Origin of the sequence: Actinoplanes sp. NPDC020271 (genome assembly GCF_044388125.1) — a bacterium.
GTDB lineage: Bacteria > Actinomycetota > Actinomycetes > Mycobacteriales > Micromonosporaceae > Actinoplanes.
The window spans coordinates 172,319-219,080 of record NZ_JBIRWQ010000017.1 but is presented as its reverse complement, the minus strand read 5'-3'; the positions used below and the strand labels follow the sequence as shown (position 1 = coordinate 219,080).

At 70.8% G+C, this 46,762-nt stretch carries 42 protein-coding genes (1 of these 42 only partly in view); 21 read left to right on the top strand and 21 right to left on the bottom strand.

Features of this window, described 5'->3' with window-relative positions; genetic code table 11:
- Nucleotides 1-267 precede the first annotated feature (267 nt).
- The 5 genes from ACH442_RS31635 to ACH442_RS31615 all read right to left on the bottom strand — a co-directional run bounded on the left by ACH442_RS31635 (nucleotide 268) and on the right by ACH442_RS31615 (nucleotide 4,980).
- Nucleotides 268-1,371, bottom strand: coding sequence for a PQQ-binding-like beta-propeller repeat protein (locus ACH442_RS31635; protein WP_396341785.1), 1,104 nt, complete (start codon nucleotides 1,369-1,371; stop codon nucleotides 268-270).
- 71 nt (nucleotides 1,372-1,442) lie between these two features.
- Nucleotides 1,443-2,012: a DUF305 domain-containing protein gene (locus tag ACH442_RS31630; protein WP_396341784.1), complete on the bottom strand. Its 570-nt coding sequence runs from the start codon at nucleotides 2,010-2,012 to the stop codon at nucleotides 1,443-1,445.
- 56 nt (nucleotides 2,013-2,068) lie between these two features.
- Nucleotides 2,069-2,869 (bottom strand): lytic polysaccharide monooxygenase, encoded by an 801-nt coding sequence (locus tag ACH442_RS31625; RefSeq protein ID WP_396341783.1) that lies wholly within the window; start codon nucleotides 2,867-2,869, stop codon nucleotides 2,069-2,071.
- Between the two features lie 102 nt (nucleotides 2,870-2,971).
- On the bottom strand, nucleotides 2,972-4,297 hold the full coding sequence (locus ACH442_RS31620) for a HAMP domain-containing protein (protein ID WP_396341782.1): 1,326 nt from the start codon (nucleotides 4,295-4,297) through the stop codon (nucleotides 2,972-2,974).
- Nucleotides 4,294-4,980, bottom strand: coding sequence for a response regulator transcription factor (locus ACH442_RS31615; RefSeq protein ID WP_203744128.1), 687 nt, complete (start codon nucleotides 4,978-4,980; stop codon nucleotides 4,294-4,296). The genes ACH442_RS31620 and ACH442_RS31615 overlap by 4 nt, the downstream gene beginning before the upstream one ends.
- A 28-nt stretch (nucleotides 4,981-5,008) precedes the next feature.
- Here ACH442_RS31615 and ACH442_RS31610 point away from each other — a divergent pair, with 28 nt between their 5' ends.
- From ACH442_RS31610 to ACH442_RS31585, 6 genes are all read left to right on the top strand, one after another.
- Nucleotides 5,009-5,608, top strand: a complete 600-nt coding sequence (locus tag ACH442_RS31610) for a DNA mismatch repair protein MutL (RefSeq protein ID WP_396341781.1) — start codon at nucleotides 5,009-5,011, stop codon at nucleotides 5,606-5,608.
- Nucleotides 5,609-5,774: 166 nt separating this feature from the next.
- Nucleotides 5,775-7,724: a M4 family metallopeptidase gene (locus tag ACH442_RS31605; RefSeq protein ID WP_396341780.1), complete on the top strand. Its 1,950-nt coding sequence runs from the start codon at nucleotides 5,775-5,777 to the stop codon at nucleotides 7,722-7,724.
- A gap of 75 nt (nucleotides 7,725-7,799) precedes the next feature.
- Nucleotides 7,800-8,852, top strand: coding sequence for a hypothetical protein (locus ACH442_RS31600; protein WP_396341779.1), 1,053 nt, complete (start codon nucleotides 7,800-7,802; stop codon nucleotides 8,850-8,852).
- Between the two features lie 179 nt (nucleotides 8,853-9,031).
- Nucleotides 9,032-9,634 (top strand): biotin transporter BioY, encoded by a 603-nt coding sequence (locus tag ACH442_RS31595; RefSeq protein ID WP_396341778.1) that lies wholly within the window; start codon nucleotides 9,032-9,034, stop codon nucleotides 9,632-9,634.
- Nucleotides 9,635-9,744: 110 nt separating this feature from the next.
- Entirely contained in the window at nucleotides 9,745-10,371 is a 627-nt protein-coding gene (locus ACH442_RS31590) for a hypothetical protein (RefSeq protein ID WP_396341777.1), read from the top strand.
- Nucleotides 10,372-10,449: 78 nt separating this feature from the next.
- Nucleotides 10,450-11,022 carry a GNAT family N-acetyltransferase gene (locus ACH442_RS31585; RefSeq protein WP_396341776.1) on the top strand — a complete coding sequence of 191 codons (573 nt, stop codon included), beginning with the start codon at nucleotides 10,450-10,452 and terminating at the stop codon, nucleotides 11,020-11,022.
- Here the strand turns inward: ACH442_RS31585 and ACH442_RS31580 are convergent.
- Nucleotides 11,019-11,390 (bottom strand): hypothetical protein, encoded by a 372-nt coding sequence (locus ACH442_RS31580; protein WP_396341775.1) that lies wholly within the window; start codon nucleotides 11,388-11,390, stop codon nucleotides 11,019-11,021. The two genes, ACH442_RS31585 and ACH442_RS31580, sit on opposite strands and share 4 nt — an antisense overlap.
- Nucleotides 11,391-11,654: 264 nt before the next feature.
- Between ACH442_RS31580 and ACH442_RS31575 the strand changes: the two genes are divergently transcribed.
- Nucleotides 11,655-11,984 (top strand): ArsR/SmtB family transcription factor, encoded by a 330-nt coding sequence (locus ACH442_RS31575; RefSeq protein ID WP_396341774.1) that lies wholly within the window; start codon nucleotides 11,655-11,657, stop codon nucleotides 11,982-11,984.
- Nucleotides 11,985-12,153: 169 nt separating this feature from the next.
- Here ACH442_RS31575 and ACH442_RS31570 read toward each other — a convergent pair whose 3' ends face one another.
- From ACH442_RS31570 to ACH442_RS31540, 7 genes are all read right to left on the bottom strand, one after another.
- A complete protein-coding gene (locus ACH442_RS31570) occupies nucleotides 12,154-13,008 on the bottom strand; it encodes an NAD(P)-dependent oxidoreductase (protein ID WP_396341773.1) in 855 nt (284 codons plus the stop codon).
- A gap of 17 nt (nucleotides 13,009-13,025) precedes the next feature.
- Nucleotides 13,026-14,054 carry an L-glyceraldehyde 3-phosphate reductase gene (mgrA, locus tag ACH442_RS31565; RefSeq protein WP_396341772.1) on the bottom strand — a complete coding sequence of 343 codons (1,029 nt, stop codon included), beginning with the start codon at nucleotides 14,052-14,054 and terminating at the stop codon, nucleotides 13,026-13,028.
- Between the two features lie 130 nt (nucleotides 14,055-14,184).
- Nucleotides 14,185-14,787 (bottom strand): hypothetical protein, encoded by a 603-nt coding sequence (locus ACH442_RS31560; protein ID WP_396341771.1) that lies wholly within the window; start codon nucleotides 14,785-14,787, stop codon nucleotides 14,185-14,187.
- Nucleotides 14,787-16,076, bottom strand: a complete 1,290-nt coding sequence (locus ACH442_RS31555; RefSeq protein WP_396341770.1) for a hypothetical protein — start codon at nucleotides 16,074-16,076, stop codon at nucleotides 14,787-14,789. Before ACH442_RS31555 ends, ACH442_RS31560 begins: the two co-directional genes overlap by 1 nt.
- The gene (locus tag ACH442_RS31550) at nucleotides 16,073-16,873 is read right to left on the bottom strand and encodes an ABC transporter ATP-binding protein (RefSeq protein WP_396341769.1); all 801 of its coding nucleotides are present in this window, start codon (nucleotides 16,871-16,873) and stop codon (nucleotides 16,073-16,075) included. The genes ACH442_RS31555 and ACH442_RS31550 overlap by 4 nt, the downstream gene beginning before the upstream one ends.
- A 3-nt stretch (nucleotides 16,874-16,876) precedes the next feature.
- A complete protein-coding gene (locus ACH442_RS31545; RefSeq protein WP_396341768.1) occupies nucleotides 16,877-17,671 on the bottom strand; it encodes a hypothetical protein in 795 nt (264 codons plus the stop codon).
- Entirely contained in the window at nucleotides 17,668-18,222 is a 555-nt protein-coding gene (locus ACH442_RS31540) for an RNA polymerase sigma factor (protein ID WP_396341767.1), read from the bottom strand. The genes ACH442_RS31545 and ACH442_RS31540 overlap by 4 nt, the downstream gene beginning before the upstream one ends.
- Before the next feature lie 84 nt (nucleotides 18,223-18,306).
- Between ACH442_RS31540 and ACH442_RS31535 the strand changes: the two genes are divergently transcribed.
- Entirely contained in the window at nucleotides 18,307-18,633 is a 327-nt protein-coding gene (locus ACH442_RS31535) for a TfoX/Sxy family protein (RefSeq protein WP_396341766.1), read from the top strand.
- A gap of 13 nt (nucleotides 18,634-18,646) precedes the next feature.
- Here ACH442_RS31535 and ACH442_RS31530 read toward each other — a convergent pair whose 3' ends face one another.
- Genes ACH442_RS31530 through ACH442_RS31520 form a run of 3 tightly spaced genes read right to left on the bottom strand, consistent with a single transcriptional unit; the run spans nucleotide 18,647 to nucleotide 21,728 of the window.
- Nucleotides 18,647-19,441 (bottom strand): sugar phosphate isomerase/epimerase family protein, encoded by a 795-nt coding sequence (locus ACH442_RS31530; protein WP_396341791.1) that lies wholly within the window; start codon nucleotides 19,439-19,441, stop codon nucleotides 18,647-18,649.
- 5 nt (nucleotides 19,442-19,446) lie between these two features.
- Complete coding sequence (locus tag ACH442_RS31525; RefSeq protein WP_396341765.1) at nucleotides 19,447-20,577, bottom strand: dihydrodipicolinate synthase family protein; 1,131 nt, start codon at nucleotides 20,575-20,577, stop codon at nucleotides 19,447-19,449.
- Complete coding sequence (locus ACH442_RS31520) at nucleotides 20,577-21,728, bottom strand: Gfo/Idh/MocA family protein (protein ID WP_396341764.1); 1,152 nt, start codon at nucleotides 21,726-21,728, stop codon at nucleotides 20,577-20,579. The genes ACH442_RS31525 and ACH442_RS31520 overlap by 1 nt, the downstream gene beginning before the upstream one ends.
- Nucleotides 21,729-22,055: 327 nt before the next feature.
- Here ACH442_RS31520 and ACH442_RS31515 point away from each other — a divergent pair, with 327 nt between their 5' ends.
- Nucleotides 22,056-22,340, top strand: a complete 285-nt coding sequence (locus ACH442_RS31515; protein ID WP_396341763.1) for an amidohydrolase family protein — start codon at nucleotides 22,056-22,058, stop codon at nucleotides 22,338-22,340.
- Here the strand turns inward: ACH442_RS31515 and ACH442_RS31510 are convergent.
- On the bottom strand, nucleotides 22,328-22,870 hold the full coding sequence (locus ACH442_RS31510; RefSeq protein ID WP_396341762.1) for a hypothetical protein: 543 nt from the start codon (nucleotides 22,868-22,870) through the stop codon (nucleotides 22,328-22,330). The genes ACH442_RS31515 and ACH442_RS31510 overlap by 13 nt on opposite strands.
- Before the next feature lie 73 nt (nucleotides 22,871-22,943).
- Here ACH442_RS31510 and ACH442_RS31505 point away from each other — a divergent pair, with 73 nt between their 5' ends.
- Entirely contained in the window at nucleotides 22,944-23,285 is a 342-nt protein-coding gene (locus ACH442_RS31505) for a gamma-glutamylcyclotransferase family protein (protein ID WP_396341761.1), read from the top strand.
- Nucleotides 23,286-23,432: 147 nt separating this feature from the next.
- Here ACH442_RS31505 and ACH442_RS31500 read toward each other — a convergent pair whose 3' ends face one another.
- The 3 genes from ACH442_RS31500 to ACH442_RS31490 form a co-directional block, all read right to left on the bottom strand.
- The gene (locus ACH442_RS31500) at nucleotides 23,433-27,371 is read right to left on the bottom strand and encodes a molybdopterin-dependent oxidoreductase (RefSeq protein WP_396341760.1); all 3,939 of its coding nucleotides are present in this window, start codon (nucleotides 27,369-27,371) and stop codon (nucleotides 23,433-23,435) included.
- Between the two features lie 358 nt (nucleotides 27,372-27,729).
- Entirely contained in the window at nucleotides 27,730-28,827 is a 1,098-nt protein-coding gene (locus tag ACH442_RS31495; RefSeq protein ID WP_396341759.1) for a serine hydrolase domain-containing protein, read from the bottom strand.
- 155 nt (nucleotides 28,828-28,982) lie between these two features.
- The gene (locus ACH442_RS31490; protein ID WP_396341758.1) at nucleotides 28,983-30,686 is read right to left on the bottom strand and encodes a polysaccharide lyase family 1 protein; all 1,704 of its coding nucleotides are present in this window, start codon (nucleotides 30,684-30,686) and stop codon (nucleotides 28,983-28,985) included.
- Nucleotides 30,687-31,030: 344 nt separating this feature from the next.
- Here ACH442_RS31490 and ACH442_RS31485 point away from each other — a divergent pair, with 344 nt between their 5' ends.
- The 11 genes from ACH442_RS31485 to ACH442_RS31435 all read left to right on the top strand — a co-directional run bounded on the left by ACH442_RS31485 (nucleotide 31,031) and on the right by ACH442_RS31435 (nucleotide 46,724).
- Complete coding sequence (locus ACH442_RS31485; protein ID WP_396341756.1) at nucleotides 31,031-31,225, top strand: hypothetical protein; 195 nt, start codon at nucleotides 31,031-31,033, stop codon at nucleotides 31,223-31,225.
- Nucleotides 31,226-31,512: 287 nt separating this feature from the next.
- Nucleotides 31,513-32,115, top strand: coding sequence for a thymidine kinase (locus ACH442_RS31480; protein ID WP_396341755.1), 603 nt, complete (start codon nucleotides 31,513-31,515; stop codon nucleotides 32,113-32,115).
- Nucleotides 32,116-32,290: 175 nt separating this feature from the next.
- A complete protein-coding gene (locus ACH442_RS31475) occupies nucleotides 32,291-32,833 on the top strand; it encodes a molecular chaperone GrpE (RefSeq protein ID WP_396341754.1) in 543 nt (180 codons plus the stop codon).
- A gap of 4 nt (nucleotides 32,834-32,837) precedes the next feature.
- Complete coding sequence (locus ACH442_RS31470) at nucleotides 32,838-34,442, top strand: Hsp70 family protein (RefSeq protein ID WP_396341753.1); 1,605 nt, start codon at nucleotides 32,838-32,840, stop codon at nucleotides 34,440-34,442.
- A gap of 16 nt (nucleotides 34,443-34,458) precedes the next feature.
- Nucleotides 34,459-37,074: a hypothetical protein gene (locus ACH442_RS31465; RefSeq protein WP_396341752.1), complete on the top strand. Its 2,616-nt coding sequence runs from the start codon at nucleotides 34,459-34,461 to the stop codon at nucleotides 37,072-37,074.
- A complete protein-coding gene (locus ACH442_RS31460; RefSeq protein ID WP_396341751.1) occupies nucleotides 37,074-38,279 on the top strand; it encodes a hypothetical protein in 1,206 nt (401 codons plus the stop codon). Before ACH442_RS31465 ends, ACH442_RS31460 begins: the two co-directional genes overlap by 1 nt.
- Nucleotide 38,280: 1 nt before the next feature.
- Entirely contained in the window at nucleotides 38,281-40,617 is a 2,337-nt protein-coding gene (locus tag ACH442_RS31455) for a GTPase-associated protein 1-related protein (RefSeq protein WP_396341750.1), read from the top strand.
- 15 nt (nucleotides 40,618-40,632) lie between these two features.
- Nucleotides 40,633-42,105, top strand: a complete 1,473-nt coding sequence (locus ACH442_RS31450; RefSeq protein ID WP_396341749.1) for a hypothetical protein — start codon at nucleotides 40,633-40,635, stop codon at nucleotides 42,103-42,105.
- Between the two features lies 1 nt (nucleotide 42,106).
- Entirely contained in the window at nucleotides 42,107-42,250 is a 144-nt protein-coding gene (locus ACH442_RS31445) for a hypothetical protein (RefSeq protein WP_396341748.1), read from the top strand.
- On the top strand, nucleotides 42,247-44,883 hold the full coding sequence (locus ACH442_RS31440; RefSeq protein ID WP_396341747.1) for a CHAT domain-containing protein: 2,637 nt from the start codon (nucleotides 42,247-42,249) through the stop codon (nucleotides 44,881-44,883). The genes ACH442_RS31445 and ACH442_RS31440 overlap by 4 nt, the downstream gene beginning before the upstream one ends.
- A complete protein-coding gene (locus ACH442_RS31435; protein WP_396341746.1) occupies nucleotides 44,883-46,724 on the top strand; it encodes a hypothetical protein in 1,842 nt (613 codons plus the stop codon). Before ACH442_RS31440 ends, ACH442_RS31435 begins: the two co-directional genes overlap by 1 nt.
- On the opposite strand, the gene ACH442_RS31430 is transcribed toward ACH442_RS31435, so the two are convergent.
- A protein-coding gene (locus tag ACH442_RS31430) for a caspase domain-containing protein (RefSeq protein WP_396341745.1) crosses the window boundary here: on the bottom strand, nucleotides 46,718-46,762 show its end. The gene runs 1,713 nt beyond the window's last position; 45 of the gene's 1,758 nt are visible here — the last part of the coding sequence; its start codon lies off the right edge, out of view; the stop codon is at nucleotides 46,718-46,720. The genes ACH442_RS31435 and ACH442_RS31430 overlap by 7 nt on opposite strands.

Below are 46,762 nucleotides of genomic sequence, written 5' to 3'. Positions count from 1 at the left end.
AGCGTTCTTACACGATTACAACCATCATCGGCCCCACACCGCCATCGGCAAGACCACGCCGATCACCCGGTTGAACAACCTGGCTGGACATCACAGCTAGGGGGTTAGTCACCACCTCCTTGAAGCTCGCACGCGCTGGCGATGTGCTCCTGAAATGCCGCGACAGTCCGTCTTTCCATCCTGCGTAGCGGTAAGCGGCGCCGTTTGAACGGGGTACGCACGCTGCTGCGGATGCCCAGGTAGCCCTTGTCGATCGGAATCAGCGCGTCATCCAGACTCAAGGGGGATGTACGCGGTCAGATGGGAGCCGGTGTCCTGAAAGAGGCGGCCGCCAGCCGGGACGGCGGCTCCGGAGAAGGTGGGCCCGGCTGGGGTACCAGTTTGGGCGTTGAGGACGGGGCCGCCGGTGTAGAGGAGGTCGGCGGCCAGGACCGGCTGGGCGGCGGCCGCCGGGAGGTTCCGTGACCACAGGGCCCGGCCGGTTGCGGCGGCCACGGCGGTGATCTTGCGGTCCACCGCCAGGTAAAGGTGCGGACCGTCGGTGGCCACCAGCGGGGTTTCCTGCCCCGGTCTGGTCCACAGCGTCGCACCGGTGGACGCGTTGAGCGCGACCAGCACCCCGGTCGGGTCGGTGGCGTAGTAACGGTCGGCCGGTGGGCTTGCGGCCAGGACTTGGAGTGCGAGCGGGCGGGTCCAGCGGATCACACCGGTGGTGATGTCGACTGCGGTTGTCGCGCCGGCGGGCTGGCCGTAACCGTTGGTGCTGATCAGTGGTACGAGACCGTCGGCGGAGACTCCGCTCGACGCGTGGCCCGGTTGGGACCAGAGGAGCTTTCCGTCGCGTACGCGATAAGCCGCGACTTTGTCCTCATCGGAGGGTGACGTGCCGGAGACCAGGACCACGTGTTTGTCGACGACCACTGAGTCGATGGGGTTGTCCAGGTCGAGCTGCCAGCGCGGGTGTCCCCGCTGGTCGAGGGCGGTGAGCCGGCCGTCGGGGTCGCTCATCGAGTTGCAGCTGCCGTTGGCGAGGATCAAGGTGTCGCCGTCGACGGCCATCCGCGGGGTGCTGTTGTCGTCGGCGTGGTCCCAGGTGTGGCGCCACAGTACGTCACCCGTGGCCGGATCGTAGGCCGAGATGCCCTCTTTGTCGGTGGCGTAGAGCCGGTTGTCGCCGAGGATCGGGGCGGAGTAGCCGGAGCAGCTTTCCTCGGCGTCGCGCAGCTTCGCGGTCCAGAGTTGGTGGAGATGTCCGACGGTGGTCGCGGTTATCGCCGTCTCGTGCGGGTTGAAGTGGCTGTCCTCGGCGTCGAACCCGGGGTGGGGCCACGCGAGGGTGGCGGTGATCAACAGGGTCGAGACGGCGTACATATCCTGGAAAATACGGGAAAAGCGGATGGCCCGCCCGCCAGGCCGGGCCATCCGCAGCGCCGACGGGTGAATCAGCCGTTGAGAAGTTTCAGCATCTGCTGGACCTGGTCGGCCCGTGATTGCTTGACCCGCTCCGCGAACTGCTTGGTCTGCTCGTTCGCGCCTTTGTCCAGCTCCAGCTGAGCCATCTCCACGGCGTTGTGCTGGTGGGCCAGGAAAAGGTTCAGGAACGCCGACTCGAAGTCCGCCTTCTTCACCGTCTTCAACGAGTCGATCTCGGCGTCGGTGGTGCTGGGGAGACCGCCGTGGTCGGCGTGGACGCTGACGCGCTTGTCGACCGTGGTGGGTTTGCCCCATTCGGTCAGCCAGTTCTGCATCATGGTCAGCTCGTCCTTCTCGGTGAGCTGGACGGCCTTGGCCAGGTCGGCGACGTCGGCCCGGGTGGCCCGGGACGCACCGATCTCGGCCATCTGCAGGCCCTGCTGCTGGTGATCGGCCAGCATCTGCAGGAACATCACGTCCCGGTCGTTGAAGGTCGACCCGGCGGTGATCTCAGCGACGTTCTTGACCGCGGGGGCGGTGGCCGTCGGGGCGGCCGGCTCCTTGGCGGTCCCGCATGCTCCGAGAAAAGCCAACGGCACGACGAAGGTAAAAGCCGCGAATCGACGACCAAGCGCGGAACTCACAACCGAGCGCTTCACAGCGGCAGCCAGAGGGCGAGCGTGTAGACCGACGGCTCCCAGCTGCGGATCGACGAGTGCGACTGGCGGCACTTGTAGGAGACACCGTTGTAGGTCACCACGTCACCGGTCTTGTAGCTGACGCCCGGCGCCCACGCGTTCCCGGAAGAGGCGGCGGAGCTGGTTGCGGTAGCGGTCGGCGCCGCGGTGGTGGCGGTCGCGGTCGGCGCCACGGTGGTGGGCGCGGTCGTCGGCGCCTTGGTCGGGGCCACGGTGGTCGGCGCGGTGGTCGGGGTCGACGACCCGCTGCCACCGATGTTGACGTCCACGCAGCTGTAGAAGGCGTTGGCCGTGTCCCCGATGTTCCACACCGCGAGGACCGTGTGCTTGCCGGAGAACTTGCTGACGTCGACGGTGTGGCTGACGGTCGCTTCGGGGATCGCGTTGTCGTCGTTGAACGTGGCGACCTCGGTACCGTCGACGTAGTAGACCCAGCTCGCCGTCCGGTGCCGGGCGGTCAATACCCAGTTGAACTTGACCGAGGTGCCGACGGAGGTGGCCGGCCAGCTCCGCGAATTGTCGTTCAGGACCGTGAAGCCGGCGTTTCCACCGTTGCATTGCTTGGAGCCTTTCGGCGCCTCGACACTCTGCGGCTCGAACTGAATCGCGCCGCAGTCCGCGACCGCGCCGGAGGCGCACTGCGCCTGGCGGCTCGGCGGCGACGAGACGTAGCCGTGGGCCAGGGCCGGTGAGGCGATCACCAATGTCGACCCGACCATCCCGAGGGTGGCCAGCGGGTAGGCGATCTTCCTGCGCATGTCAGCTCTCCAGACATCGTCCTGGCGTACTTACGAGCCGGAACATTAGGAAGAGCTGCCATAACGGAGCCTTAAAGCGACCGAAAACCCGCCTGAAAACGGTTATCGCACGGCTCGGCGACGCCGCCGGGGCGGCGGCGTCTCCTCGAGAAGACCATCCTCGGGAGACGTCAGCAGGAAACCCACTCTTGCCCCACCCAGCGGGCTTCGCCCGACAACCAATTGCCCGCGTACGGTCTCAGCCGCGCGACGCACGATGTCGAGCCCGAGCCCGGTCGAGCCGGCTCCGCTGACCCCGCGTTGCACGGCGATCGCCGGGTCGGCGATCCCGGGCCCGGCGTCGTCCACGAGCAGTCCCGTCGACGAGACGCTGACCCGGAACGCCACCCCCTCGTCGGTGTGCGAGAAGACGTTGCCGAGCATCGCGTCGACCACGAGGATCACGTCGCTGCGGGACATCGGCACCATCACCGGCTCGTGGCCGCCGACCACTTCCCAGGGGCGTTCCTGGTCCTCGGCGAGCACGGACCAGAACGCCAGCCGGTCGGCGAGCGCCTCGACCAGGTCGCACTGCTGGTTGCCCCGGTCCGCGACACCGAGCCGGGCGCCCGTGATGATCGCTTCCAGTTCCTGATCGAGCAGGTCACAGGCCTGGCGCATGCGGTCCGCGATCGGGCCCGGCGGGATGGTTTCGGCGTCGAGGCGCAGCGCGGTCAGCGGCGTACGCAATCGGTGTGAAAGATCGGCAGCCAGCTCGCGCTCCCGATCGAGCAGGCGCCGCAGATCGCCGGCCATGGTGTTGAACGCCTGGGCCGCGTCGCGCAGTTCCCGCGGCCCGGACGGCTCGATCCGTTCGCCGAGTTCGCCGCCGCCGAGTTTGCGGGTGGACTCGGCGAGCTGGCGGGTGGCCCGGACCATTTGCGCGCCGAGCCGGTCGGCGAGCAGGGTCGAGCCGGCGACCAGCACCACGGCCAGGCCGATCAGCGAGGCCCAGGCCTTGTAGACGCCGCGGCGCATCTCGGCGTCGGTCACGAACACCTCGACGACCACGGTCCGGCCGTCGGTGAGTACGGTCGGCTGCAGGTAGGCGACCCCGCCGTCGGCGGCCGCGGTCGCCGAGCGGCGCTGTTTCGCGGCGCGGTCGACAGTGGCGTCGCTGAGGTGTGAATTCCCGATCGGGTCGAGGCCGGGCAGGTGCACGGCGAGCAGGCCGGCGCTGCCGGCGGAGGTCGAGGCGACGGCGTTGGTCAGCGCGGTCGGGTCGGCGTTCACCCCGAGCACGGTGACTATCGAGGTGGCCTGCTGCCGCGCCTCGGAGATCGCCTTGTCGTGAGCGATCTGCCAGATCGCGACGGCGAGCGGGACCAGGAACGCCAGCGCGACCATCGAGGTGATCGCGAGGGCGAGCCGGTTGAGTGCCCACCTCACTGCGGATCGACCATCATCACGCCGACGCCGCGGACGGTGTGCAGGAAGCGGGGTTTGGCGGCGGTCTCCCCGAGCTTGCGGCGCAGCCAGGAGATGTGCACGTCGATCGTCTGCTCCTCGCCGATCCGGGCCTGGTTCCACACCTGGTTCATCAGCTCGCGCCGGCTGATCACCTGGCCGACCCGCTCGGCCAGGTACGCCAGGACGTCGAACTCCCGGCGGGTCAGCTGCAACGGCTCCCCGCGCAGCTCGGCCCGGCGCTGTCGCGGTTTGATCACCAGCTCGCCGACGGTGATGGTGTTCGGCGCCTGCTCGGTGGTGGTCCGCGCGCGGCGCAGCACGGCCGAGATCCGGGCGAGGATGTGGCCGCCGGAGAACGGCTTGGTCACGTAGTCGTCGGCGCCGGCGCTCAGCAGTGCGATGATGTCCGCCTCCGAGCGCCGGGCGGTCGCCACGATCACCGGCACGTCGGAGACGGTACGCATCATCCGCAGCGCGTCGGTGCCGTCGATGTCGGGCAGCCCGAGGTCGAGGATGACCAGATCGGGCCGTTCCTGAGTGACGATCTTCAGCGCCTGGGCAGCCTGACCGACCGGGCGCACCACGTGCCCGGCATCGGTCAGCGCACGGGTCAGCGCGGCCGCGATGTTGCGGTCGTCCTCGACCAACAGGATCAACGCCATGGCGTGCAGCATAGGACCAGGTGAGAGGATGGGCCTCGTGCGATCTTCCCGTTGGGTGCCGGTAGCCGGTTGGTTCGCGGCGACGGCGAGCAGCATCGTGCTCTCCTGGGTCGCGCTGTTGCCGGTGCTCAACGCCGCTCGCGCCGACGTCGGGACGTTGCCGGACATCGATCAGGTGCCGGCCGCGGAAGTGGTCGCCCCGGTCTCGCTGCCGCCGGTGCCGACGCCGAGCCGCCCGGCGCCGAGCCGCTCCGCCGAGCCGCAGACCGATCCCACGCCCACGTCGAAATCCCCCAGACCCTCACCGAAGCCGTCGACCGCCAAGGCCACGACGAAGCCGGCGACGACCACCGAGGACGGCTGGACCGTCACCACGGACGGAAGCGGGCTGAAGACGTACGTCCGATCCTTCTCGGTCAAGGGTGGTCAGGCGGTCGTCAAGATGACCAGTGACGGGGTGGTTTCGCTGGTCACCGCCACTCCGGCCGACGGTTACGCGGTGGAGAAGACGCAGAGCAAGCCGGACGACATGGCGGTCTACTTCAACGAGACCAACCACAGCTTCATCATCCGGGCCATCTGGTGGAACGACGCGCCGTTCGCCGAGGTCAGCGAGATCGGATCATAGGACTTAACCAATAGGAAACGCTCTCCGGCGCCGAACGAGGGTTTTCCCTGATTCGGTGACGTTCGTCGATGCCTAACGTCTCACCTCAAGTCATCCAGGTGTGACCCATCGTCCGACGGACGGTCGAACCCGCCCGCCAACCCCCCGGGCGGGAAAGGAGCAGTGCGTGAAATCCCGTACCCCTGTCGTGGTCGCCTCGGTTGCCGCAACCGCGGTCGCCTCGGTGGCCGTCGCGCTCGCCGGACCGGCGACCGCCACGCCCAGCGTCGCAGCGTCACCCGCCGCGGCCGCTGCCGCTGCCGCTTCTTCACTGTTCGCCGCCCGTCCGGCGGCTCTCCACGCCTCCGCGGACGAGGTCTTCGTCCAGCACGACGTCATCTCCACCGACAAGCTCCAGTACGTCCCCTATACCAAGACGTACAAGGGTCTCGATGTCATCGGCGGTGACGGTGTCGTCGTCACCGACCTGGCCGGCCAGGTCAAGTACACCTCGGTGGCGCAGGACTCCCCGCTCGGCGCGGTCAACACCACCCCGGCCCTGAGCGCCGCCGACTCGGTCAAGGTCGCCAAGGGCGAGCTGAAGACGGTCAGCGGCGTCGAGAGCACCAAGCTGGTCGTCTTCGCCTCGACCGGCACCCCGGCCCTGGCCTGGGAATCCACCATCAAGGGTACGAGCGTGGACGGCCCGAGCCGGCTCACCGTCGACGTGGACGCGGCCACCGGCAAGGTGCTGCGCACCTACGAGCACGTCACCGACGTGACCGGCACCGGCACCGGCTGGATCAACGGCTCGGTCAGCCTGGACACCACTCTCTCGGGCAGCACGTACAGCCTGAAGGACCCGTCGATCACGAGCCTGACCTGCCAGGACGCGTCGACCAACACCACCTTCAGCGGCACCGACAACGTGTGGGGCAACGGCACCGGGACCAACAAGGAGACCGGCTGCGTCGACGCCTTCTACTCGGCGCAGAAGGAAAAGGCCATGCTCTCCACCTGGCTGGGCCGGACCGGCTTCAGCAGCAGTGGTGGCGCCTGGCCGATCCGGGTCGGCCTGAACGACCAGAACGCGTACTACGACGGCACGCAGGTCCAGATCGGCAAGAACACCGCCGGTCAGTGGATCTCCTCGGCTGACGTTCTGGGCCACGAGATCGGCCACGGCATCGACGACAACACCCCGGGTGGCATCTCCGGCAACGGCACTCAGGAGTTCGTCGGCGACGTGTTCGGCGCGGCCACCGAGGCCTTCGCCAACAACCCGAACGACCCGCCGGACTACCAGGTCGGCGAGGAGGTCAACCTGGTCGGCTCCGGTCCGATCCGGTACATGTACAACCCGTCGCTCGCCGGTGACGACAACTGCTACTCCAGCAGCACCCCGAGCCAGGAGGTGCACGCCGCGGCCGGTCCCGGCAACCACTGGTTCTACCTGCTCGCCGAGGGCACCGCGCCGACCGACGGCCAGCCCAGCAGCACCCGGTGCTCCGGCTCCGGCGCCATCACCGGTGTCGGCATCCAGAACGCCACGAAGATCATGTACAACGCGATGCTGATGAAGACCAGCAGCTCGTCGTACCTGAAGTACCGCACCTGGACGCTGACCTCGGCCAAGGCCCTGGACAGCACCTGCGCGCTCTTCAACACCACGAAGGCCGCCTGGGACGCGGTGAGCGTGCCGGCCCAGTCCGCCGACCCGACCTGCACCGGTGGTGGCGGCACCGGCTCGCCGACCCCGTCGTCGAGCACCTCGAACCCGCCGTCGACCGGCTGCACCGGCAGCAACGCGACCGCCGTGGCCATCCCGGACGCCGGCTCGGCCGTCTACAGCAACATCGCGATCAGCGGTTGCGCCAAGACCCCGTCGACCACCGCGTCGATCTCGGTCAACATCACCCACACCTACCGCGGTGACCTGCGGGTCGATCTGGTGGCGCCGGACGGCACGGTCTACAACCTGAAGGCCACGTCGAGCAGCGACAGCGCCGACAACGTGGTGGCGACCTACTCGAAGAACCTGTCCAGCGAGGTGGCGAACGGGACCTGGCAGTTGAAGGTCCAGGACGTCTACTCCTCGGACACCGGCAAGATCAACAACTGGTCGCTGACCCTCTGACCGGTTGAGTCGACAGAAGGGGCGTTGCCTTCGGGCAGCGCCCCTTCCAGTGTGACCGGGCTTACAGTGAGCCCCATGCGTACGTTCGTCGTCGCAACCCTCGCACTGTCACTGCTGCCGGCCGCGCCGGCCGTGGACACCGCCCCGCCGGAGGTCCACTCGATCACCTTCGCGAAGTCGTCGGTAACCATCTCCGGCCTGCGGACCGAGTTCGTCGAGGTACGGGTCCGACTGACCGACGAGACCGGCGTCCAGCCCACCGAGTACCTGCCGAGCGACCGGCTGGCCTCGCCCTACCTGCACCTGAACACCGCACTCGACAACATCGTCCTGCTCCGCCTGGCCAAGGGCACCCCGCAGGACGGCATCTGGTCCGGCTCGCTGCCGGTCACCTCCGCGTGGAGCGGCGCGGTCACGGTGACCGGTATCCACGCCGAGGACCAGTCGCTGACGCATCCGCTCGAGATCGATCCGCGTACCGTCGTCGACGCGCCGACACTGCAGGTCACCAGCTCGCACCGGCCGGCCCTGGACGTGACGTTCGCGCCCGAGCCGCTGCCGTCCGGCAAGCCGTTCGTGGAGACCGTCCGCGCCTGGGACACCACCACCGGCAAGGCGTGGCCCGGCCTGTCGATCCGGCTCAGTGACGACAACGGCTGCGTCGAACCGGGCGCCGTGAGCTCGGTAAGGACCAGCGCCAACGGTACGTACCGGCGGAAACTCACCTGGTCCGCGCGGCAGTGGCTCCATTGCGCCTGGGTGTCCGGAATCAACCAGCCGACGATGCCGGAGCCGCGGACGATGATCGCGGTGGACAGCGGCTTCGTCCGGACCAAACGGTTCGTGGTGCGCGCGACCGCGGCCGCCACCTCGGTCAAAGCCGGCACGAACGTCGCCGTGACCGGCAACGTGACGCCGGTGGTCCCGGGCAAGAGTGTTCGCCTGCAGCGGCTCCACCCCGGCAACGTGTGGCGCACGGTGAACAGCGTCCAGGTGCGGACCAGCGGGCGGTACACCCTGGTCGCGACGCCGCCGGGGCGGGCCACCTACTACTACCGGGTCTACGCGCCCGGGGACGGCTACGCGGTCGGTGGACTGTCCAAGACGGTCACGATCCGGGGCACCTGACCGACTTCGATCAAAACCATTCCGCCGTACGGGCATAGCACCACTACGTCCGTACAAGAAAGGGGTGTTTGTGAATTTTGCCGTCCGGCGCCGGTCCAGTGTGGTGCGATCCAGGCCACAGTGACGCCGGACCGTGATCTTCGAGCCTTACGTTTCCGGCAACGCTGGACGGAGGCCGCATGGTGACTGACGTTTTCGGGGCCGTGGTGCCCGGCCGCCCGACCGGGGTGCTCGCCGACGTGTGGGGCCGCTCCGCCGTGCGTGACGTCGCCCTGGTCACCGGGGCGGCCGTGGCGGTCGGGCTCGCCGCGCAGATCGCGATCCCGGTGCCGGGCTCGCCGGTGCCGCTCACCGGGCAGACGTTCGCGGTGCTGCTGGCCGGCGCGGTGCTCGGGCCCGGTCGCGGCGCGGCCGGCATGCTGCTCTACGCGGTGGCCGGCGCCCTGGGCGTCCCTTGGTTCGCCGGCGGCACCTCCGGCTGGCCGATCGCCACCGGGGGCTATCTGCTCGGCTTCGTCATCGCCGCCGCGCTGGTCGGGCAGTTCGCGGCGCTCGGTGCGGACCGGCGTCCCGGCTACACGATCGGCCTCATGTTCATCGGAAATGTGCTGATCTACCTGTTCGGCGTTCCGTGGCTGGCGTTGATGACCTCCATGGACGTGCCCGAGGCGGTTGTCAAGGGCGTGGTGCCGTACCTGATGGGCGATGTCCTGAAAATCGTGCTGGCGGCCGCCGTCCTGCCCGGTTCGTGGATGCTGCTGAACCGCAAACGCCCTGGTTGAGCCGTCGCAGACGGGGTAACAGGCCTTCCCTGAACGACGACCAGGGAGGCCAGGACATGCGATTGAATCTGCTCCGACCGCTGTACGAACGCCCCGGACCGTGGGCTTCGGTGTACCTCGACACATCCCGGGACGACGCGGACACCGCGAAGGTGGTCGAACCCCGCTGGCACGCCGCGCGGGAGACGCTGGCCGAGGCCGGCTGCGACCCGCTGACCGTGCACGCGCTGGAGGACGCGGTCCTGGACCATCCGTCGCGTCCCGGGCGCCACGGCCTCGCCCTCTTCGCCACCGCCGGCGAGGTGGTCCTGCGGCGAACGCTCGGCACGCCACCGATCAAGGACATTTGCGCGTACGAACCACTGCCGCACGTGATGCCGATGATCGCGCAGCTGGCCCGGGAGACCGAGCCGGACACTCCGATCACGGACCGGGTCGACGACGGTCTGACCGAGGTGGTGACCCACCTGTCGCGGGGGCAGGTGGACACGTTGCTGCTGATCGACGACCCGTCCTCGACCGAACGGCTGTGGATCGGGCCGGATCCGCTCCAGCTCAGCGACGACCCGGAAGTACTCAACGCGGCCGGGGTCCGGCACCCGCCGCTGGTCCGCGCGGACGCCGCGATGATGCGGGCACTGACCGCCGCCGACGCCTCGATCGCGCTGGTCGCCGCGGGTGAACACCTGCGCGGCGGGGTCGGCGCCCGGCTGCGGTTCGCGGAAGTGCGCCGCTGATTCCACAGGCTGTGTGCACAGGTTGTGGATAACTCGAACGGGTGTACGAACGGCGACACGCGGTGGCAGGATGATCGCGTGTCGCCCACCGAGCTGCGCCCGACCTATCCGATCACCACCGAGCGGCTGCTGCTGCGCCCGCTGACCCAGGCCGATGCCGAGGCGCTGCTGGCGTATCGCAGCCGCCCCGACGTCTGCCGTTACGTGCCGTTCGAGCCGATGACCCCCGAGACGATCACCGATCGGCTCGCCACCTACTGGGCTGCCACGGTCCTCACCGACGAGGGGCAGTCACTGACCCTGGGCGTCGAGATCGCCGAAACCGGTCAGCTGGCCGGCGACGTGATCCTGTTCTGGCACAGCCGCAAACATCGTGGCGGCGAGATCGGCTATGTGATGAACCCCGAGTTCGCCGGTCAGGGATACGCCACCGAGGCGGCCCGGGCCATGCTGAAACTCGGCTTCGAGACCCTCGGCCTGCACCGGATCATCGGGCGGATCGACGAACGCAACGAGCCGTCCGCCCGGGTGCTGCGTCGCCTCGGCATGCGGCAGGAGGCGCGGCTCGTGCACAACGAGCTGTTCAAGGGCGAGTGGAGCACCGAGGTCGGCTTCGCGATGCTCTCCGAGGAATGGGAGGCCATGGGCTAGATGTCCAGGTTGGACTCGATCCGCTTGAGCTGGTGACGGGCCAGCGCCAGGTTGGCCCGCTCCTTGTACAGCGCCAGGTAGAGGAAGAGTCCCTGCCCGGAACGCCCGGTCAACGGCCGGATCAGGTGGTACTGCGAGTCCAGCGTGATCAGCACGTCCTCGATGTTCTCGCGCAGACCGAGCATCTCCATCGTGCGCAGCTTCGCGCGGACCACCTCGGTGTTCGCGGCCGAGGCGACGCTCAGGTCGAAGTTGCGATCACCGCCGGCGATACCGAGGGCCATTCCGCTGCTGCGGTCGACCAGAGCGACGCCGATGGCGCCGTCGATCTGCATCGCGTCCTTGAGGGCAACATCCATGTCCGGCATTTCGGGTTCCTTCCGGTGGCTCGCTCCGATCGACATCGACTGTCACCGACGCACGGACAACCCCGTCGCACACAATGTCCGCCTTGGACAGAAGCCCAGCTCCCATTCTCTTAATGACATCGAGGCAGTTGAAGATTTCTGCAACTTCGAAAGCGCGTAAGACGCGTAACCGGGCCGCTCTCCCCCGCGTTGGTCGGTGCGATGGACTCTTCGCGTTGATCTGACTCCTCGCGTCGGTCGGCGAATGACTGGAGGAGACCCGCCGTGTCAGTGCCGCTGTACCAGGCGAAGGCCGAGATGTTCCGGACACTCGGCCACCCGGTCCGGATCCGGGTCCTGGAACTGCTGCAGAACGGGCCGCGGCCGGTCCGCGACCTCCTCGCCGAGATCGACGTGGAAGCGTCCAACCTGTCCCAGCAACTCGCCGTCCTGCGCCGGGCCGGCATCGTGACCTCGTTCCGGGACGGGGCGCTGGTCATGTACGCCCTGAGCACCACCGACGTCGCCGACCTGCTGGCCGCCGGCCGCCGCATCCTCGGAGCGGTCCTCACCGACCGTGACGGTCTCCTCGTGGAGCTCCGAGCCCAGAAGTAACCCGCAACTCCCACACGCGCGCCCCACGTCTCGGACGCGGCACGCGGCACGCGGCTCTCGCAGCCCACTCCGGCCCCCGCGGCGATTCGCGGTGGCCGGCCGGCGCTCACCGTGGTCATGAGGCGGGCGAACCACCACGGTGAGCGCCGGCCGGGAGCGGGTGGGCAGGTCAGCCGGGGAAGGAGGCGTAGTACGAGGCGGCCATGTCCTCGTCGCCGTGACCCTGCTCGGCGGCGCGGCGGAAGCGCTCGGCACCCGCGGCCGCCACATCGAGGCGTACGCCGGCGTCGGCACCGGCACCGACGATGAGCCGCGCGTCCTTCTCGGCCGTGACCACCGCGAAGCTCGCCGGCGACAGCCGGCCCTCGACGATCGCGGAGCCCTTCGCCCGCAGGTAGCCCATGTCCAGCGGACCGCCCTCGATCAGCCCGAAGAAGTCGGCCGGGTCGACGTCGAGGCCCTTGGCCAGCGCGAGCGTCTCCGCGACACCGTGTGTGACGGCCAGGACCCAACTGTTGGCGACGAGTTTGAGCCGGGTCGCCGCCTCGGTCCAGACGGTACGTGCGCCGACCGCGTCGAAGACCGGCGTGATCGCGTCACGGTGCTCGGCCGGGCCGGTGGCGAGAACGGTCAACTGACCGGCCTCGGCCGGCTGGCGGGTGCCGAGCACCGGCGCGTCGAAGAAGACCAGCTCGTGCTCGCCGGCGAACGCGGCCAGGTCGGCGACGTCCTGCAGGCTCGCGGTGGTCGACTGCATCCACAGCGCGCCCGGGCGCAGCCCCGGGACGGCCTCGGCGATCACGGAGCGGACGGTGGCGCCGTCGTACAGCATGGTCAGGATGACGTCGGCGCCGGTCACGGCCTCGGCCGGGGTGTCGGCGACCTGCACGCCGTCCGCGGCGAGCGGCTCGGCCTTGGCGCGACTCCGGTTCCAGGCCCGGACGGTGTGCCCGGCGCGAGCCAGGTTGCGGGCCATCGCGGCACCCATGATGCCGGTGCCGAGGACGCTGACAGTGAGGTTCATGGTGTTCAGGCTCGCTTTCAGGACGCGCTCGACCGCGCCCACAGGTTGATGCCGGACTCCGTCGCGTACTTGTCGATCTCGGCCAGCTCGTCCGCGGTGAACGTGGTGTTCTTCAGTGCGGCCAGGTTGTTCTCCAACTGGGTGACGCTGCTCGCGCCCAGCACCACCGACGTCATCCGCGGGTCCCGCAGCGACCAGGCGATGGCCAGCTGCGCCAGGCTCTGGCCGCGCCGCTCGGCGATCGCGTTCAGCGCGCGGATCTTGCTCAGGTTCTCGTCGGTCAGCCAGTCCGGGGTGAGCGATTTCTGTTCGCCGGCGCGCGACCCCTCCGGGATGCCGTTCAGGTAGCGGTCGGTGAGCATGCCCTGGGCCAGCGGGGAGAAGCCGATGCAGCCGGCGCCTTCCCGCTCCAGCACGGTGAGCAGGTCGTCCTCGATCCAGCGGTTCAGCATCGAGTACGACGGCTGGTGGATCAGCAGCGGCGTGCCCAGGTCGCGCAGGATCGCGGCGGCCTCGACGGTCTTCGCCGGGGAGTAGGAGGAGATGCCGACGTAGAGTGCCTTGCCCGCGCGGACCGCGGCGTCCAGCGCGCCCATCGTCTCCTCGAGCGGGGTCTCCGGGTCGAAGCGGTGCGAGTAGAAGATGTCCACATAGTCCAGCCCCATCCGCTTCAGGGACTGGTCGAGGGACGCGGTCAGATATTTCCGGGAGCCGTGGTCGCCGTAGGGCCCGGGCCACATGTCGTAACCGGCCTTGGTCGAGATGACCAACTCATCCCGGTACGGCCGGAAGTCCTCGGCGAGCAGCCGGCCGAAGTTGATCTCGGCCGAGCCGTAGGGCGGCCCGTAGTTGTTCGCCAGGTCGAAGTGCGTGACCCCGAGATCGAAGGCACGGCGCAGCACCGCGCGCTGCGTCTCGATCGGCTTGTCGTCGCCGAAGTTGTGCCACAGGCCGAGCGAGATCGCGGGCAGTTTCAGCCCGCTGCGCCCGGCCCGGCGGAACTCCATGGTGTCGTAGCGGTCGGAGGCGGCTGCATAGGAAGTCACCGTTGATTCTTATCCCAGAACGCGCCGGCTCCGCTCCGGTCCGGCTCAACCCACTCCCGCGTACGGCCAGGAACGCCCACCGGGCCGAGCCCGCCCCGCCCCGGCCCGGCCCGGCCCGGCCCGAGGAGCGTCAGGCGGCGTTCTCCGCGGCGGCGCGGCGGGGCGGGCCGGCCAGCGCATACGCCCCGAGGCCGCCCACCGCCAGCGCCACCGCCGTCACCGCGGCTGCACCGTTCCGTGGGTCCTGCGCCTGCCAGGTGAGCACCTGCCCGAGCCGGCTCTCCCCCTGCGGGTACAGGATCGCCGCGAGGGTCCAGCCGAGCGGCACGAACCACGAGCGGGCCGGGCTGATCACCGTGGCGCAGAGCGCGGTCAGGCCGAGCAGGCCGGCCGCGTTCCGTGCGACCAGCAGTTCCGGGGTGAAGCGGGCCGGGGTGAGCAGCGTGACCGCGAGCAACCCGATCACCAGGAGCATTCCCGCGAGCACGTGCGCGGCCCGGCGCGGGAGCCAGCGCAGCGCGGCGGTGCGTTCCAGTGCGGCGTCCGGGCTGACCAGGGTCGGCGTCAGCGCCGTCACCATCAGCAGGACGGTGAGGAGGACGAGTTCCGGGCCCACCTCCCGGGTGTTGGAGGCGGCCAGCCACAGCGACCAGGTGAGGACGGCGCAGCCCACCGCCACGGCCGCGGCCAGCGGCGCGCGCCGCGAGCGCAGGTACAGCATCAGCCAGCGCATCACTTGCACTCCAGGGCGGCGGCGCGGATCGCGGTGACCTTGGCGGCCGCCTGGTCGGCGGGGAGATCGCGCAGCGCCTGCCAGCGGATCACGGCGTCGGCGGCGGTGTCCGGTTCCTCGAACACCGGCTGCCGGCCGATCAACCAGTACGCCGCGGCGAGCGTGTCGGGCCGCGCGGGGCCCTTGTCGCAGTCGTAGGGGCTGGCAAACGCCGCGACCACGATCTTCGGCATCAGATTGCCGATCTCGTCGCTGGTCCCGTCGAGGGATTCGTAGCCGGTCCTGATCGGGACCAGGGCGACGTCGGCGGACCGCGGTGCCGGCCGGTACGGCAAATAGGTCGTGTTGTCCTCGTGCACCTGCGTCGGTGTGCCCGGCAGTTTCGCCAGGATCGTCAACGCCTCACGGGCCTGCGGGACGATCGTCGGCAGCAGCCCCTCGTGCACCCGGCTGACGCAGACCCGGGCCTCGTCCGTCGCGCAGACCAACTCCTGTGCGACCGGGTCGACGGAGTCGACGACCGTCCGGTTCTGGTGCGGCATGACGGTGACGGCCAGCGCGGCGCCGAGCGCTACCGGCAGCAGCGCCGCCAGCCGCAGCCGCCGGCCGCTCGACGCGAACAGCAGCACCCCGGCGACAGCGAGCCCGGCCAGCCAGATCGCCTGGGCGACGCTGACCCGCCCCGGAACGGTCGTGTACGCGTCGGGCATGTTCATCTCGTAGATCGGCGAGAAGACCAGCGCCAGCCAGCCCCGGGGACGGGTGATGGCGGGGATCGTCAGCAGCAGGCCCAGCCCGGCCACGCCGAGCGTGGGCGCGGTCGCCAGCCAGGGCAGCAGCCGGCCGACGGCCAGGCCGATCCAGACCGCGGCGAGCAGCGCCAGCGCGCCGACCGCAACGACGGCCACCACCGCCACCGGCAGGTAGCTCGCGGTGCTGATGATCGACACCGCGCCGGCGACGCCCATCAGCACGTAGGCGGCGACGATCGTCACGGCCATCGCGCCGAGCGTCGGGACGACGCGCTGGCCCCGTGGCCGGGGGGTGCTGGCGAACAGCTCGGTCACGTTCGACTGCTGCTCGCGGCGGCCCTGCCAGGCGCCGGCGGCCAGCGCAAGCGGCCAGAGCATCGCAAGGTAGAGCCGCTGGGTCATGACCAGCTGCATCCAGCCGGTGGACCACTCCGCCTCGTCGACCAGGTAGAGCAGGGCAACGCCGACGGCCAGCAGGATCAGGGCCGACCCGACCGCGGCGGAGCGGCGGATCTCGATGCTGAGGGCACGGGTCATCGGCCGGCCTCCGCCCGGTGCCGGCGCAGCAGCGCCGAATAGCCCCGCTCGGCCGGGCTGTCACCCGGGTCGCCCTCGCCGCCCTGCGCGATCAGGTCGGCCGGAGTGCCCTGGTAGAGGATCCGCCCCTCGTTCATCATCACCACGTCGCTGCAGGCGGCGACCACATCCTCCACCAGGTGGGTGGAGACCAGGACGCAGCAGTCCGTCCCCAGGTCGCGCAGCAGCTCACGGAAGTCGAGGCGCTGCTCCGGGTCGAGGCCGACGGTCGGCTCGTCCAGCAGCAGGACCGCGGGGTCGTTGACGATCGCCTGGGCGATGCCGGCCCGGCGCAGCATGCCACCGGAGAGCGTCTTCATCCGCGAGCCGGCCCGGTCGGCGAGACCGACCCGCTCGATCGCGCGCTGCACCGCCCCGGGCACCAGGGATTTCGGCATCTCCTTGAGCCAGGCCATGTACTCCACGAACTCGCGCACCGTGAAGCGTGGGTAGAAGCCGAACTGCTGCGGCAGGTAACCCAGCCCGCGACGGACCCGCCGTAGGTCGGCCCGCCCGTCGACGGACTCGCCGAGCAGGGTCAGCTTGCCGCCGGCCGGCTCCAGCACGGTGGCCAGCGCGCGCATCAGCGTCGTCTTGCCGGCACCGTTCGGCCCGAGGAGGCCGTGCACACCGGTGCCCAGGGCCAGGTCGAGCCCGTCGACGGCCAGGTGCCGGCCGGCCCGCACACGCAGCCCTTCGGCGTGCACCACCCAGGGATGGGTGGTCGGGGCGGTCTCGGCCGCGCTCACCGTACGCATATGTCATCTCCTCGTGAGAAAGCGGTCGGCGCGGGTCATCGCGAGGGCCGCGGTGGCCACCACGATGAACGCCCAGACGCCGAGACTGCCCGGCTGCAGAACGATCGGGAGGTGGGCGGTGAAGACCGCCGGCACGGCCACCACGGCGCTCCACGCGGCGGCCAGGCCGAGGGCGGCGAGCCGCACCCCGATGAAGGCGCCGAGGGCGATCGCGGTGGTGGTGAAGGCCAGGCACGGCAGCAGCGCCAGCGCCAGTGAGACTCCGGTCTGGTCGGTGGCCATTCCGAGCATCGGGATGACCACCGCGAGCGCGGTCGCGGTCCGCCGCAGCAGCAGGGGCAGGCCGGCCGCCGGGGTGCTGGCGATCAGCTCCCACGCCGGGTCGCTGCCGCGGCTCCAGGCGACCGCCACCCCCGGCAGCGGCGCGACCGGCGCCAGCAGCAGGACCAGGGACGGCAGGCTCGGCTCCAGCGCCTGGAGCAGCACCGCGCAGCCGAGGACCATGGCGGTCATGGTCAGCCAGGGAACCAGCTGCCAGACCACCCAGCGATGCCCGGCGACGGACCAGCGCCGCCGCACCGGGACGGGCGCCGGGCCGGCCGCGATGCCCTGATCCACCCCGTTGCTCACTCTGTCGAGCAGGGTCAGGACGTCGGCCGGGGCGCTGCCGGCCAGCCGGGCCCGGCAGTCGCCGCACTCCTCCAGGTGCACCTCGACCGACCACAGCGTGGCCTCGTCGAGATCGAGATCGCCGCCGGCATAGCGCGAGATAACCGAGGAACTGGGGTGATCGGTCATGACAGCGCCTCCCGCAGTGCGATCCGGGCCCGCCGGGCCCGGGATTTCACGGTGCCCTCGGGCACGCCGAGCAGCAGGGACGTCTCCCGCACGGAGAGACCGTCGAGGACCATGGCCCGCAGCACCTGCCGCACGTCGGCGGGGAGTGTCAGCAGGGCCTGCTCCATCTCCTGACCGACCCGGGCGGCCATCACCTCGTCCTCCGCGGCCGGGGCGGGCGCGGGCGCGGCGGTGAGCACGGCCGGCATGTCACGGCGCCGGGCTCGTCGGCGGAACGCGTCGACCAACCTGTTCGCCGCGATGGTCCAGAGCCAGGCGAGCGCGCTGCCGGTGGCCGTGGCGCCGGCGAAGTCACCGGCGGCGCGCCAGACGGCGAGGTAGGTCTCCTGCATCACGTCGGCGACCACGTCGTCGTCGGCACAGCGCCGGCGCAGCCGGACGGCGAGCCACGGCGACGTGCGCCGATAGAGCTCGTCGAAGGCATGTCGATCGCCGGTTGCGGTGCGGCGGACGAGTTCCGCCTCGTCGGCCGCTTCCAGACTTCGTCTCACATCAGCCAAGACGACGGCAGTCCGCCACCGGTTCTCCAGCCAGAGTGGCGTGAGTCACATCGAGTCATTGGGCTAACGTAAGACATGGCCTTCGACGAGGGACTCGCGGAACGGATCCGGGACGCACTCGGAGACGTCGACGGGGTGACCGACAAGCGGATGTTCGGCGGGATCACGTTCATGGTCGAGGGCAACATGGCCGTCGGCGTCATGGGTGACGACCTGATCGTGCGGCTCGGCGAGCAGGCCGCCGAGAGTGCGCTGGCCGAGCCGGGCACGCGCGTCTTCGACTTCACCGGCCGCCCGATGAAGAACTGGGTGGTCGTCGACGGCGACCGGCTCGACGACGAGGGCCTGACCCGCTGGCTGCGGGCCGGCCTCGACTTCGCCGGCTCACTGCCGCCGAAATAAAGATCAAAAACTTCTAGAACACGCTTCGGTACGCTGTGAGCGTCGCGCCCAGCACCTCCCGCCCGGGCCGCTCCCACAGGTCGGCGTTCATCACCTCGACCTCGATCGGCCCGGTGTACCCGGCCTTGTCCACCGCCTCGTGGAAGGCGCGCATGTCGACGCAGCCGTCCCCGGGCAGCCCGCGGCCGGTCAGCACCCCGGCCGGCAGCGGCGTGATCCAGTCCGCGAGCTGGTAGATCGCGATCCGTTCACCGGCCCCGGCGATCTTCTCCAGCACCGTGTCGTCCCACCACAGGTGGTACGTGTCGACGGTGACCCCCACCTGCCCGGCCGGGTGCTGCTCGGCGATCGCCATGGCCTGGTCCCAGGTGTTGATCACGCAACGGTCGGCGGCGTACATCGGGTGCAGCGGCTCGATCGCGAGCGTCACCCCGGCGCCGGCCGCGTACGGCGCCAGTTGCCCGATCGCGTCGGCCACGTGCTGCCGGGCGCCGGCGATGTCCCGCGACCCCTCGGGCAGGCCACCGGAGACCAGCACCAGGACGGACGTGTCCAGGGCCACGGCTTCGTCGATGGCCCGGCGGTTGTCGTCGTACCAACCGGGAAGTTGGAAGAATCCACTGCGGCACAGCGTCGTCACGGCGAGGCCGGCATCCCGGATCAGCCGGGCCGAGCGGTCGAGACCGTATTCGGCGACCGGCTCCCGCCAGAGCGCGACCTTGTCGACGCCGGCCTCGACACAGCCGGCGACCAGGTCCGGCAGGTCCCAGAGCTTGGCCGTGATCTGGTTGAACGAGAAGCGATCCAGGTGGCTCATCCGGCCATCACCTCGAAGAATCGGTTGGCCCGGTGGGCGGCCAGGTCAGGGTCGGGCAGCAGCCCGGCGGCGTCGGCGAGCTCGATCAGCCTGGCGAAGTGCGGCACCGAACGGCCCGACTGCAGGCCACCGACCATGGTGAAGTGTGACTGGTGCCCGGCCAGCCAGGCGAGGAAGACGATGCCGGTCTTGTAGTAGAAAGTCGGCTTCTCGAAGATGTGCCGGGAGAGCGGGACCGTCGGGGCGAAGATGCGGTCGTACGACTCCAGGTCGCCCTCGTCCAGCGCGGCGAACGCGGCCGCCGCGGCCGGTGCGATCGCGGCGAAGATGCCCAGCAGCGCATCCGAATACCCCCGCTCGTCCCCACGGATGAGCTGCGGATAGTTGAAGTCGTCACCGGTGTAGAGCCGGACGCCGGCCGGGAGGCGGCGGCGCAGCCGGATCTCGTGGTCGGCGTCGAGCAGCGAGATCTTGATGCCGTCGACCTTCGCCGGGCTCGCGTTGATCAGCTCAAGGACCGTCTCGGTGGCCTTGTCCACGTCGGACGAACCCCAGTAGCCCTCCAGCGCCGGGTCGAACGCGGTGCCGAGCCAGTGCAGTACGACCGGCTTGTCCGAGAGGTCGAGCAGCGGGCGGTAGATCGCCAGGTAGTCGTCGGCGTCGCGCGCGGCCGCGGCCAGGTGACGGCTGCACATCAGGACCGGTCCGGCGCCCGCCGACAGGACGTCCTCGAGCTGATCCCGGTAGGCCGACGAGACCTGGGCCAGCGTGGCCGGGCCGGGCGCCAGCTGGTCGGTGGCGACGCCGGCCACGATCCGGCCCTCGGCTGCGGCCGCGCTGCGCCGGATCAGTTCCCTGGTCGCGGCGTAGTCCAGGCCCATCCCCCGCTGGGCGGTGTCCATCGCCTCGGCCACACCCAGGCCGTGCGACCACAGGTGCTGCCGGAACGCGAGCGTGGCCGCCCAGTCGAGCACGGCCGGCGCGCCCGGGGCGTTCTGCGCTTTCGGGTCCGCGACGACGTGTGCTGCGGCGTACGCAATCCGGGTTTTGGGTTGGCCCTTGGGTTTTTCCCAGGTTCTCCGGCCGGAAAGGGTGAGCGGGCCGGACGGCAGGTTCACGACAGCCATCAGGAGTTCCCCAGCGTGATGCGACGGCCCTCGCGGGCGGACTGCAGGCCGGCCTCGGCGAGCCGGACGCCGCGGGCGCCGGAGGCGAAGTCCCAGTGGAACGCCTCACCGGCGACGACGTGCCGCAGGAACGCCTCCCACTGCACCTTGAAACCGTTGTCGAACTCGTCGTTGTCCGGCACCTCGGTCCACTGGTCGCGGAACGACTTGCCGGTCAGCGGCAGATCCGGGTTCCAGACCGGCTTCGGCGTGGTGGCCCGGTGCTGGATCTTGCAGCCGCGCAGGCCGGCGACGGCACTGCCGTGCGTGCCGTCGACCTGGAACTCGACCAGCTCGTCACGGTTCACCCGGACCGCCCAGGACGAGTTGATCTGGGCGACGATGCCGCCCTCCAACTCGAAGATCGCGTAGGCGGCGTCGTCGGCATCGGCCGCATACTCCTCGCCGCGCTCGTCGACCCGGGTCGGGACGTGCGTGGCGATCGTGGCCTGCACGCCGCGGACCGCGCCGAACAGCTCCTCCAGCACGTAGTTCCAGTGCGGGAACATGTCCATCACGATGCCGCCACCGTCGGCGAGCCGATAGTTCCAGCTCGGGCGCTGCGCGACCTGCCAGTCGCCCTCGAACACCCAGTAGCCGAACTCGCCGCGGACCGACAGGATCCGGCCGAAGAAACCGCCGTCGATCAGGCGCTTCAGCTTCCGCAGGCCCGGCAGGAACAGCTTGTCCTGCACCACGCCGCTGCGGATGCCGGCCGCGTCGGCCAGCTCGGCCAGCTCCAGCGCCGCGGCCGAAGTCTCCGCGAGAGGCTTCTCGGTGTAGACGTGCTTGCCGGCCACGATCGCCTGGCGGATCGCCTTCTCCCGCCGCTGGGTGACCTGCGCGTCGAAGTAGATCTCCGCGTCCGGCCGGGCCAGCGCGGCGTCCAGGTCGGTGGTCCACTCGGTCAGGCCGTGCTGCGCGGCGATGCCGGCCAGCTTGTCGGGGTCGCGGCCGACCAGGATCGGCTCGGGCCAGATGTGCCCGCCGCCGGGCAGGGCCACGCCGCCCTGCTCACGGATGGCGAGCAGGGACCGGACCAGGTGCTGCCGGTAGCCCATCCGGCCGGTCACGCCATTGAGAATGATGCCAATCGATCGCCGCGCAGCCATGTACGGTTACCTCCGAGTATCAAGGAAAGCGCTTTCCTGCTGCTTGCAGCGTAAGGGGCAAGCTTTCCTCGAACAAGGGTCACTTCGGACTGTCACGAACTCCGCCAGCCCTGGCACGCTGAATATTTGCCGCAAAAGATATCTAAAAGTGCGCTCGCTTGGCCTGATTGCCGACGTAGAAGGCAACATCACGAGACTCGGCGCACATCATTGTCAAGAAACTTGGCCTCCGGTTCCCGGATCAGGTCACCATCCGGTGGATGCCTCAACCGCCGCAGCAGGGTCACGAACTTCCGATCGAGCAACCGGACCATCGCGGACGCGTAGATGCCGTCCAGCTCGCTCTGGCCGACGATCGCGGCCGGGGCGGTGCCGGGCGCGGACGACGGGCGGGTGTTCCGGCCGGAGCAGCGACTGGACCTGGGGACGGCGCTGGCGGCGCACACCGCGGGGAGCGTGAACCACCGGGATGACAGTGGTCACGCCCGTACCGGAAAGGTCGCGGACCTCGTGGTGCTGGACCGCAACCCCCGCGACGGACCCGGTGCGGAGATCGCGGCGACGAAGGTCGCCATGACGTTCGTCGACGGCTCGCGGGTCTACTCGGCTTGATCCAGGACGAGCAGCAGGCACTCGCGGCACATGTCGGGGCTGGTCCACTCGGCGAAGATGTCGGTCCTGGCCGGCTGCGGCTCCGGCTCCTCCTCGCCCCACCAGCTCTCGTAGCGGCGGTACGGCAGCGGGGCGTCCAGCACGGGCGCCCCGCACAGCCCCCGGCCCCGCAGTCGCGACAAATGCCGCAGCCTGTGCACAGTCCCGTGAGCCAGATCGCTCGTCGCCTGGATCCGCCAGCACCGGTGCGGCGAGGTCGGGCCGAGCACCATGCATCGTCGCGGACAGTAAACGGCGTACCAGTGATTGTCGTCCGGCGCGTGGCTGATCACGACGGGAATCAGCTCGTCGATCGGGGCGCGGGGGCGGGCCGGGAAGGTCGGTAACGGCTCGCCGGTCGGCTCCGCACGGTGATGTTCCACGTGAAACGTTGTGTACAAATTGGACACGACGGCGGCGACCACGGTGCTGTAGCGGGCGTATCGCTCGGTGCCGTCAGGGAAGCGGATCGTGGCCATCCAGGTACCCACCGCGACCCTCCTCAGTCCTACAACCCGGGACGAACGCTAAACCAGCACGGCCAGACCGGGCAGGATCAGGGGCATGCCTCTGCTCTTCTCGTACGGCACCCTGCAGGATCCCGCTGTTCAGCGGGCCAACTTCGGGCGGGAACTGGAGGGCCGGGCGGCCGCGCTACCCGGATACGCGCAGCGGCTCCTGGCGATCACCGACCCGGAAGTACTCGCGACCAGCGGACAGACGCACCACCCGATCGTCGTGGAGACCGGCGAGGAGACCGACCAAGTGCTGGGGACGGTCTTCGAGGTGACCGACGAGGAGCTGACCGCCGCCGACAAGTACGAGGTGGACGACTACCACCGGGTGCTGCTCTCCCTCGACTCCGGCGTGCGCGCCTGGGTCTACGTGAGCGCCGCCGCCTACTGAGGTTCCGCCACCGCTTCCGCCGCGTCGAGACACCCCCGCGAACCAGGCCGCCGGCGCCGCGGTCAAAGCGGCACCGCGGTCAAGGCGGCACCGCGGTCAAAGCGGCACCGCGGTCAAAGCGGCACCGCGGTCAAGGCGGCGCGATGTTCAGTAGACGTCGCGGACGTAGCGCTTGTCGGCGGCGAGCTGCTTCAGATACGCGGTCGCGGCCTCCGGCGACAGCCGCCCGTGGTTGACCGCGATCTCGTGCAACGCCCGGTCCACGTCCTTGGCCATCCGGCTGGCGTCGCCGCAGACGTAGAAGTTGGCGCCGTCCTGCAGCCACGCCCACAGGTGGGCGCCCTGCTCACGCATCCGGTCCTGGACGTACACCTTGGCCCGCTGGTCCCGCGAGAAGGCCAGGTCGAGCCGGGTCAGCGTGCCCGCCGCGGAGAGCGCCGCCAGCTCTTCCTGGTAGTAGAAATCGGTCTCGCGGCGTTGCTCGCCGAAGAACAGCCAGTTCTGCCCGGAGGCCCCGGTCGCCTGCCGCTCCTGCAGGAAGCCGAGGAACGGCGCCACCCCGGTGCCCGGGCCCACCATGATCATCGGTGTGGCCGGGTCGGCCGGCGGGCGGAAGTGCGGCGCCTTCTGCACGAAGAGCGGCACCTCCAGGTCGAGCTCGGAATCGGCCAGGTGCGTCGAGCACACGCCCTTGCGGAGGCGTCCGAGCAGGCTGTCGAAGCGGACCACCGAGACCGTGAGACTCACCTGGTCCGGGTCGACCAGCGGCGTGGAGCTGATCGAATACAGCCGCGGCTGTAGCCGTTTCAGCACGCTGACCCACTCCTGCGCGGACGCCCGTACGCTCTGCTCGGCGATCAGGTCCACGGCCTGCCGGCCCCATGTCCACTTGGCCAGCTCGCCCTTGTTGTCCGGCCGCAGCAGGGTCTTGAGCTGCGCGTCCCCGCTGCGCTCGGCGGTGAATCGGAGCAGATCCGTGGTGATCTTCGTGATGTCCAGGTGCCGGGCCAGCGCCTCGCCGAACGGGATCATGCCGATCTTGTCGAGCTCGACCGCAGTGTCCCGGGTGAGGCCGGAAACGGTCAGCCACTCCTCGACCAGCTCCGGGTCGTTGACCGGCCAGACGCCGAGCGCATCACCGGCCTGGTACTCCAGCAGCCCGCCGGTGTCGAACGTGAAGCGGCGTACCTCCTTGGCCGAGCCGGGCCCGCTGAGCAGGCGGTTCCCGATCAGCGGGGACTTCAGCGGGGCGGCCTTGGTCGGCGCCGGGGCCGGCTTGGCGGTCAGCGCCGCAATGATCGTTTCCAGCCAGGTGGCCGCGGTGTCCTCGAAGTCCGGCTCCAGGTCCACGCGTGGCGCGAGCCGGGTCGCGCCCAGCTCGGCGAGACGTTCGTCGAGGCGGCGGCCGTGCCCGCAGAAGTCGTCGTAGCTGGAGTCACCGAACGCCAGCACCGCGAATCGGCGGCCGTCCAGCCTCGGCGCGCCGTCGTCGGCGATCGACTGCCAGAACGCGGCGCCGTTGTCAGGGGCGTCCCCGTCGCCGAAGGTGCTGGTCACGACGAGCAGATCGGCCCCTGGGTCCAGAAGCTCGGTGGCGGCGGCGTCCATTTCCCGTACCGAAATCTGGTGTCCGGTGGTGGAAAGCCTTTCCGACAAGCCACGGGCGAAATCCTCGGCGTTGCCGGTCTGCGACGCCCACAGGATCTGCAGGCGCGGCCCGCTCGGCTGCGGACGACCAAGGTCGAATTCCTTCGACGGTACGGCGATGAACACCCCGGCGAGCAGCCCGTTCACCCACATCGCGGTGTCCGGGTCGAACGGCGCGTTGTCCGGCAGCACCGGCGCGGCGGGGTGGGACGGCGGCAACCCGGCGAGGAAACCGGCCAGGTAGCGACGCTGTCCGTCGGTGAGCACCGGCGGCGCTGGGTTCAGTCCGAGCATGTCGTGGATCGAGATGGTCTCGGTCACCGGCGCCGGGGCGTGCACCTTGGACAGCTGCACCGCGCACACCTTCAGCTCCGGCTGGAAGCTCAGCGGGTCGACGGCGTCGCTGGTCACGGCGTTGACGCTGACGTACTCGCCGAACAGGTCGTTCCAGTGGAACGGGGCGAAGCAGGCGCCCGGCATCACCCGGTCGGTGACCACCGCCGGCAGCACCGCCCGGCCGCGCCGCGACTCGATCTCCACCTGGTCGCCCTCGGCGATGCCGCGCGCCGCCGCGTCGACCGGGTTGATCTCGACGAACGGGGCCGGGTTCAGCTTGTTGAGCTTGGCGACCTTGCCGGTCTTGGTCATCGTGTGCCACTGGTGCTGCAGCCGGCCGGTGTTCAGCACGAACGGGAAGTCGTCGTCGGGCAGCTCGGCCGGGTCCAGGTGCGGACGGGCGTGGAAGATCGCCTTCCCGCTGGCCGTGGCGAAGCGGAAGTCCTGGTAGCGGATCGGGTTGCGGGACGGGCCGCCCGGCGCGGCCGGCCACTGCACCGGGCCCTCGGCCAGCCGTTCGTAGGTGACGCCCCTCAGGTCGTACCCGGTCTGCGGGTTCGCGAACTGCTTGATCTCCTCGAGGATCTCGGCCGCGCTGCGGTAGGAGAACGCTTCGCGGTAACCCATCGCCGCCGCGACCCGGGCGATCAGCATCCAATCCGGCATCGCTTCGCCGGGCGCGTCGACCACCGGATGCACGAGCGTCAGGTTCCGCTCCGAGTTGATCATGATGCCGTCGGTTTCCGACCACATCGCGGCCGGCAGTGCGATGTCGGCGTACGCGTTCGTCTCGGTCTCCGCGAACGCGTCCTGCGTGATCACCAGCTCGGCCGCCTCCAGCCCGGCGATCACCGTCCTCCGGTTGCCGACCGAGGCGACCGGGTTGGTGCAGATGATCCAGCAGGCCTTGATCCGCCCGGCCGCCATCTGCTCGAACATCTCGATGGTGCCCTTGCCGACGTCGGTGCGCAGGGTTCCGCCGGGCACACCCCAGACCCGCTCGGTGAACTCGCGGTCGGCCGGGACCAGCACCGACCGCTGACCGGGCAGGCCCGGGCCCATGTAGCCCATCTCCCGGCCACCCATCGCGTTCGGCTGACCGGTCAGCGAGAACGGCCCACTTCCGGTACGGGAGATCGCGCCGGTCGCCAGGTGCAGGTTGCAGATCGCGTTGGTGTTCCAGGTGCCGTGCGTGCTCTGGTTCAGCCCCATCGTCCAGAGCGTGACCCAGTTCGCCGCGCCGCTGATCCACTCGGCGGCCGTGCGGATGTCCGATTCCGCCAGCCCGGTCAGCTCGGCCACGCGCTCCGGCGGGTAGTCGGCGAGCAGCTCCGGCATCGCCGCCCAGCCCTCGGTGTGGTTCGCGATGAACTGCTCGTCCTTGTCGACGAGGTTCAGCAGGCCGTTGAGCAGGGCAAGGTCGGTACCGGGGCGGATCTGCAGGAACAGGTCGGCCTTGTCGGCGGTGGCGTTGCGGCGCGGGTCGACGACGATCAGCTTGGCGCCGGCCTTGACCCGTTCCATCAACCGCAGGAACAGGATCGGGTGGCAGTCGGCCATGTTCGCGCCGATCACGAAGAAGACGTCGGCGTGGTCCAGGTCGTCGTAGGAGCCGGGCGGGCCGTCCGCGCCCAGCGACAGCTTGTAGCCGGTGCCGGCGCTGGCCATGCAGAGTCGCGAGTTCGACTCGATGTTGTTCGTGCCGAGGTAGCCCTTGACCAGCTTGTTCGCCAGGTACTGGGCTTCCAGCGTCATCTGTCCGGAAACGTACATGGCGAACGCGTCCGGGCCGTGCTCGTCGACGATGTCTCTGAGCCGCCGTGCGGTCTCCGCGATCGCCTCGTCCAGGGGCTGCTTCTGCGGCTCGGCGCCGCGCTCCTCGCGCACCAGCGCATAGCCCAGCCGGCCGTCCGCCGCGAGCATGTCCGCGCTGGTCGCGCCCTTCGTGCAGAGCCGGCCGCCGTTGGCCGGGTGTTCCTTGTCACCGATCACCTTGAGAACCCGGCGGCGACCGGTTTCGTCCTCGGCAACATCGAGCACCATGCCGCAGCCCACGCCGCAATAGCCGCAAACGGTGCGCACCTGAGTGACATCGGCGGCCACAGGCAGATCCCTTCCGTCCGACGCGTCGTCCTCGAACGGTCACGCTAGGAAGTCGCCATTACCGCGCTGTCACCCTTGAGTGCTTCGGCCGTTACCCGATCCTCACCACGCGACGACCATCGTTGTGAGCCCGCCGTCGTCTACCCGCCGTCAATCGGCGCTCGTCATCACCCAGGCCGCCCCCGGCTCCCCCGCGACCCAGCCCGAAGTCGCGCCCCCGGCTGCCCCTCACCCGTTGTTTCCAGCCCCGAACAGCAACGGTGAGGGCCAGCCGAGATCACGCGCCGCCCGGCCGGCCCTCACGGTTGTGTCAAGGCCCGGACAACAACGGTGCGAACCAGCCGAGACCCGCCGGCGGTCAGGCGCAGAGGGCGTCGTCGACCGTGTCGAGGACCTTCATGGCGGCCTCCTCGGTCGGCGGCGGCGCGGTCACCGCGACCGTCGCGGCGCGGCCGTCAGCGGTGACCCCGGTACGCGTCTCGTAGCCGGGAATGTCACCGCCGTGCCCCCACGCCACCCCACCGCAGCTGAGCGGGAGACTCATCAGGCCGAGGCCGTACCGCGCGCCGGGGAACACGTCGGCGGGCACGGTCCGTTCCATTTCGGCGAGCTGGGCCTTGGGCAGCAGCTTCCCGTGGATGAGCGCGCTGAAGAACGTGTTGAGGTCGGACGGCGTGGCAATCATCTGGCCGGCCGCCCAGCCCCACGACGGGTCGAGGTCGGTGATGTCGAGCAGCTGCCCGTCCGGCCCGGCCAGGTAGCCCTGCGGGTGCCGCTCCCGGATTCCGGTCTCGTAGTCGGCCGGGAAGTACGTGTGCCGCAGCCCCGCTTTCCGGATCACCCGCTTCTGGATCTGCTCCTCCACCGGCCGCCCGGTCACCCGCTCGACCAGCAGCCCGGCGACGATGTAGTTGGTGTTGCTGTACGCCCAGCCCGTCCCGGCCGGGAACGTCGCCGGGTGAGCCAGCGCGAGATCCAGCAGTTCCTGCGGCTCGAAGTGCCGGTACCGCAGCGAGAGGTCGTCGAGCGGCAGGTAATCGGTGTAGTTCGGCAGCCCACTGGTGTGCTGCAGGATCTGCCGGACGGTGATCTGTTCCCCGTGCAGCAGGCCGGGCAGGTATTTCTCCACCGGATCGTCGAGCCGTACCCGGTGTTCGGCAACCAGTTGCAGGACGACCACCGCGACGAACGTCTTCGTGTTACTGCCGATCCGCACTTGGCCGTCGGCCGGCACCGGCCGCCCGGTGGCGACGTCACCGACCCCGGCGGTGGGCTTGCGGACCCGGCCGTGCTCGTCGCGGACCACCGCCAGCGCTCCCGGGAAACCGTCGGCGACCAGGGCCGCCAGATCCTTGCGAACCGGGTCGTGCGGGCCGGCGACCGCGGCGACCGCGGGTTGGGCGGCGAGAACTGTGGCGGCGAGTGCGGCGGAGACGAACGCGAGACGCTTCAGCATCGGTGGCTCCTCATCGACGTTTCTGATGCCGTCGAGCCTTGCCGATCCGTGGCGCCGTTCCGATATGGACAGCCGGAGTCTTCGGGGTAGTGCTGGCCATACCGACGTACGGACGAGGGTCGCGGCCCTCGCCCGTACGCGCAAATCCTCCGTCTTCAGATCTTGCCCGTGCCCGCACCGGCCTTGACCAGGGCGGCCACCGACGACGCCGGCTCCAGGGGGACCGAGTACGGCGCGGTGGTGAACGTGCCGGTCTGCGTGATCACCGGCGCCTCGCCGCCGAAGTCGTTGCCGGAGATGACCGCGAAGCCGTCCTCGTCGGAGTCCTCGGTCGTCCAGACCGGCAGCTTGACGTTGACGAAGACGTTGTTCTGCACGAGGCACTGCGCGTTCATCAGGCAGTGGATGCCGCTGGTCTCGGCGTTGGTGAACAGGTTGTCGTAGAGGTGCACGGTGCCGAAGCGGACCCGCGGCAGGCGCGACGCCACGTTGTCGAACCAGTTGTGGCTGTACGTGATCCGCAGGTGGCCGGTGTCCTCGGCGGCGTTGCTGTCGGAGTGCCCGATCAGCGAGCCCTTGTGGTGGTCGTGCAGGTAGTTCCAGGAGACCGTGACGAAGTCGGTGGCGTGGGTCAGGTCGACCATGCCGTCGTAGAAGTCCTTGTCGTGCGTGGTGTCGTTGAAGAGCTCGTTGTGGTCGATCCACACGTGGTCGGACTTCTGCGCGGCGATCAGGTCGACCGGCGCCAGCGCGAACGAGATCTTCAGGTTCCGGATGATGACGTTGCTGGCCTTCTTGATGAAGATGCCCGCGCCGGTCAGGCCGGCGTTCGCGCCGACGCCCACGATCGTCTTGTCCGAGGAGACGACGACCTGGTCGGTGCCGCTGCCCTTGAGCACGCTGGAGAGCTGCAGGATCTTCGGGCCGTCGGAGGCGGCCTCGGTGATCAGCTGGTCGATCGAGGTGATCGCGACGGTCTTGCCGCCGGCGCCGCCGGTCGTGCCCGAGCCGAACCCGATCGGGCTGGTCTCGAACTTCCCGCTGCTGGAAGCCGTGGCGGCCGGACTGGCGGTCGCGGTCGGACTGGCGGTCGCGGTGGCGGTCGCGGTGGCGGTGGCGGTGGCGGTCGGACTGGCACTGGCTGTCGCGGTCGGAGCTGCCGTCGCGGCCGCACCGCTTGACGTCACCACCACGTCGTCGAACTCCGCGGTGGCGTCATAAGTCTGCAGCCCGATCCGCCCCTGGGCGAACGCGCTCGCGCTCCCCTCGACGACCGCGGCACCGTTCACGGAACCGCTCAGCGTGTTCCCGGTCAGTTCGAGACCCAGCGTGTACGACGCACCTGCGCTCACCGTCACGGCGGCCTCGCTGAGCACGGTCACCGCGCCCGACTTCACCGACTGCAGCTGCACCTTGTTCGCCCCGGTCAGCGCGAGCCGGTAGAAGCTGGTCGAGCTCGTCGCGCGGGCCACGATCCCGGCGAACCCGTCCGCGGCCACGCTCAGCGGCTCGACCCGGGCCTGGACCGAGTAGTCGGTCCAGGCGGTGTCGCCGGCGAACTCCCGAGCCGGCGTCGCGCCGGACTTCGACTGCTTGAGCACCTTGCTGCCGTCCGCGGCGACCGACCACGTGCCGCCCGACTTGCTCCAGCCGGCGGCGTCGCCGTCCTCGAAGTCGTCGGCGAACGCGACCCCGCCGGCCGCGGCGGTCGCGGCGGTCGCGGCGGTGTCGTCGGTGCCCGCGAAGGACACGCCGGCGACGGTGCCGAGGCCGGCCACGACCGCGGCCATGCCGGACGCCAGAACGACCTTCCGCTTCCGGCGATTCGGCGTCGCCGCGCTTTCTTCGGCGCTGTTCATGGTGTTCCTCTCGATGGTGGGCGGCGAGGCGAATCAGGGATTCGGGGGCTTGTCACCTCGGCGCGAGAGGGACGATAAGCGCATTCCAAGAATGCCGTCAATCCGCCTTAAGAAACTTCTAAAACAGCCTCTGAGCTGCGGAAATAAATGACACGAGTTCCAGGCCGACAGAACGTTTCTGCCGGCCTTTCAAAAGCGTTTCTCTCGTACGGATGTAGTCCGAGCCGTCGCAATTCGTTGCTCGCCGGGACTGTGGTCCTCGTCACATCCGAATGGAGGTTGTCCCGGTTCGCGGTGATCGGGGAGGCTTCCAGCCCATCCTGTCGCCGAGCCCGGGAGTCCGCATGCCCGACCACACCGCCCGCCGCACGGTGCTGATCGCCGCGATCGTCTTCATCGGCGCCGCCCTGCTGATCCTGAGCGGTCTTCTCGGCGGAACCGCGCGAGAGGCCGTTTACCTGCTGCTCCCGGCCACCTGGCTGACCGTCTGCTGCGGCCTGGCCAGCATGGTTCTCGCCCGGACGCACCGGACCGGCTAGCTGAGCTCGTCGTCCGGATGACCGACGAACAGCTCGGCCAGGCCCTGGACGACGCCGTCGACCTCGGCGCCGGGTGGATCCGCGCCGAAGGGGCGTGAACTCCACCACGTCGCGGGTTCCGGGATCGATCACAACTCCGGCACAGCTCACTCCGCGTAACGGAAAGCCACTATGGAGGGTCCGTTGTCACGCTGTGGGCTGGCGCTCGGTGCCACCGAACCCGGCTTGATGGTTACTCACAGGAAACATGTCGGGGTTCATGACCGGAATCACAGGTGGGCGTCAGCATGTCGGTCCTGGTCGCCACCGGGCGGGCGCCGGTGGCAGGCTACGCGGTTATGGATTTGACCGTGATCCTCGGCCCGATGAAGGGCGGCAAGTCGCTGGAAATGATCAGCCTGCTGTCGCCGCTGCAGCACACCGGCATCCCGCACCGGATCTACCAGTCCTCGCGGCACGTCCGCGACACCGCGCTGACCTCCCGCTCCGGCGGCAGCCTGGAGACGGTGAAGGTGCAGACGCTGGCCGGCGCCGCGGACGGGGACGTCGAGGTGATCGGCGTCGACGAGATCCACATGTTCACCGTCGACGACATCGCCGAGCTCGGGATCGCCGTGCGACGCGGGGTGAAGGTGGTGGTCGCGGGGATCGACCTGGACCACCGGGGGCAGCTGTTCGCGCCGGTCCGGGCGCTGTTCGAGCTCGCACCCGAAAAGGTGATCTACCGCCGGGCCGTGTGTGACGTCTGCCGGTCGCTGGACGCGACGCACACCCAGGTGCTGGAGAGCGGCAAGCCGTTCATCCGCGAGCTGGCGCCGTCGACCGCGCTGCCCGACGACGGCACCTATACCTATGAGGCGCGCTGCCGCCGCTGTGTCGTCCTCCCCTGAGAAAGTCCCCTGAAGATCGACAAACCGGCATTCGGGCACACCCAGGCATGGCGCTACCCACGAAGACCCGTTACGTTCCAAAACTGACAGTGACGGCGGGCCGCACGGGAGGCGATGGCGCGTGGACGAATCCCCGGAAGCCCCATCCGCGGATGAGCCGGGCGAAACGGACCCCGTGCTCGCCCGGTTGGAGCTCGTCGAGGCTCAGCTGGCCGAGTTCCACCGGCGCTCGGCCCACCGCGAGTCGATCATCGACCGGCTGCACGAGGAGAACCAGCAGTTCCGCGACGGTCTGCGCCGGGTGATCCTGGAGCCGGTCGTCACCGACCTGCTGCGCCTGCACGACTCGATGGCCCGGGAGGCGCAACGGCTGGCCGCTGACGACCCCCGCGCCGCCAAGCTGATGGGCAGCTTCGCCGACGACGTCACGATGGCCGTCGAGCGCTGCGGCTACGAGTTGTTCCCGGCCGTGCCGGGCGAGCCTTTCACCGCGGGCCGCCACGCGCCGGCCGGCACCGTACCGACCGAGGACCAGAGCCTCGACAAGGCGGTCGCCGAGCCGTTGAGCGCCGGCCTGCTGGAGATCGAGACCGGCAAGGTGCGCCGTGCCGCCCGCGCCCGTCTCTACCGCTACGAGGCGCCCCCGGCGCCCGGTGACGACGCCATCGATCTGGCGCTCGTGGACCACAAGGACCCTGACTCCGTCGGAAGCGAGTAGCGCCATGGCCACCTTCGGCATCGACCTGGGCACGACGTACTCCTGCGTCGCCCACATCGACGACACCGGCCGGCCGGCGATCATCAAGAACCGGCCCGGCGACGACACCACCCCCTCGGTCGTCTACTTCGAGAGCCCGGAGAACGTGGTCGTCGGCAAGGAGGCGAAGGCGGTCGCCAAGATCCAGCCGGACCTCGTCGTGTCGCTGATCAAGCGGCAGATGGGCAAGTCGTTCGAGATCACCGTGCACGGCCAGACGCACACCCCGGAGTCGATCTCCGCGCTGATCCTGCGCGAGCTGGCCGACGCCGCCGCGGAGAACCTGGGCGAGCCGGTCACCGACGTGGTGATCACGGTGCCCGCCTACTTCGGCGTGGCGGAGCGCAACGCGACCCGCCGGGCCGGGGAGATCGCCGGGCTCAACGTCCTGAGCATCGTGGACGAGCCGGTCGCGGCGGCGCTGCACTACGACGCGATCAACACCGGAGGAACAAAGACCCTATTCGTGTACGACCTGGGCGGCGGAACCTTCGACACCACCGTCATCAAGGTCTCGCCCGACGAGATCCAGGTCGTGTGCACGGACGGCGACCACCACCTGGGCGGCGCCGATTGGGACGACCGGCTCGCCGAGTACCTGCTGGAGCAGTTCCAGGCGGAGCACCCGGAGACCGAGGCGGCCGACGACGAGGAGTTCCTGCAGAGCCTCGCGGCCGGTGCCGAGGACATCAAGAAGCAGCTCAGCCGGATGCAGAGCCGTCGATTCAACGCCCGTTTCGGCGGGGACACGTCCCAGATCGAGGTCAGCCGGGAGAAGTTCGAGGAACTCACCTCGGAGCTGCTGGAACGTACGGTGACGATCACGCAGCGGACCCTGCGGACGGCCGCCGAGCGGGGCATCACCGAGTTCGACGACGTGCTGCTGGTCGGCGGCTCCAGCCGGATGCCGGCGGTGACCGCGGCCCTCGAGTCGCTCGGCCTCAAGCCGCGGATGCACGACCCGGATCTGGCCGTCGCCAAGGGTGCGGCGCGCTACGCGCTGATCGAGTCGATCAAGGTGCGTTCGGCCGAGGAGGGTGGCGAGCCCGCGACCGAGGTGGCCGAGGAGATCGCCGCGCAGCTCGACCTGCCCGTGGAGAAGGTGCTGGCGCTGGCCGGCAAGCGGGTCGCCACGGTCGTCCCGCGAGCCTTCGGGATCAAGGTGGTCGAACGGGTCGGCGGCCAGGAGACCTACAAGATCTCGCACGTGCTGCGGGCGAACACGCCACTTCCCGCGGAGACCGAGCCCAAGCGCTTCGGCACGGCGTACCCGAATCAGGTCGAGATCTCGGTGGAGATCTGGGAGCAGTCCGGCTCGGTGGAGTCCGACGCACCGGAGGACAACGAGCACATCGCCGAGGGACTGATCAGCGACCTGCCGCCGCTGCCGGAGAACTCGCCGATCGACATTAGCTTCCGGATGGCCGCCGACGGCCTGCTGACGGTGCACGCCGTCGAGCTGAGGACCGGCAAGGACCTGCACATCGAGGTGCAGATCAAGGGCGGGCTGACCGACGAGCAGGTGAGCGCCGCGCGCAACGCGGTCGCTCGCTACAACGTCTCGGCCTGAGGCCGGCGGCCGGCCGATGTTCGACGGTGAGCGGTACCGCGAGGAGGTGCTGGACCCGGCCCGCAAGAACGGGAACACACCACCGGCCGACCTGCTCGTCCGCTATGCCGTCGACCCGGCCCGGCCGCCCCGCGGCGCGGCCTTCGACGCGCACGTCACCACGGTCTACAAGTACTGGCAGCAGCTCGGCACCCAGCGCCGCGTCTACCAGAAGATCGTCGAGGCGCTGAACGCCGGGCACCAGAAGCTCAAGGAGAGCGGCGAGCTCACCGCCGAGCACTTCCTCGCCGACCGCACCCGGGTCTTCCAGGCGACCGGCCGGGCCCTCGAGGAGATCGTCAAGGAGCTGGCCAGCGACCAGGTCGTCGCCGCGAGCGCGCTCGCCGCCCTGGCCGCCCCGCTCGGTGGCCCGGCCGTCGAGGCGAAGCTGCGCGAGCTGCTGGGCCGCCGCCGGGTCCGGGTGGTCGACGAGCTGTGGCCGCTGCCGGACGGCCCGCCACCGAAAGGCAAGGCCGTGCAGCGCAGCGTCCGGACCCTGGGCCTGCCGCTCTCGCTGCACGTGCTGGCCGACGAGAAGGAGCTGAGCTTCACCCTGCGCTCCGGGCTGCGGATCAGCGGCCGCCCGTTGACCGTCGCCGACCTGGACCGGGTACGGGCCCGGGCCGAGCGGCGCAAGCAGGACGACCGCAAGACCGCCACCGATGACCTGCTCACCAACCTCGGTGGCGCGCTGCGCGACGGCAGCCTCGACCGGCTGGTGCTGTGGGAGCTGACCGAGGCGGTCCGGCCGGCCGCGACCCTGGGCAAGGTGCGGGTGGTGGCCCGCGAGGCGAGCCAGCTGGGCCTGCAGCGTGAGGAGGCGGAGGACTTCGCGCTGGCGGTGCTGAGCCGGGGCACAGTCGCGCCGGCCCGGCGGGACGTGGCCGGTGAGATCGACGAGCTGCTCGGGCAGGGTGCGCTGCGCGCGGCCGAGCGGCTGCTGCCGAGCCTGCCCGCGAACGAGGACGACGGGGTGCGCGAACGCGTCCGGGTCGCCGTGCAGCGAGTGGACGACCTGGTCGCGCGGGCCCAGCGGGAGATCGCCACGGGCCGGACGGAACTCGCGGCCGAGCTGCTCACCACCGCGGTCCGGGAGGCCGCCGACGACACCGACCTGGCCGGGCGGCTGCGCACCCTCGCGCCACCACCGGTCCCGGCGGTCCGGGCCGGCACCGCGGCCGGTGACCGGGTCGCGATCAGCTGGACGCCCAGCCCGGCCCGGACCGGCGGCATCTCCTACCAGGTGGTCCGCACCCGGCGGCGACCGGCGGGCTCGGCCGGTGACGGCGAGGTGATCGGCCGGACCGAGGGCAACGAGATCGCCGACACCGGCGCGCCGGCCGGTGACGACCTGCACTACACGGTCTTCGCGACCCGGTCGGAGGGCGTCTGGTCGGCCGGGGCCACGGCCGGGCCGGTGACCCTGCTGCCCGAGGTCACCGAGGTCAACGCGGTCGCCGACGAGTCGAGTGTGCGGGTCAGCTGGACGGCCCGGCCGGACGCGACCGGGTTCACCGTGGTGCGCGAGCCGGGCCGGGCACCGGTGCCGGCCGGGCGCAACGGCTTCGCCGACGAGGAACTGCGACCCGGGGTCGAGTACCGCTACCTGATCCGGGTGAACTATCCCGCCGCGTCGGCCGGGATCACCGTCACGGCCATGCCCCAGGCCGCGCCCACGCCGGTGCCGGAGCTGGCCGTGGAGCCGCTGCCGGGGCAGGATCCGGGACGGCTGCGCCTGGCCTGGACACGACCGGACGGCGGGGACGTGACGCTGCGCTCGGCGGGGCACCGGCCGCGGTGGAGCCCGGGAGCGGAGATCACGGGCGCGGAGCTCACGTCGTACGGGAAAGAGGTTCTGGGTCGCAGCGAGCCGGCGGCGAACCGGCGGGCCGCGCTGAGCCTGCCGATGCCGGACGGACGGGTCTTCGTCACGGCCTTCAGCCTCGGCGGCGGGCGCGTGATCGTCGGGCCGACCGTCGCGGTCACCAACATCGCGCCGGTCACCGGGCTGCGGGGCCGGCGCGTCGGCGACGCCGTGCGGCTGAGCTGGGAGTGGCCGAAGGACATCGCGCTGGTCCGGGTGCGCTGGTGGCCCGAGGACGGGTCGCCCGAGCAGGCCGAGCAGGCCGACTGCTGGTTGCGGGCCTATCGCGACGACGGCGGGCTGGAGATCCGGACGGGCTTGCGGGCGGTACGGATCTCGGTCGCCCCGGTCAGCCGCGACGGCGAGGGCGAGACGGTGGGCCGCCCGGCCCCGCTGCGGGTCGGGGGCAGCGGCGTGCCGGTCAACTACCGGTTCACGCAGGTCGGCGTGTTCCGCAAGACGACCCGGCTGGAACTGGTCGCCGACCGGGAGTGCCCGCTGCCGGACCTGATCGTGGTGCAGTCGCCGGGCCGCGTGGTGCCGCTGCGGCCGGATCAGGGGACCCCGGTCGCGCGGATCCCGGCGCAGCGCCTGCAACCGAACCAACCACTGACGGTCGACGTGCCGGTGCAGAGCGCGCGGGGGCCGTACCGCCTGGGCTGTTTCGTCGACGACCACACCGGCGACGGGTCGGACGTGGTGCTCAAGGGGATCCCGGGAGGCGGCTGATGGCCCGACTGACCTGCCCGTACTGCTACCGGACGTTCGCCGAGAAGGAGATGCTGTTCCGCTGCAGCGGGCTCCGCGCGGCCGACGGCACGTTCTGCAAGCCGGAACCGGACCCGGTGCGGGTGCGGCTCGGTGACCGGGACGAGGTGCCGCCGGTCGTCGAGGGCGACGGCCGCAAGCTCTCCGCGGTCTGTAGCCGCTGCGGCAACAAGGCGACCGTGCAGCTCTGCCCGCACTGCCACGCCCAGCTGCCGGTGCACTACGGCAAGATCGACACCCGCATGGTGGCGATGATCGGCGCCAAGTTCAGCGGCAAGTCGGTCTACACCACGGTGCTGATGCACGAGCTGATCCACCGGGTCGGGCGGCGCTTCGACGCGGCGGTGGTCGGTGCCGACGAGCGGACCCGCAAGGAGTTCGGCAGCGAGGAACGCGCGCTCTACTCCGAGGGGGTGCTGCCGATCGCGACCCGGCCGGCCGCCGACGAGCAGGGACGCCAGCCGTTCGTCTTCAAGTTCTCGCTCGGCGAGCGCAAACGGTTCCGCAGCACGCTGCGGCACACCGTGCTCTCGTTCTTCGACACCGCCGGTGAGGACCTGGAGTCGGCGCGCGGCGTGGCCCAGAACGTCGGCTACCTGAGCAGCGCGAACGGCATCATCGTGCTGCTCGACCCGCTGACCGTCCCGGGCCTGGTGCAGACCCTCGGGCTGGATCCGAGCGTGCTGCCGGACACCTCGCAGCAGGAGGCGGCCAAGGGCGACACCCCGATCAACATCCTCACCCGGATCACCGAGGTGCTGCAGCAACTGCCCGGGGTCGGCCCGAACCGCATGATCGACATTCCCGTGGCCATCGCGTTCTCCAAGGTGGACGCCCTCTGGGACGCGCTGCCGGCGAACAGCCCGCTGCGCCAGCCGGCGCCGGACGGGCCGTTCTTCCCGGAGTCCGACAGCCGTGCGATGCACGACTACGTCCAGGCACTGCTGCTGGAGTGGGAGGGCGGGCAGATCGACCAGTTGCTGCACAAGCACTACCGCACCTACCGCTACTTCGGGCTCTCCGCGCTCGGGGCGGTCCCCCCGGCCAAGCAGCCCCAGCAGGCCCGGCAGCGGGTCGCCCGGTCCGGCATCCAGCCGCACCGGGTCGAGGACCCGTTCCTGTGGCTGCTCAGCCGGCTCAAGGTGATCGAGACGGGGAGGGACTGAGATGGGCGTCCCGCAGATGTACTACACCTCGTGCGAGTCCGGGCTGGCCGGCTATCCGGGTTTCCAGTTCAACGCGGCGACACCGGGCGTGCCGGGGGCGGTGCTGCGGCGGGTGGAGCAGGCCACCTCGTACGAGCCGCCCCGTTCCCTCGGTTACGAGCCGACCGCCGAGCAACTCGCGGCCACCCCGGTCAACCTCTGCTACCAGCCGGGGACGGGCGGCGAGCCGGCGATCCTGGCGCACACCGTGTTCATCGGCAACGACTACTCGCAGCGCTTCGGGAACTACTTCGTGCACGCGCTCAGCCTCGGGCCGGACGACCTGGCCGGGGCGCGACCGATCGACTTCTGGGCGGCCGGGTTCTGGGCGCGGGCCGAGGTGCCGTTCGTGGAGTTGCCGGAGCTGGAGCCCGTACCGTCGCAAGCTTTTGATCCTGAGGGTTTTCTGCGGGCCGGCCGGGAGGGGATGGTTCCGAAGCTGCTGACCGCGGTGGAGCGGGCGATCGTCACCGGTGACCGGCCGGTGATCGTGGTGGCCGAGGAGACCGCCGAGGTCGCGCACTGGATCGCCGTTCTCTGCGAGCTGCTGCCCCCGGCGATGGTCGCCCGGTTCGCGTTCGCCACCTATCAGTACCGGCCCGGCCGCGGCCGGGAGCACCTCGTCGGCACCGTCCCGACCAGCGATTTCACCGTGACCGAGTCGGCGCTGCGCAGTTTCGCCGTCTTCGACCTGGCCGGCGGCAGCGTGCCCGGCGGCGACGAGCACCCACTCGCCGAGCTGCTGACCGCGGCCGGCACCGCCGACGCGCGCTATCTCTGGGATCTGGCCGGGGATCTCGCCGCCGGGCCCGAGCGCGACTTCGACGGGTGGTACCCGGTGGTGGTGGCCGCCGCGCTCTGCGCCCGGTTGCCGGTCGACGACGGTGACCTGGCCGCGGTGCTGGCCTGGCTGCCCGGCAACGCCGACCGGCTGTCGGCCGACACGGTCACCCAGATCGTCGAGGAGTGCCTGGACCACGAGGCGCTGACGCTCCCGCAGTGCCTCGCGCTGGTCGGCGTCGCGGCTGATCTCCGCGAACCCGACCTGCAGGCGAACACCGAGGTCAGAGCGTTCGAGATGCTGCTGCGCGACCCGGCCTCGACACCGGCGGACGTGCCGCGCCTGGCGACCGTGGACGGCCGGCGTTACGCCCGTCAGCAGGTCACCACCCGGCTCGGCGGCGCGGCGCCCGGCATGGACACGGTCGCGGTGCTGAGCCTGGCCGCGCGGACCCGGGTAGAGCTCACCGACGACGAATGGGAGGACTACGGCCACGACCTGATCGCGCCGCTGCTGCTGGACGATCCGCGGCCACCACGGGTGCTGCGGTCGGTTCCGGCGCTGCGGCGCGGCCTGCTGCGGGGTCTGGCCGAAGCCCAGGCCGCCCGGAAGGACGACGTGCGGGCGGCGGCGATCCGGCTGGCCGGCGATTCGGTGCCGGAGGAGGAGTTCGCCGCTCACCCGCCGCTGCAACGGCTGCTGGAGGTGTCCCGCGCGGCCGGCGACCCGAGCGAGCGGATCCCGGCCCTGATCCGGCTCAGCGCCTCCGGGCCGCCGGAGCGGTCGGTGGTCGCCGCGCTCTGGCCGCACGGCTGGGACCTGGCCGAGGCCGCCGCGATCGTCCGGGAGGTCCCGGAGAAGTTCGAGGCCTCGGACGGGATGCTCGGCCTGCTGAACGACGTGCTGGCGCGGCCCGAGATCCCGGCCGGGAGCCTGCGCTACTTCGTCCCGGTCGGCCGGTTCGGGGCCCGGCCCGAGGTCGTCGCCCGGCTCTCCGTCACCGCCCGGACCCACGTCACCGACCTGGAACGATGCGTCCGGCTGTTCCACGACGCCAAGGACGCGACCGGCACAAAACTGTCCAAAGTGGTCGCCGGACTGGTCGAGGAGGTCGGCCGGGTGACCCCGCCGGCGGGCCAGTACCTGGACAACCAACTGCCGGACGTGTTGATCCGGCTGGACGGCGCGGCCCTCGCCGAGTTGCTGCCCAAGATCTCCCCGGAGCTGCGCCGCGCCTACCGCCGGCGGCTGGTCGACTCGTTGCGCCGCAGCGCCGACCTGGGCCTGGCCGCGCACACCCTGGAAGCGTTCCACCTGCTCACCGGCACCCGCCCGGAGCAGGCGGCGGAGCTCGACGAGGCGCTGACCGCGTCGGTGGCCCGCTGGAAACCCCGGGACCTCGACACGCTGGAGAAGGTGTTCACCCACAGCAAGGTCGACGGACTGGCCGAACACGTCACCCAGTGGCGGGCAGCCCGGGCGCCACGGCGCCGCGGGTTCCTGCCACGGCTGCGCTGAGTCGAGGAGCATCGCGTGTTCTACCTGATCTTCGTCCTCATCTGGTACGCGTTCATCGCCACGATCTTCGTGATCGTCAGCGTCCCGCTGATCGCCGTCGCCAGCACCACGTTCCTGATCCTCTGCACCGCGGCCTACGTACGGGCCAGCCGCCTCGCCCTGGGCCCGGAAGCCGCACCGATCCCACAGCCCGAGGGCGTCCCCGCCTACGTGCACTACCTCTCCGGCCCGGCCGGGCGTGACCTGCGCCGGATCGCCGACCTGACCTGGCAGGAGATGCGCGAGGTCGGCGAGAGGGCCCGGTCCTGGCTGAAGAGCCGGTTCTTCTACTACGGCCTGGACAACTACCGCCGCGCGGTCGGGGTGCTGATCGCGGCCGGGCTGGTCGCCGGCGCCGTGATCACCGCACTGGTGATGGGCGTCGTGACGCTCGGCGCGCTGCTCGTCTGGGGGCTGCTGTTCGTGCTGGCCAAGGGGCTGCTCTACACCCTGCGTGGGGTGGACTCGGGGCTGTCCCAGCTGCGCGGGATCAAACTGACCTGCCCGGCCTGTCACCACCGGGTGGTCTATCCGGCGTACGACTGCCCCAACCCGTCCTGCCACCGCCGGCACACCGATGTCCGGCCCGGACGGTACGGCCTGCTGCGCCGGACCTGCGTGTGCGGCGAGCGGATGCCGACGCTGCTGGTGCTCGGCAGTCACCGGATGACCGCGTACTGCCCGCACTGCGAGGCGCCGATGGCCGAGGGCGCCGGAACCGCCCGGGAGTTCCGGACCGTGATGGTCGGCGCGACCACGGCCGGCAAGACCCGGCTGATGCTGGCCCTGGCCGAGACGATGACCGGCACCTTCGGGGCGACCCTGGCCGACCGGCCGACCAGCACCGCGATCTCGCAGTTGCAGGCGGCCCTGGCCGCGCGCGGCGACACCGGCAAGACGCTCGCCGAGGACGCCGTCCGGGCCTACTCGTTCAACCTCGACCGCCGGGTCGTGCACCTCTACGACCTGCCCGGCGAGGACTTCACCGACACGGCCCGGCTCAGCCTGCGACGGTTCCTGGACGGCGCGCACGCGTTCGTCTTCGTCGTCGACCCGTTCGCGATCCCGGACGTCTGGGACTCGCTGGAACCCGCGGCGCAGCGCGAATACCAGTCGATCCGCTCGTCGCAGCCACCCAGTTACGTCTTCGAGCAGGTGCTGGAGACCCTGACCGGGGTCCGGGCCGGCAAGCTCGGTCACGTGTCGCTGGCCGTGGCGGTGACCAAGAGCGACCTGACCGCGGGACTGCCGATCTGCGACGGACTGGACGAGGACGTACGGGCCTGGCTCAGCGACCGGGCCGGAATGGCGAACATGGTGCGCACGATCGAGATGTCGTTCGGCCGGGTGCGGTACTTCCACACCAGCGCCCGCTTCACCCCGTCCGGCGTCGACCCGCACGTGCGCGACCTGCTCGCCTGGACACTGAACCGCAACGGGGTGAACTGAGATGCCGGCTGTCGATCCGTACCGCCGCTGGCGCCGGGGCGTCCACTACGCCGGCGTCGTCGTGGTCTGCCTGCTCACCCTCACCGTGCTGCTGTCCCTGGCGGCCTGCCTGATCGGCGCGTTCACCAACGGGCGTACCGGTTGACCGGGCCGCTGGAGGAGTACGCCGTCATCGCCCTGGCCGCGTCCGGAAACGGCGATCTGACGGCGGCCGTCGAGACCCTGGAACGTCTCCCGGACGGCTCCCCCGGCCGGGGGACCCTGGCCGCGGCCCTGCTCTGGCCGTTGATGGCCAACCTGCAGGTCGACCTGCGCACGCTACGCCGGCTGGGCCGGGTCCTCACCATCGCCGAGGCGGATCCGCCGGACACCCCGCGCTGGCCCGCCCTGCGGGCCGGCGCCCAGGTCACCTCGTTGATGGCCGACACGCTCGCCGACCGGATCACCGACCCGCACGCGGCCCTTGCCGAGCTGGAGAAACTCGCCGCCGAGGCCGGAACCGACAACCGGTTCGAGCCGATCTTCGACTCGGCCCGGATCGGCCTGACCCTGCTGACCGCGTTGCACGACGGCGACGAGTCGGCCTACCGCCGGCTGCCGGAGCAGTTCGAGCGAATGCGGGACCGGGCCGGACCGGGCGCGAAGAACATGCCGATCGAGCCGCAACTGGAGCTGATCGAGGCGCTGGTCGAAGCGATGCACGCGCGCCGCAAGGGCACCGACCTCGACGAGGCGCTGCGCCGTGCCGGTCGGGCGGCCGAGCGCCTGCCCGCGAACGACCCGCTGCGCGGCATGGTGATGCAGCACCTGGCCACGCTGGCCGGCGACGCGACGCCGGAGGGCGGCACCTGGACGATGACCGCCCAGGATCAGGCGCTGCAGCGGGGTTTCGCCGCGGCTCGCATGCTCGGCATGGGCGAGGAGACCGACCCGGCCCGGATCGAAGCGGCGATCAGGCACCTGCGTGAGGCGGTCGCTCTGGTCCCGCCGGACGACCTCAACCGCGCGTTCCACCTGACCGGGCTGGCCATGGGCCTGTTCCGGCGCAGCGAGGTGACCAACTCGGTCGCCGGTCTGGACGAGGCGGTCACCCTGCTCACCGAGGCGCGCCGGCTCGCCGGGGACGCCGACCACCCGCACTGGTCGCTGATCAACGAACTGCTGGACGCCGTGCAGACCCGGCTCGGTGCCGCTCCCGCGTCGGAGCACCCGGTCTGGCTGGACGCGATGCGCGGGCACACGTTCCACGTGATGGTGCAGTCCGACCTGGCCGGGGCGGCCCTGGCCGCGGCCGACGCGAGCCGGGACGCCGTCGACTTCGCCCGCCGCGGCCTGCACGACCGGGACGCGGCCGGTGCGATCAAGGCCCTGGACGCCGGCCGGGGCCTGGCCCTGTTCGCCGCGACCGAGGTCGGCCGGGTCGGCGCCCGGCTGCGTGCGGCCGGGCGGGCCGACCTGGCCGTGCGCTGGGACGCCGCGCTGGCCTCGGGCGATCCCGAGCGGCTGCCGACGACGCTGCGCCGGGAGGCGTTCCGGGTGCTGGCCGCCCAGGGCGTGCCGGCGCTGCTGGACCCGCCGGGGTTGCCGGAGATCCGCCGGGCGCTGCGCGACCTGGACGCGGACGTGCTGGTCTATCTGGTTCCGGGTGAGCGCGGCCTGCCCGGGCACGCGGTGCTGGCCCCGGCCGACGGCCCGCCGAGCTACCTCACCCTGCCGAATCTGCGCCCGGACCAGGACCTGGAGGTGGAGCGGTACCTGACGAGCGCGGCGCGGCGCGACATGGGCCCGGCCGACGCCGGACCGCGGCCGGACGCCGCGTTCGCCGGCAGCCTGGACGGGCTGTGCCGCTGGGCGTGGCGGGCGGCGATGGGCCCGGTCGTCGAGCAATACCTGCCCCGGCTGCGCAACCTCCCGGCCGGTCGACCGCCCCGGATCGTGCTGGTCCCGACCGGCAAGCTGGCGTTGATCCCGTGGCCGGCGGCCCGCCGCCGGGACGGGCGGTACGCCATCGAGTCGGTCGCCGTCTCCCAGGTGGTCTCGGCCCGCATGCTCTGTCACGCGGCCGCTCTCCCGCCGGTCAAGCTCGCGCCGACCGGGCTGATCGTCGGTGACCCGGACACCGGCGGGGTGGCCGGCGACCTGCCGGCCGCGCGCGTGGAGGCGCAGGCGATCCGCCGCGCGTTCTACCCCGGCGCGCGGTACGTGGGCCGCCGCATGGACGACAGCGTCAGCCCGACCGGCCCGGGCCGTGCCGACGACGTGCGTGACTGGCTGGTCTCGTCCTCCCCGGGCGCCGGCGCGGTGCTGCACCTGGCCTGTCACGGGTTCGCCTCGGCCGGGCGGGGCACGGCGTACCTGCTGCTGGCCGGCGGTGAGAAGCTGGCCGCCGAGACGCTCGGCCCGCTGCTGGCCCAGGCCCCGGAGCGGCAGATCGGGCTGGTCGTGCTGGCCGGCTGCCACACCGGTCGGGCGATCAGCGGATACGACGAGGCGTTCAGCCTGGGCACCGCGTTCCTGGCGGCCGGGGTGCGGTCGGTGCTCTCCACGTTGTGGCCGATCCCGGACGCGGCCACCTCGGTGCTGATGTTCATGTTCCACCACTTCCTGCGGGTCGAGCGGCGCCCGGTCTGGGACGCCCTGCACCGCGCGCAGCTGTGGATGATCGACCCGCACCGGGAGCCGCCCGAGAAGATGCCGGCCGAGTTGCGCGACGAGCTGGCTCGCACCGATCCGGCCGAGGTCGCCGCGTGGGCCGGCTTCGTCCACTGGGGACGCTGATGGGTGAACCGGACGAGCTGGACGGGCTGCGCCGGGAGCTGGCCCGGCACACCGGACCGGCCCGTACGCCGCACCTGCACGAGCTGGCCCGGATGCTGACCGACCGCTACTGGCGGATCGGGCCGGGCAATGCCGCGGCGCTGCCGGATCTCAGCGAGGCGATCGAGGCGCTGACCGAGGAGCTCGGCTGGTTCGCCGCCGACGACGCCCTGCGCGCGACCGTCGCCGCCCACCTGGGCACGCTGCTGGGCACCCGGCACCTCGGGCACCACGGGCCGGACAGCGATCGGGAGAGCGGGATCGTGCTGCTCACCGAGGCGCTGGCGAACCCGCGACTGCCGTTCGGGCCGAGCGTGCTGGGCCGGCTGACGCTGGGTCAGCTGCACCTGAAGGTGGCGATCGGCAGTCCACTCACCGGCGGGATGCTGCCGGCGCTGCGGCCGGGCGGCGGGCGTCAGGTCGAGGCGGCACGCCGTGCGGCCGGGAGCTTCCGCACGGTCCTGGACGGGCCCGAGCTGACCCCGCAGGTCACTTCGATCACCCGGAACCTGCTGGCGATGGCCGAGAGCTTCGTCGACGCGTTCGGCGGCCGGGGCGTGAACCCGGCCGCGATCGGACGGGCCGCGCGAAGTTTCCAGCAGGCCCACAAGGAGTGGCGTGAGCTGGGCATGGGCTCGATCCTCACCGCCCCGGCGCGACTGTCCCGGACCGGCCCGCTGGACCGCCCGGTGCCGCTGATCGAGGGCGACGAGGACACCACCGAGCAACCGCGCCGATCACCGCCACCGCCGGTCACGAAGTCCCCCGATCCACGTCAGGCACTTCACAGGCTTCTCGACCTTTTCCCGTACGCCGGAGCCGGCGCCCTGACCACGAAACCGGCCGTGCCTCTCGCCGACGAGCTGGTCGCCCTGGCCACCACGGTCCTGCACAGCGGCGGCGGCACCACGCCCGCCGACCACCTGCCGCTCGCCCTCGGCCTGACCCTGCGCGCCCGCGCCGACGACGGCCCCGGCGCCGCCGACGACCTCGCCGAGGCCCGGACCAGCTTGCGCACCGCCGCCGCGGGCGAGCTGCCCCCGGAGTCGTTCCCGCTGTTCCTGAGGCTCTGCCACGCGCTGGCCGAGCCCTGCGCCAGCGGGGTCACCGCGGCGCTGCGCACGGTCGGGGCCGACGCGCTCGCCGTCCCCCAACCGGACGGGATGCTCCTGGTGCACGCCGCCACCGGTCAGGTCGCGCTCGGCACCGCCCGTTCCCTGCCGCGCCGGACGCTGATCGTCACCGACCGCCCACCAACCGCCACCGGTTCGATCGTCTCCACCCTGGCCGGCCACGCACAGCTGCTCGACCTGGCCGGCCGCGAACGCCGGGCGATCATCGAGGAGCCGGTGCTGCCGGCCGGGGTGGACGGCGTCGAGCTGCGCCGCTGGTACGGCCGCGGTGAGCTGCTGGACCGCGCGACCGCGGCGGACGTGCTGGCCCGGCTGAGCGCGACGGTGCTGCACCTGGACTGCCCGGTGGGCCCGTCCGGTGCGCTGCGGCTCGACCAGGAGACCGAGTTGACCGCGGAGATGGTGGTGGCGGCGCGGATCCGGCGTGCCGGCGGGCTGGTCGTCCTGCCGCCGGGAGCGGCCTTCCCGCAGCTCGCCGACGCCTTCCTGACCGCCGGGTTCACCGGCGCGATCGGCTGGCTCGGGCCGGTCGAGAAGCCCGCCGGCGTCTATCGGGAGCTGCACCGGCGGCTCGGAGCGGAACGGCAGGACCCGGCGGCGGCCGTGCACGCGGTGCGGCGGCAACTGCGCGACGAGGCCCGCGCGCTGACGCACCGCGGCGTCTACTGACGAGCCCTGGTGACGATCGGGATCGTGACCGTGGTCCA

Bases quoted from the DNA above. Each gene is read 5' to 3' on its own strand.
- ACH442_RS31615 (WP_203744128.1), bottom strand. From the start codon at position 4,980: ATGGCGTTGATCCTGTTGGTCGAGGACGACCGCAACATCGCGGCCGCG.
- ACH442_RS31455 (WP_396341750.1), top strand. From the start codon at position 38,281: ATGGGCGTCCCGCAGATGTACTACACCTCGTGCGAGTCCGGGCTGGCC.
- ACH442_RS31600 (WP_396341779.1), top strand. From the start codon at position 7,800: ATGCGTACGTTCGTCGTCGCAACCCTCGCACTGTCACTGCTGCCGGCC.
- ACH442_RS31505 (WP_396341761.1), top strand. From the start codon at position 22,944: ATGCCTCTGCTCTTCTCGTACGGCACCCTGCAGGATCCCGCTGTTCAG.
- ACH442_RS31550 (WP_396341769.1), bottom strand. From the start codon at position 16,873: ATGCGTACGGTGAGCGCGGCCGAGACCGCCCCGACCACCCATCCCTGG.
- ACH442_RS31560 (WP_396341771.1), bottom strand. From the start codon at position 14,787: ATGCGCTGGCTGATGCTGTACCTGCGCTCGCGGCGCGCGCCGCTGGCC.
- ACH442_RS31445 (WP_396341748.1), top strand. From the start codon at position 42,107: ATGCCGGCTGTCGATCCGTACCGCCGCTGGCGCCGGGGCGTCCACTAC.
- ACH442_RS31465 (WP_396341752.1), top strand. From the start codon at position 34,459: ATGTTCGACGGTGAGCGGTACCGCGAGGAGGTGCTGGACCCGGCCCGC.
- ACH442_RS31525 (WP_396341765.1), bottom strand. From the start codon at position 20,577: ATGGCTGTCGTGAACCTGCCGTCCGGCCCGCTCACCCTTTCCGGCCGG.
- ACH442_RS31470 (WP_396341753.1), top strand. From the start codon at position 32,838: ATGGCCACCTTCGGCATCGACCTGGGCACGACGTACTCCTGCGTCGCC.
- ACH442_RS31625 (WP_396341783.1), bottom strand. From the start codon at position 2,869: ATGCGCAGGAAGATCGCCTACCCGCTGGCCACCCTCGGGATGGTCGGG.
- ACH442_RS31635 (WP_396341785.1), bottom strand. From the start codon at position 1,371: ATGTACGCCGTCTCGACCCTGTTGATCACCGCCACCCTCGCGTGGCCC.
- ACH442_RS31555 (WP_396341770.1), bottom strand. From the start codon at position 16,076: ATGACCCGTGCCCTCAGCATCGAGATCCGCCGCTCCGCCGCGGTCGGG.
- ACH442_RS31490 (WP_396341758.1), bottom strand. From the start codon at position 30,686: ATGAACAGCGCCGAAGAAAGCGCGGCGACGCCGAATCGCCGGAAGCGG.
- ACH442_RS31485 (WP_396341756.1), top strand. From the start codon at position 31,031: ATGCCCGACCACACCGCCCGCCGCACGGTGCTGATCGCCGCGATCGTC.
- ACH442_RS31435 (WP_396341746.1), top strand. From the start codon at position 44,883: ATGGGTGAACCGGACGAGCTGGACGGGCTGCGCCGGGAGCTGGCCCGG.
- ACH442_RS31480 (WP_396341755.1), top strand. From the start codon at position 31,513: ATGTCGGTCCTGGTCGCCACCGGGCGGGCGCCGGTGGCAGGCTACGCG.
- ACH442_RS31580 (WP_396341775.1), bottom strand. From the start codon at position 11,390: ATGCCGGACATGGATGTTGCCCTCAAGGACGCGATGCAGATCGACGGC.
- ACH442_RS31570 (WP_396341773.1), bottom strand. From the start codon at position 13,008: ATGAACCTCACTGTCAGCGTCCTCGGCACCGGCATCATGGGTGCCGCG.
- ACH442_RS31610 (WP_396341781.1), top strand. From the start codon at position 5,009: ATGGGCCTCGTGCGATCTTCCCGTTGGGTGCCGGTAGCCGGTTGGTTC.
- ACH442_RS31515 (WP_396341763.1), top strand. From the start codon at position 22,056: ATGCCGTCCAGCTCGCTCTGGCCGACGATCGCGGCCGGGGCGGTGCCG.
- ACH442_RS31520 (WP_396341764.1), bottom strand. From the start codon at position 21,728: ATGGCTGCGCGGCGATCGATTGGCATCATTCTCAATGGCGTGACCGGC.
- ACH442_RS31535 (WP_396341766.1), top strand. From the start codon at position 18,307: ATGGCCTTCGACGAGGGACTCGCGGAACGGATCCGGGACGCACTCGGA.
- ACH442_RS31545 (WP_396341768.1), bottom strand. From the start codon at position 17,671: ATGACCGATCACCCCAGTTCCTCGGTTATCTCGCGCTATGCCGGCGGC.
- ACH442_RS31460 (WP_396341751.1), top strand. From the start codon at position 37,074: ATGGCCCGACTGACCTGCCCGTACTGCTACCGGACGTTCGCCGAGAAG.
- ACH442_RS31595 (WP_396341778.1), top strand. From the start codon at position 9,032: ATGGTGACTGACGTTTTCGGGGCCGTGGTGCCCGGCCGCCCGACCGGG.
- ACH442_RS31495 (WP_396341759.1), bottom strand. From the start codon at position 28,827: ATGCTGAAGCGTCTCGCGTTCGTCTCCGCCGCACTCGCCGCCACAGTT.